This window comes from Harryflintia acetispora, assembly GCA_004340125.1.
Taxonomy (GTDB): Bacteria; Bacillota; Clostridia; order Oscillospirales; family Ruminococcaceae; genus Harryflintia; species Harryflintia acetispora.
In genome coordinates this window covers 57672-113613 of record SLUK01000001.1, presented here as the reverse complement: position 1 = coordinate 113613, position 55942 = coordinate 57672, and the positions used below count along the sequence as shown (strand labels likewise).

Genomic DNA, 55942 nt, shown 5'->3' with positions numbered 1-55942 from the left:
TGATGGGCCGCATGGCGGTGCGCACCATCGAGGAACGCATCCACACCGGCAGGGAGGTCGGGATCAAGATCGTGGTCCCCAACACCCTGAAGATTCGCCAGAGCTGCGGCGGCGCGCTGCCGCGGGCCCAGGCGGCCAACCTCTAAATTTCTCATAACAGGGAGGAACCCCATGAAAAAGGTATTCGATTTAACCAGCTGCGACTGGTGCAACCGCGATGTGCTGCAGCGTTCCCGGCTGGCGCCCCGCCCCTTCTATGTGGGCTACCGCAGTGAAAAGATGGCGCTGGAATACGAGCGCGCCCAGTCCGGAAGCTATACCCTTTTAAACGGCGAATGGAAGTTTAAGTACCTCGAGACCCCCTTCGCCTCGGATGAAGATTTTTACCGGCCGGGCTACGACGACAGCGCCTGGGGGACCATCCCGGTCCCGGCGCACTGGCAGCTGCACGGGCACGGCCGCCCGCACTACACCGACGCGACCTCGGTCTTCCCGATCCAGGAGCCGCCGGTGCTCCAGGCCGAGAACCCGACCGGGCTCTACCGGCATTTCTTTACGGTGGAGGACCTCTCGCGGGAGGTGCTGCTGCGCTTCGACGGCGTGGAGAGCGCCTTCCACCTCTGGGTCAACGGGCAGCCGGCCGGCTACTCGCAGGGGAGCCGCTGCACCAGCGAGTTCGACGTCACCGCCCTGGTGCACGAGGGGAAAAACGAGCTGGCGCTGCGCGTCTACCAGTTCTCGGACGGCAGCTACCTGGAAAACCAGGATATGTGGTGGCTGGCCGGCATCATCCGCGACGTGTCGCTGATCACCCGCCCGCGCCTCCACCTGAGCGACTACAAGGCCGACGCCGTGCTGCAGGGCGATTTGCGAAGCGGGGCCTTCTCGCTGGCGCTCACCGTCGAGGACCACACCGAAGCGCCGCAGGGCTGCAGGGTACAGGTCAAGCTGCTGGAGGACGGGAAGTGCCTCTATGAGGAGGAACGAGCCCTCGCCCCGGGGGAGGGCGAAGCCACCTTCCGTAAGGAGTTTAAGCAGGTGCGCCCCTGGAGCGCCGAGGACCCCCATCTCTACGACCTGCTCATTGAGCTGCGCACCCCGGCCGGGGAGAGCGTGGAGTTTTACTCCCAGAAGGTGGGCTTCAAGCGTGTGGAGCTCAAAAACGGGCTGATCTACATAAACGGCGCGGCGCTAAAGTTCCGGGGTGTCAACCGTCACGACTGGGACCAGGACCTGGGCCGCGCCATCACCAAAGAGCACATGGTAAAAGACCTGCGTCTGATGAAGCGCAACAACGTCAACGCCGTGCGTTCCTCCCACTATCCGAACCATCCCGACTTTTACGACCTGTGCGACCGGATGGGCTTTTACGTCGTCGACGAGGCCGACCTCGAGTGCAACCAGGTGCAGATCATCGGCAACATGAAGCTGATCAGCGACAATCCCGCCTGGGAGGAGAGCTATCTCGACCGCTGCCGGCGCATGGTGCTGCGGGACAAGAACCACCCGTCCATCGTCTTCTGGTCGTTGGGCAACGAGTCCGGCTTTGGCTGCAACTTCAAGGCCTGCTACCGCTGGATCAAGGGATACGACCCCACCCGGCTGGTCCACTACGAGGAGGACCGCGGGGCCGAGGCGGCCGACATGTATTCCAGCATGTACACCACCCATGCGCGCCTCGAGGAGCTCGGGCGCCGGGAGGACCTCTGTAAGCCCCATGTGATGTGCGAGTATGCCCACGCGATGGGCAACGGGCCGGGCGGCCTGCAGGAGTATTGGGAGCTGTTCCGCAAATATCCGAGGCTGCAGGGGGGCTTCGTCTGGGAGTGGATCGACCAGTCGATCCGCCGCGAGGGGGTACAGACCTACGGCGGGGACTACGGCGACTGGCCGAACAACCTGAACTTCTGCGCCGACGGCCTCTTAAAGGCCGACCGCACCCCCACCCCGGGGCTGAGTATGCTCAAAAAGGTGCTCGAGCCGGTGGCGTTCTACGATTATTCCCCTGAGAGCGGGGAGGTCACGGTGGAAAACCGTTACGATTTCAGCACCCTCGACCACCTTCGCGCCGTCTGCACGGTACAATCGGCCGGGAAGCGCTATTTCGAGCGGGAGCTCGGGATCGGCGGGATCGCCCCGGGCGAGAGCAGAAAAGTCCGGCTGCATGAGCCGGGAGAGCCGGCGGCCCTCGCCGGCGGGCGGGAGGTGTTTTGCGACATCAGCGTTGCCTACCGCGAGCCCCCCGAGTGGAGCGAGCCGGGGGACGAGGTGGCGCACGAGCAGTTCTTGGCCGCCAAGCAGGCGCCGCGCGCGGCGCAAAAGGCGGCGGGCCAGGTGGAGCTTGCGGTGGAGGGCGACGCCATTACAGTCACCGCCGGGCAGGCGATCATCACCTTCTCGGCCTGCAAGGGGTCGCTCACCTCTTACCGCTGCGGCGGGCGGGAGATGATCGGCCGGGGGCTGGACTTTAACTTCTACCGCGCCCCGATCGACAACGACATCAACCTGCGCGCCGAATGGGACCAGTTCATTCTGCCCCGCCTGACCAACGTGGTCAAGGAGGTCGAGGTGGATTGCGACGGGGAACGCGCGACGGTGCGGGTACAGAAATGCTACGCCCCCTTCGTGATGGATTGGCAGATCGACCTTTCGGTATGCTATACCATCACCCCGGACGGCGGGGTGCGAATCGAGGCGCAGGGTACCCCGCGCGGTAAGCTGCCGGGCACTCTGCCCCGGATCGGGATGCGCTTCGTGCTCGACGAAGCGCTCGAAAAGGTGAGCTGGTACGGCCGGGGCCCGGGGGAATGCTACCGCGACAACAAGCTCGGCTGTCCGGTAGGGCTCTATCAGAGCAGCGTCAAAGACCTGTACTTCCCCTACGTCGTGCCCCAGGAGTGCGGCTCCCGCGCCGACGTGCGCTGGGTCTATCTTTCGGACGGCAGGCAGGGGCTGTGCGCGGTGGGCAGGGAACCGCTCAGCTTCAGCGCCCTGCACTACTCGATGGAGCAGCTTACCGAGGCCAGGCACACCGACGAGCTCTGGCCGCAGAGCGATATTCACCTGCAGCTTGACTTCGCCCAGCAGGGGCTGGGCAGTGCGAGCTGGGGCCCGGGGGCGCTCGAGCAGCACACCCTGCGCCCCGAACCCTTCGCATTTTGCTGGCAGCTCTTCGGCTGCGAAAGCGAAGGGATCGTCGACAGGGCAGAGGCCGCGCGCGCCGCGCTGTAGCGCGCCGGCTCCCCAAGCAGACAAAGGAGGGAAAACTTTTGAGCACGCAGACCGCAACTTCCAAAGAGACAAACGCGCAGACTAGGCCGCCAAAGCCGAAGGCGGGGTTTTTCAGCCACTTCAAGCTGAGTATAAAGACCGCGCCCTACTATTTCCTGCTGCCGGCCATCCTGGTTTTCGGCGCCTTCATGGTCTATCCCGTGATCAGCTCGCTGATCCTTTCGTTCCAGACCTTCGACATGGGGGAATATTCCTTCGTGGCTCTGGACAACTACAAGACCCTGATGGGCGACCCGATCTTCTGGCAGGCGCTGGGCAACACCTGTATCTATCTGATCATCCAGGTCCCGGCGATGGTGGTCCTTTCGCTCACCTTCGCCACCCTGCTGGACCAGAAGTTTTTAAAGGGGCGCACCCTCTTTCGGATGTCCCTCTTCCTGCCCTCGATCACCGCGCTGGTCGCCTATGCGCTGATCTTCAAGCTCCTCTTCAACACCGAGTACGGCATGATCAACTACATGCTCAGTATGTTCGGGGTCGATAAGATCGACTGGCTCAACACCGCCTGGGGCGCCCGGTTCACCATCATTGCCGGGATCACCTGGCGCTGGACCGGCTACAATATGATCATCATGATCGCCGGGCTGCAGGCCATCCCGCTCGAGCTCTATGAGTCGGCCGACATCGACGGCGCGGGTGCCTGGAAGAAGTTCTGGTACATCACCGTGCCGATGATGAAGTCGATCATCCTCTTCGTCTCGATCACCTCGACCATCGGCACCCTGCAGATGTTCGACGAGTCCTTCATTCTGACAAACGGCGGGCCGGACAACGCGACCATCACAGTGGGGCATTACCTCTACAATTCGGGCTTCCGCTACTTCAAGTTCGGCTATGCCGCGGCGATCAGCTATGTGCTGGTGCTGGTGATCGGGATCCTCTCCTTCCTGCAATTCAAGTTCACCAACGGAGGTGAAGACTGATGGCTAAAAAAGTGATTCCGAGGGTGATTACCTACCTCTTTTTGATCATAGCGGTCGTCGTCTCCCTCTTCCCGTTTTACTTCATGTTCGTTTCGGCGACCAACACCAACCACGAGATCCTCGCCGCCCCGCCGACGCTGATGTTCGGCAGCAGCCTGATGAGCAACCTGGCGACGCTGAGCAAGAAGATCGACTGCGTGCGGGTCTTTATAAACTCCCTCTTCGTCTCGGTCACCTTCACCGCGCTGGTCATCCTCATCGACTCGATGGCGGGCTACGCGCTGGTCAAGTATCAGTTTAAGGGCCGCGGGATCTTCTTCGCGGTCATCATGATGACCATGATGATCCCGATGGAGGCCATGTACATCCCGCTGTTCACCCTGATGACCAACATCGGCTGGGCGAACAGCTACCAGGCGGTCATCCTGCCGCCGCTGGCGAATGCCTTCGGGATCTTCCTCATGCGGCAGAACTTTATCGCCTTCCCGACCGCCATGCTTGAGGCGGCCAGGTTGGACGGGTGCAACGAGTTCCAGATTTTCGGGCGGATCGTCATGCCGAACATGAAGCCGGCGCTGGGGGCGCTGGGGATCTACATGTTCATGAGCGTCTGGAACAGCTTCATGTGGCCGCTGATCATCCTGAGCACCAAGGATATGTATACCTTCCCGGTGGCGCTCTCGATGCTCGAGGGCAACCAGTGGCGGCGCGACTATGGGGTGATCATGCTGATGGCCTCGATCACCACCCTGCCAATCATGGCGATCTTCTTGATTTTCCAGAAGCAGTTCGTGGCGGGGATCATGGGCGGGGCGATCAAAGAATAGCCCCTTTCGGTACGGATTGGACCCGTTTCCCGGGAAAACCCGGGCGCGGCTTTCCAGTATAACGGATATACAATTAAAGGAGGAAAACACATGAAAAAGCGCATATTGGCTTCCCTGCTCGCCGGCGCCATGGCCCTGTCCATGGCGGCATGCTCAGGCGGAAAGTCCGCCGAGAGCTCGGCTCCCGAGTCGCAGGCTCCCGCCGGGGAGAGCTCGGCGCCGGCCGAAGAGGGCGGGGCTGAGGCAACCGGCGCCCTGTCGGGCGACCTGCTCATTTGGAGCTGGGACGTTGCGCTCAACTTCTTAAGCGAAGTGAGCGAGACCTTCATGGAGCAGAACCCCGATCTCAACATCCAGTGCGAGGAGATGGGGACCGACCAGGTCTACAACAAGCTGACCACCTCTCTGGCTTCCGGCTCCGGCCTGCCGGACCTGGTGACCATCGAGGGCGAGCAGATGCCCAAGTTCGCCAACAAGTTCCCCGACAGCTTCGTCGACCTGACCGAGAGGATCAACAAGGACGATTGGCTGCCCATCAAGCTGGCCGAGGCGACCGACAGCCGCGGCAAGATCGTGGCCTATCCGTGGGACGCGGCCCCCTGCATGATGTTCTACCGTCGGGACTTCTATGAGAACGCCGGTGTGAACCCCGAGGAGATCAAGACCTGGGATCAGTTCATCGAGGCGGGCAAGAAGATCACCGCCGCCAACGAGGGCGTCGCGATGGTTCCGCTGGCTACCTCCAGGCGCGACCACATCTACCGCATCATGCTCATGCAGCAGAACAAGTTCTACTTTGACGACGCGGGCAACTCCTGCATGGATACCCCCGAGTCGATCGGCGCGATGGAGATGACCAAGAAGATTTACGACGCGGGCATCACCGTCAACGACACCAGCTGGGACGACTATGTGACCTCCATCAAGGAGGGCAAGGTTGCCTCCGTGCCGGACGGCATCTGGATGGCCGGTACCATCAAGGACCTCTCGCCGGAAGACAGCGGTAAGTGGGGCGTGATGGATATGCCGCAGTACAGCGAATCCACCACCGGCGAAGCCAGCAACGGCGGCTCGGTCCTGGCGATCCCGGCTTCCACCCAGAATGTCGAGGCGGCCATCGCCTTTGCCGAGTACACCCTGACCGATCTTGAGAACGTCAGCAAGGGCCTGGAGGTTGCGCTCTACCCGTCCTACGTCCCGGCGTTCGAGCTGGACGACTTCAACGCGACCGACGATTATTTCGGCGGCCAGAACGTGCTGGGCATGTTCAAGGACATCGGCGGGCGCATCCCGCAGGTCAACTACACCGAGAACTTTGCCGAGGCGTATGAGACCAACAAGAATGCCGTCGCCAAGGTCCTGCTCGAGAACGCGGACGTCACCACCACCATGCAGGATGTCCAGAAAGAGTTTGTCACCAAGTTCGGCAAGTAAGCAAGGCCGGTAAATAAATACAAGAAGCAGGCCGCACCCATCGGGTGCGGCCTGCTTTGTCACAGCCGGAAAGGCGTGGAGACGCCAGCGTTGTTGTCACCCCTCGACGGGCGCGCCCCGCAGCGGCAGCCAGTCGAGCGCCTGGCGCAGCCAGCGGTCCCAATAGGGCCAGTCGTGGTCGCCCTCCTCCTCGACGTAGCCGCAGGGCACCCCGAGCCCGTCGGCCAGGGCCTTGAAACGGTGGTTGGCCTCCAGCAGGAAATCCTGCCGCCCGCAGTACATCTGCAAGGCGGGCAGGTTGTTTTTTGCCGCGGCATTCGCGCGCAGCAGATGCAGCAGGTCGTTTTCACTCCCCCCGACCGAATCGAGGTTCCCGAACACCAGCGAAAAGGGCGGGGCCATCCCCTCCATCTGCTCCGCGCCGAAGTGGGCGACCGTGGCCATGTCCAGCGCCCCCGAGAAGCTGACCGCCGCCGCATACCGCTCGGGATGGCGCAGCGCCAGCTTGAAGGCGCCGTAGCCGCCCATTGAATTCCCGGCGACGAAATTGTCCTCCCGCCGCGCGGACAGGGGGAAATAGGCGCGCGCCACCGCCGGCAGCTCCTCGCTGATATAGGTCCACCAGCGGTCCCCATAGGCCATGTCGGTGTAGAAGCTCTTGTCCGCGAAGGGGAGCACCAGCGCCAGGCACCGGTCGCAGGCATAGCGCTCGGCAGAAGATTTGCGCAGCCAGTCGGACTGGTTGTCTGAGAAGCCGTGCAGTAGGGTCAGGGTCTGAAACTTCGGCGAAGAGACGCCGGGGAAGTTTTTGGGGTCGGGCAGGACGACACAGAGGTTGGTCTCTGTCCCCAGGACCTCGGAAAAGAAGGTACAGCTCAGTTGCGCCATGGCGAACGCTCCTTATCATCATAAATTGGTTCTGCACCTATTATACGGGGTTTGGGGCGTGTATGCAAGCTCAGCGCAGGAAGACGCGCAGCTGCGGGGCCTTGCCCGCCTCGAACTGCCAAACGCCGGTGTCCCAGCCGGGAAACGGCTCGCCGCTCTCAAAGTCGGAGAGGGAAGCGAGGCGGTAGTTCCCGCTTGGGGTCACGCCACCCGACCCCTCTGCGTAAAGGGGCCCAGCCAGCCAGTAGCAGCCGTCCATGGTGTAGCTTCCCCGCTGGAGCCCGGCGATCCCGCCGGCCGCGGTGGCCCCCTGGAGAGCGGAGAGGGAGTAGCAGCAGCGCACGGTGTTCGGCCCGTCCCAGAGCACTCCCACCAGCCCGCCCGCGTACTGGGAAAGCGATATTTCGCCCAGGCTGTAGCAGTTTTCCATAGTGGAAGAAAAGAGCGAGCCTGCCATCGAACCGCAGATGGGTGCGGTAATGCTTCCTGAAATTTCCACATCGGTATAACAACAGGAAATTTTGGAGTTGGTCGCCGCACCCACCAGTCCGCCGATGTCGCTGGCGGAAAGGGTCTCCCCGCTGGCCACCCCGAGATTTTTGACGGTGCTGTTTTGAATGGCCCCAAACAACCCGGCGGTGTTCTCTTCCAGGGTCAGATGAAAGGACATGTTCTTGACCAGATGGCCGTTCCCGTCGTAGTGCCCGGTGAAATAACCGGAGTCGTAGGGATAGACGGTGTAGCCGATCGGCCTCCAGTTGCCGTTGGCGGGGTCCCCGTCGCTGTCGTAACCGCGAAGGTCGATGTCGCAGGTCTGGAGGAAATACTGCCCCTGCTGTAGGTGCCGGCCATTGTTCAGGTGCTGGAGCTGCTGTGGCGTGCTCACCAAAAAGGGGTTCTTTTCGGTGCCGTCGCCGTAGTAGAAGGGCTGCTCGTAGGTTGACAGCCCGGTGCAGCCGCAGCCGCCCGGGAGGGTAATTTTCTGCTCCCGCATGCCGGGGGTATCCAGCCCCTGACGGCGCGGGTCCACGCTGGCGCTCACCCGCAGCCAGAGGACGGTCCCGGGAATCGAGGGATCGAAGCCGTAGGCCTCCAGGAACACCGGAGAGGCGGTGACGCCTTCCTTCCTGTCCAGCAGGTTTTCGGGCAGCGCGTCGGCGGTCGAGGAGCCGAGATAGAGCTCGAAGGTGTAGTCCGCCCGGCTGTCCGGGGAGAAGGGCACGCTGATCCCCCAGCCGGCGCCGTTTGGATTGCGCTCAAAGGCGGCTCCCTGCGCGTTGGCGCTCAACGCGAGCGCACAGGCCAACAGGACCATAGCGGGGAGCGCGGTGCGAAGTTTTTTCATCTGCCTTATCCTCCTCGGGATCATGCGTACAAAAGACCGTTAGTAATCCCAACTGGGGGTCACGGCTTCCGGGGGTGGCGCGGTTTTTTGGCCGGTTTTGCTTGCAGAAAGCGGAAAAACAGGATATAATTGGAGTAAAGGGACGGAGAAACAACCCCCAACCAGAAAATAACCATGGATTTTTGCGCACAGAGGACCGGTAGCTGGGATTGCTATAGGTCTTTTTTTGTTGCTTTTTGATTTCTCCCATTAAAACGCTAAAGAAAATTTATTTTCCCCCCTTGACTTTCCCCCGTGGCAGCGGATACAATGGAATCCGTACTGTTAAAATCCCGTTAAGGCGGGCTTATATAATAAGGTAAGAAAGGGGAGGCGTATATGGCGAAAGGAAAGGACAAGGAATTTTTCAAACTGATTCTCAAAATCGCACTGCCGCTGGCACTACAGAACCTGATCACCTTCCTGGTGGGAATGATGGACACCCTGATGCTCGGAAGGCTGGGGGAGGTGGCCATCTCCGCTTCGGCGCTGGGGAACCAGGTGTTCTTCATCTTCATGATCACCAACTTCGGCCTGGCCAACGGGGCGAATATTCTGATCGCCCAGTACTGGGGCAAGGGCGATACCAAGACCATCAAAAGGATTTTTGCGATCACCTATAAGATCGACTTCTTCCTCGCGCTGATCTTTGCCTGCATGGCGTGGTTTGCGCCGGAGTTCCTGCTTTCGATCTTTACCGAGGACCCGGCGGTCATCCTGGAGGGAAGCAAATATCTGCGGATCGTCGGCGTTTCCTTCTTCTTCTACGCCATTGCCTGTCCCACGACCATGATGCTGCGCGCGCTGCAGACGGTGCGCATCTCGATCGTGGTCTACACCACCTCGCTGGTGGTCAACGTCTTCTTCAACTGGGTCTTCATCTTCGGCAACCTCGGCGCCCCGCGCCTGGGTGTGGCCGGCGCCGCGATCGCGACCTCGATCGCCCGCTTCTGCGAGATGGTGGTCGCCGTGGTGTACCTCTTCGGGTTTGAAAAGAAGCTGAGGCTCAAGCCGCGCGAGCTGCTCAGCTTTGATAAGAGCCTGCTGCCCGATTTTAAAAGCTACGTTATGCCGGTGATGTGCAACGAGATCCTCTGGAGCTGCGGCGCGTCTCTCATCGCGGTCATCGTGGGCCGGATGGGCACGATATACGTCGCCGCCAACAGCATTTCCACCGTGCTCAACAACCTGGTGACGGTGGTCATCTTCGGCGTGAGCTCCTCGGCGGCGGTTATCACCGGGAACACCGCCGGGATGGGCGACCTCGAGCTGACCCGCCAGCGCGCGCACAAGTTCATGGCGCTGAGCGTCGTGCTGGGCGCCTGCGCCTGTGCCGTCACCATCCTGGCGCGGCCCTTCGTGGTCTCGCTCTACAGCGTCAGCGACGAGACCAAAGAAATCGCCATGCAGATCATGTTCTCGATGGCGATCATCGTCTTCTTCCAGTCCTTCGCATCCACCAGCATGATGGGGATCCTGCGCGGCGGCGGGGACGGGAAGTTCGTCATGGTGGCGGACGTCATCTTCCTGTGGACCCTGTCCGCGCCCATCGGCTCGCTGCTGGGGCTGGTCTTCCACCTGCCCGCCTGGATCGTCTTCCTGGCGCTCAAATGCGATGAAATTTTCAAGTGCGGGATCGCCTTGTGGAGGCTCAGCGGCGACAAATGGCTGCGGGACGTCACCCGCTGACGGGATTTCCCTTGTGGTAAAAAGGCATAAAAACGTATCCGGGCCACCAGATATGGTGGCCCGGTTTCCTTTGGCGGGCAAACCGCATGTTTTCGGCGATATTTAGGGGACAAAGTTTTGGAAAATGATTGACAACGGAACATTTTTACTATATGATATGAGGGTATCAACGGGTAGTTTGAGGGTTGGCATGAACGGTAGTTCCGAGTTTGCGGAGTATGTCTCATATTCCGATGAAGAATTGATCCGCCTGATCCACGGCGGGGACGAGCAAGCGTTCGGCTGCCTGTGCAGCCGGTATATTCCGGTCTGCCGCTCCCTGGCGGGACGATACGCCGGTCCGGCCATCGAGCCGGAGGACCTGGCGCAGGAGGGTATGCTCGGGCTTATCGAGGCGACCCGCCGGTTCGACCCGCAAAAACAAGTACCCTTTCATCTCTACTCCAAACGGTGTATCGTCTCGAAAATGCTCTCCGCCCTGGGCGCGATGAACGCCAGCAAGCGCCGTGCGAACGTCGGCAGCCTGCCGCTGGATGAGCAGGAGGGCCTAACGGCCCAAAGCGCCCCTCTTCCCGAGGAGGTGCTCATCGAAAACGAGGAGATGCGCCACCGGGGAAGAGAGATCACATCCCTTTTGTCAGCATTTGAGAACGAAGCATTAAGGCTCTATCTTCGCGGCTGCTCCTACGCGCAAATTGCGGCGCATTTCGGGATCCCGCAAAAATCGGTAGACAATGCGTTGCAACGAGTGAGACGAAAGCTAAGGGCGGTATGGACCCAGTTCCGTTAGACCGCGCCTGACCCAATTCAGTTGGCGGCCGAAAGGCTTCTGATAGTAAGTGCCCTACCTGACGCAGAGCAATTGTTCCACAATGGCAATACGGACTAGGAGTGGCAAATCCAATCGATCTAAGTGAGGTAAAGAAAATGTACGAAGACAAGACCTTAGTATGCAAAGAGTGTGGCTCCGAGTTCGTGTTCACCGCCGGGGAGCAGGAGTTCTATGCGGAGAGAGGCTTCGAGAACGAGCCCCAGCGCTGCAAAGCCTGCCGCGATGCCCGCAAGAACAGCAAGCGTGAGAGAGAGATGTTCACCGCCACCTGCGCCGGCTGCGGCGGCGAGGCGAAGGTTCCCTTCAAGCCCCGTGAGGACCGTCCGGTCTACTGCAGCGAGTGCTTCGCCAAGATGAACAATCAATAAGATTGTAAATAGAATGAGGCCGCCCATCGGGCGGCCTCATTCTTTGTGCTTCCGTTCGGCTTCACAGCTCCTTGACAAAACAGATGATCCGGCCCGCCTCGCGAAAGCCAGTCGCCAGATGAAAGCGCAGACTCTGCGTATTGGACAGCGTGCAGTCGCTGGCGAACTGGCGGCAGCCCTGGGCGCGCGCGAAGTCCTCGCAATGCCTCACCAGCTCGCGCGCAAGCCCCTGGCCGCGGCAGGCCTCGCGCACGTAAATGCCCTCGAGGTAGCCCACCGGGCTGCTGTCGGTCCCCTCGACATAGTCCTGCCGCAGCTGGCACTGGGCAAAGCCCACGGCTTGCCCCGCCAGGAAGGCGAGGAAGACGGCTGCTTTCGGGTCTGAGATCAGCTCCCCGAACTCTTCGGCCAGCTCCTCTCCGGAGTGCCCGGGCCAGAGCAGCGCCGCCAGCTCCAAGACGGCAGCAAGGTCGCGTGCCTCGGCTTTTCGGATCACTTTCATCATCCTTTCCGTATGGGCGTCTATCATGGCCAATTGCCAGGGTAATGTGCTATAATAAAAACAGTTATCGGCAAAGAGGAGGAATTACAATGGAGAACCTATCAGCGGCAACCCTTTCGCAGCTCGAGCGTGCCCAGCGCGACGAGGTGACCGGCAGCCTCATCTACCGCGCGATGGCAAAGCGGGAGAAGGACCCCAAAAACAGGGCCATCCTCGAGCGGATGAGCGCCGAGGAGACCGAGCACGCGGCGGTCTGGCAGCGCTATACCAAAAAGACGGTCCGGCACAGTGCGCTCAAACTTTTCTGGTACAAACTGGTGAGCGTCATCATGGGCTTTACCTTTGTGCTCAAGCTCATCCAGAAGGACGAGGAGCTCAGCGGCGCCGAATACGACCGGCTGAGCCGCGAGGTGCCCGAGGCGGCGCGCATGGCGCTCGAGGAGCACGCGCACGAGAAGGAGCTCATCAATATGCTCGACGAGGAGCGGCTGCAATATGTGGGGGCGATGGTCCTCGGGCTCAATGATGCCCTTGTGGAGCTGACCGGCACCATCGCGGGCATGACCTTCGCCATGATGAATACCCGCCTGGTCGCCCTGTCCGGGATCATCACCGGCGTGTCGGCCACCCTGTCGATGGCGGCCTCCAACTACCTGGCCGAGCGCAGCGACGGCAACCCGAACGCCCTGAAATCCAGCCTTTACACCGGGGTCGCCTACCTGATCACGGTGGCCATCCTGGTGCTGCCCTACCTGCTCTTCCCGGTGAGCCTCTATGTCCCGGCGCTGATCACCATGCTCGCCGCGGTGATCCTGATCATCCTGTTCTTCAACTACTATATCTCGGTGGCCAAGGGGCAGCCCTTCCTGCGCCGCTTCGGCGAGATGGCGCTGATCAGCCTCTCGGTCGCGGCCATCTCGTTCGTGATCGGTATCCTGGTCAAGCAGTTTTTGGGGATCGACATCGGTTAATCGAGCATGTCGGGGGCGAACCCTCGGGGAAGCAGTTCCCCGAGGGTCGTTTTCGTATAGTCCGTTTCGCTGACGGCGAGAAAGACCGGCATGCCGGGCGGGCAGAATTCATAGAGCATCTGCCGGCAGACCCCGCAGGGCGCGGTCTCCTGCAGCGCGCCGCGCTGTTTGCCGCCCACCACCGCCAGCGCCAGAAAGCGGCGCTCCCCCTCGCTCACGGCCTTATACAGGGCGGTGCGTTCGGCGCAGTTGGTGGGCGAGTAGCTGCAGCTTTCGATGTTGCAGCCGCCGTAGATTTTCCCGCTTTCGCCCAGCAGGGCGGCCCCCACCGCAAAGCCGGAATAAGGGCAGTAGGAATATTCCCGGGCCGCGATGGCCGAGAGGATCAATTCGCGCGGGTCCATCAGTTTTCCTCCACGGCTTCGAGGGCGACCTGCATCATCGCGGTGAACGAGGTCTGCCGCTCCTCGGCGCTGGTCTCCTCGTGGGAGACGAAGGAGTCCGAGATGGTCAAAAGACAGGCGGCGTTTTTGTGGAGCACCGAAGCGTTGTGGAAGAGGGCGAAGGACTCCATCTCGACGCAAAGACAGCCCTGCTCGTCGTGCAGGCGCTGATAATAGGGGGTCCTGTCCTCCCGGTAGAAGACGTCGCTCGAATGCACCACGCCCTCGATCAGGGGGATCCCGAGATGCCCGGCGCTCTGGCGCAGCCGCTCGCAGAGCCCCTTGTCGGGGTAGGTGAAGGGCTCCTGATAGCCGCTTTGCACCCGGGCGAAGGAGGACTCGCTGAAGGCGGCGGTGGCGAGGACCACGTCGTAAATCCTGGCTTCCTCGCAGTAGGAGCCGGCGCTTCCGATGCGGATGATGTTCTCCACCCCATACTGGCTGTAGAGCTCGTAGGAATAGATCCCGATGCTCGGCATCCCCATCCCCGAGCCCATCACCGACAGGGTGCGCCCGCGGTAGGAGCCGGTGTAGCCGAGCATCCCGCGCACCGAGCTGAAGAGCACCGGGTTTTCCAGGTAGGTTTCGGCGATGTACTTCGCGCGCAGCGGGTCGCCGGGCATCAGGACCGTTTTGGCGATCATTCCGTTTTCGGCGCTGTTGTGAGGGGTCGGCATGGACAATCACTCCTTTTTGACTTTGTTTCTATGATACCACATCTGCCCTTAAAAAGCACGGCTGCCGGATTCTGGCGGCCGAAAAAGGGAAAAGCTAGGGGAGAATTTGTAAAATTTATGTGAATGTCTAAAAACCGTTCAAAATTTGTCCCTATCTTCTGTCAAAAATCACATTGCGTTCTTGTGAAAATTGCACTATAATGAAGGGTATATTCAGGGCTGTACTGTGCTAAAGCGGCCCCAGGATATGACGGTATGCTTTCAAACAGGAATTGATCCAGAGTAAAAGCTACAAACAGGAGGTACGAATTCATGAAAAGAATGTTAGCTACTTTGCTGGCGGCGGCCATGCTCGTTTCGATGAGCGCCTGCTCCTCCAGCTCTTCGACCGAGAGCAGCGCCCCGGGTGGGGAGCCCGCTTCGTCCGAGGACGCCGCGGCGCCCGAGGAGCCCCCCGAGGAGGATGACGCCGCTCCCACCGCGGACGGCGAGACCATCAAGATCGGCGGCCTTGCGCCCCTGACCGGCGACGTGTCCCAGTACGGCACCGCGGTGGACAACGCGGTCAAGCTGGCTGTCGCGGACATCAACGCCGCGGGCGGCGTGCTCGGCAAGCAGGTCGAGTACATCTGCTACGACGAGAAGGGCGACGCCAACGAGGCGGTCAACGCCTACAACAAGCTGGTCAACGACGACGGCGTGGTTGCGCTGGTCGGCGACGTCACCAGCAAGCCCACCGAGGCGGTCGCCCAGCGCGCGCTGGACGACAACCTGCCGATGATCACCGCCTCCGGCACCGCCGAAGGGATCACCCAGGGCCGTCCGAACGTCTTCCGCGCCTGCTTCATCGACCCCTTCCAGGGGCAGCTGATGGCCAGCTACGCCATCAACAAGCTCGGTGCCAAGACCGCCGCTATCCTCTTTGACAACGGCGACCCCTACTCCACCGGCATCGCCGACGCCTTCGAGGCCTATGCGAAGGAAAACGGCCTCGAGATCGTGGCCAAGGAAGGCTACCAGACCGGCACCCCGGACTTCAACTCCCAGCTGACCACCATCAAGGAGAAGAATCCCGACGTGCTGATGATCCCGGTTTATTACCAGGATGTCGCGCTGATCGCGGTGCAGGCCAAGAACCTGGGGCTCACCAGCAAAATGCTCGGCGCCGACGGCTGGGACGGCGTGCTCGAGAAGATCGACGCTTCCAACGTGGACGCGCTCAAGGACGTTTATTTCTGCAGCCAGTACTCCGCCGAGAGCACCGACGAGAACCTGCAGTCCTTCCTTGCGACCTATAAGGAGACCTACGGCCTCGAGGCGAACATGTTCGCGGTGCTCGGCTACGACGCCATGCAGATCATGGCCGCGGCCATCAACAAGGCCGGCTCCACCGATCCGGACGCGATCATCGCCGCCCTGGGCGAGACCAACTACGCGGGCCTGACCGGTACCACCACCTTCGACGAGAGCAACAACCCGGTGCGCGAGGCGATCATCACCACCGTGGCCGACGGGGCTTACAAGTTCGTCGAGAATTACAAAATGTAACCAATAGGACCTAAATTTTAATAGCCGGTCCGCGACGCCGAAAAGAGGGGGCCAGCCCCCTCTTTTCGGTTGTTGCATTATAGGGTACTTATCGTTTATAATGGGGTTGTCCTTTCTTTGCAGAGAGAAACTTAGGAAATGGAAGGTGCGAGTATGAACGTATTCATGACGCAAACGCTCAACGGGCTGGGGCTCGGCAGCATCTACGCGCTCATCGCCCTGGGATACAGCATGGTGTATGGCATCGTCAAGCTGATCAACTTCGCCCACGGCGACATTATCATGGTGGGCGGCTATGTCGTATTGCTGATGATGGTAACCATGGGGCTGCCCCTCTGGATGGCGGTCATCGGGTCGGTGCTCTTCTGCGCGCTGGCCGGGGTGCTCATCGAGCGGATCGCCTACCGGCGGCTCCTCAATCACGGCGCGCCGCGCATCTCGCTGCTGATCACCGCGATCGGGGTAAGCATCTTCCTGCAAAACCTCTTCCAGCTGATCTTCGGCTCGGACGCCAAGAGCGTGCCGCAGATGTTCGCCTTCCCCCCCATCGCCATCGGGAGCCTGCAGATCGCCTCGTCCACCATCATCAACATCGTCGTCTCGGTGCTGATGATGATCGGGCTGCACCTGCTGGTCAACAAGTCCCGCATGGGCAAGGCCATGCGCGCCACCAGCGAGGACGCGGGCGCGGCCATGCTGATGGGGATCAACACCAACCATACCGTCGCCTTCACCTTCGCCGTCGGCTCGGCGCTCGCGGCGGTGGGCGCGGTGCTCTACTGCAACACCTATCCGCAGTTAAAGCCGGTGATGGGCAACCTGCTGGGGCTCAAGGCCTTCGTGGCGGCGGTGCTCGGCGGGATCGGCTCGATCCCCGGCGCCATGCTCGGCGGGTACATACTCGGCGTGGCCGAGAGCTGGACCAAATCCTACATTTCCTCCAACCTGACCGACGCGGTGGTCTTCGGCATCCTGATCGTGGTGCTGCTCTTAAAGCCCACCGGCCTACTTGGGAAAAATGTGAAGGAGAAGGTGTGACGGTATGAAAAACAGTCATAAAAAGGCGGCGGCCAGCTACGCCGTCAACCTGGTCTTGGTCCTGCTGCTCTTCGCGGCGCTCTACTTTTTGGTTTCGAGCGGTACGGTCAACCGCTATTACGCCGACCTGATTTCGCTGGTCTGTATCAACGTCACCCTGGCGGTCAGCCTGAATCTCGTGACCGGCGTGCTCGGCCAGCTGGTGCTCGGCCATGCGGGCTTCATGCTGGTGGGCGCCTACGCCTGCGCCCTCTTCACCAAGAGCAGCGCCCTGCCGATCAGCGTGTCCTTCCCCATCGGGCTGGTGCTCGCGGGGCTGATGTCCGCCGTCTTCGGGGTGGTCATCGGCGTTCCGGCGCTACGGCTGCGAGGGGATTACCTGGCGATCATCACCCTGGGCTTCGGGGAGATCATCCGGGTGGTGGCCAACAACCTGAAGATTACCGGCGGGGCGATGGGCCTCAGCGGAATCCAGGCCATCGCCAACCGCAAGAACCCGGCCGGGATGCTGCCCTATGCCTTCTTCATCGCGGCGGCGGCCATCTTCATCTCCTTCGCCTTCGCCCGCTCGCGGCACGGAAGAGCGGTCATCGCCATCCGCGAGGACGAGATTGCGGCCGAGGCCTCGGGGATCAACACCACCTATTATAAGCTGCTGGCCTTCGTGCTCGCGGCCTTCATCGCCGGGGTTGCCGGCGGGCTCTACGCCCATCACCTCGGGGTCATCGACCCGGCCAAGTACGACTTCAACCGCTCGGTCGAAATCCTCATCATGGTGGTGCTCGGCGGCATGGGCTCGATCACCGGCTCGGTGATCTCGGCCTCGGTGCTCACCGTGCTGCCCGAGGCGCTGCGCAGCTTCTCAAACTACCGCATGCTCGCCTATTCGATCGTGCTCATCTGCGTCATGCTCTTTCGGCCAACAGGGCTGCTGGGCAAGTATGAATTTTCCCTCTCGGGGACGGTTGCCCGTTTCACCGGGAAGAAGAAGCCCGCCGCGGCAGGCGGCGTGAAGGGAGGCGGCGCGCAATGAGCAAAGCGGTACTCAAGGCCGACCATCTGGGCATCACCTTCGGCGGGCTCAAGGCGGTCACCGACTTTAACGCCGAGATCGGCGAGCACGAGCTCGTCGGCCTGATCGGCCCGAACGGCGCGGGCAAAACCACCATTTTCAACCTCCTCACCGGGGTTTACCAGCCCACCGAGGGCTCGGTCTACCTCGACGGCAAGTCGATGGCCGGCAAGAAGCCCCATCAGATGGTCAAGGCGGGGATCGCGCGCACCTTCCAGAACATCCGGCTCTTCAAGGACATGACGGTGATCGAGAACGTCAAGGTCGCCTTCAACCAGCATATGAAATATTCGGTCTTCGGCGGGATGCTGCGCCTGCCCTCCTTCTGGAAGGAGGAGGACGGGATCGACGGGAAGGCGCGCGAGCTGCTGCGGGTCTTTAATATGGAGGACCTCGCGCAGAACACCGCCAAGAACCTGCCCTACGGCCAGCAGCGCAAGCTGGAGATCGCCAGGGCCCTGGCGACCGGCGCGAAGGTGCTGCTGCTCGACGAGCCGGCCGCCGGCATGAACCCCACCGAGACGATGGAGCTGATGAACGCCATCGCCACCATCCGGGAGCGCTTCGGGATTTCGATCATCCTCATCGAGCACGACATGAGCCTGGTGATGAAGATCTGCGAGCGAATCATCGTCATCGACTACGGCCAGATCATCGCCACCGGCACGCCTGCCGAGGTCGCCAACAATCCCAAGGTCATCGGGGCCTATCTCGGGGAATAGGAGGAGTGCATATGTTAAAGGTCAAAAATCTCAACGTCTCCTATGGGGCGATCCATGCCATCCACGATGTGAGCCTGGAGGTCAACGAAGGGGAGATCGTCTCTTTAATCGGCGCCAACGGTGCCGGGAAGACCACCACCCTGTCCACCATCACCGGGCTCAAGAAGGCCGCCAGCGGCGAGGTCACCCTGGACGGGCAGAACCTGCTGGCCATGCCCGCGCCCAAGATCGTGGGGCTGGGGCTCGCGCACGTCCCGGAGGGGCGGCGCATCTTCGCCGAGATGACGGTGGCCGAGAACCTGGAGATGGGCGCCTATACCCGGCGCGAGCGCGCCGAGGTGCAGCAGTCCATCGAGGACGTCTACGGCCGCTTCCCCCGCCTCAAGGAGCGCTACCGCCAGGTGGCGGGGACCCTCAGCGGCGGCGAGCAGCAGATGCTCGCCATCGGCCGGGCGCTGATGTCGAGGCCCAAGATCCTGCTGATGGACGAGCCGTCGATGGGCCTGTCGCCCCTGCTGGTCAAGGAAATTTTCGCCATCATCGGGGAGGTCAACGCCTCGGGGGTGACGGTGCTGCTTGTCGAGCAGAACGCCAAAATGGCCCTTTCGATCGCCAACCGCGCCTATGTGCTGGAGACCGGGCGGGTGGTCATGGAGGGCGACGCCAAGGAGCTGATGGGCAACAGCGAGATCAAGAAGGCCTATCTGGGGGCGTAGTATAAAAAAACAAAGCGGGGGACGCCTTTATAGAAGGCGTCCCCCTTTCGCATGTTTATAATTTGTAAGCCCTACGCCTTCTGCGGCTCGGGATACTCTTCGCCGAAGGTTTCGACGGTGACTTTTTTCATCACCTCGTCGGCCAGCGGCCTGTCGGAATGATTGCGCTTGACCGAGACGATCCGTTCGGCCTCCTCGATCCCTTCGGTCACCTTGCCGAAGGCGGCGTACTGCCCGTCGAGATGGGGCGCGCGCGCCACCATGATGAAGAACTGGCTGCCCGCGCTGTCCGGGTTCATCGCCCTGGCCATCGAGAGGACGCCCTTCTCGTGGGCCAGAGCGTTTTGGAAGCCGTTTTGGGAGAACTCGCCGGCTATACAGTAGCCGGGGCCGCCCATCCCGGTGCCCTCGGGGTCGCCGCCCTGGATCATGAAGCCGGGGATGACCCGGTGGAAAATGGTGCCGTCGTAAAAGCCTTTGCGCACCAGGGAGATGAAGTTGTTGACGGTGTTGGGCGCGATCTCGGGATAGAGCTCGGCGACGATCTTGCCGCCGCTCTCCATTTCAATGGTCACGATCGGATTTTTCATAAAAAGACTCCTCTACAATATTGTTGATTGCCGGGGTCAGGCTTCCTGCGCGTCCGGCTGGCCGCCCTCGATCAGCTCGCCCTGCTCGGTGACGGTCAGGGGGATCACCTCGGAGCGGGTGTACTTGATGATTTCCTTGAGATGCTTTGCTTCGTCCAGGGAATAGAAGACGTAGGAGGTGCCCTCCCGCTTGGCCCGCCCGGTGCGTCCGATGCGGTGCAGGTAGTATTCGTTTTCCAGCGGCACCTCGTAGCTGATCACCACGTCCACGTCGCTGATGTCGATCCCGCGCGCCGCCACGTCGGTGGCCACCAGGATCTGAAAGCCCCCGTCCCGGAAGGCGGCCATAATCTTGTTGCGGTCCTGCTGGGTCTTGTCGCCGTGCAGGCTGTCGCAGGAAAAGCCAAAGCCGCCCAGCTGCTCGCACAGGCGCGCGGTGGTGTACTTGGTGTTGCAGAAAATCATCGCCCGCAGGAAGGGACGCGCCTTTAAGATGGCCACCAGGTCCCGCAGCTTCTGGCTGCCGGTGCTCTGGATGGAGTACTGCTTGATCTTGGGCTTGCTCGCCTCCACGGGCTTTACCGTCAGCTCGACCTCGTCGCGCTGGTAGAGCCAGGAGATGTCCATCACCTCGCGGGAGATGGTGGCCGAGAACATGGCCATCTGGCGGCCCTTGGGCAGCCGGTCGAGGATTTTGCGCACATCCTTCATGAAGCCCATGTCGAGCATCTCGTCCGCCTCGTCGAGCACCACCATGCGGATATTGTTAAGCTGCACGGTGCGCCGGCTGAGATGATCGAGCAGCCGGCCCGGGGTGGCGACCACCACCATGGGGGACTGCTTGAGGGCGCTAATCTGCTTCCCAATGGGCTGGCCGCCGTAGACCGAGACGACTTGCACCCCCTCCAGGAACTTGGAGAGCGCGCGCAGGTCGTCGCTGATCTGGGTGCACAGCTCGCGGGTGGGGCAGAGCACCAGCCCCTGCGGGCCGCGCGCCTGGGGATCGAGTTTTTCAATCAGCGGGATGCCGAAGGCGCAGGTCTTGCCGGTGCCGGTGGGCGCCTTGGCGATGACGTCGTGCCCCTCCATCAGGACGGGGATCGCCTTCTCCTGAATTTCGGTCAGCTCCTCAAAGCCCATCGCCTCGACGGCACTTCGTATCTCGGGGGAGACGTTCAGCTCTTGAATATCCATACCTCGTAAATTCCTTCCTTTTAACAGCTCCTGTATAAACAGAAACAGTATACCATAGATTGCGCGGCAATTCAATTCGCCGCACCTTGTGCACGCACACCTTGTGCACACGCACCTTGTGCGGAGGGAGAATTCATGCTAGAATGGGAGCAACATCAGGGAAAGGGGCAATCGTCATGGGAATGAAAATGTACGGCTACATCAGCCAGTCGCCCAAAGCAATGGAAAACATCCTGCACACCCGAAAAGAGCATGCAAAAGCCTTTGTGGACCTCTTTATGCAGAAAAGGCCCGACCGGATCTATCTGTGTGGCTGCGGCACCTCCTACAACGCCTGTGCCAGCGCCTGCCGCTTTATGGAGAAGGTGCTCGATACCGAGGTGACAATCTTTACCCCCACCCTCGCCCCCGGCGAAGAGACCGTCAGGAAGACCAATCCGATCTTTATCGCCGTTTCCCAGGGCGGCTCCTCAACCAACACCACCGCCGCGGTCGAGCGCTTCTGCGATTACCCCTGGGTGGCGCTGAGTGCGCAGGAGGCCTGCGTCTTAAACGACAAGTGCGGTGCGAGCTGCCTGATCGCCTGCGGCGAGGAGGACAACGGCGCCAAGACGATGGGCTACTACGCCACGGTGCTTTCGCTCTATGTGCTGGCGCTCGAGGCGGGGCAGGCGGCCGGCACAATCGCACCCGAGCGCTACAACGACTATATCCTCAAAATTGAGCGGGAGGTGCGGGCCATGCCGGAAAACGTCCGGCGCACCCGCGCGTGGTACGAGCGCAACCTCGAGGAGCTCAAGCAGATGAGGAAGATCACCATCATCGGCAAGGGCGTGGCCAGCGCCATCGCGGCCGAGAGCGCGCTCAAGCTGGTGGAGACGGTGCGCTATCCAGCGATGGGCTACGAGTTTGAGGAATACCTCCACGGGCCGGACGATCTGCTGGACGAGGAGCTCTACACCCTCATGCTGCTCAGCCGCGGGGAGCAGCACGACCGGATGCTGAGCCTCATTGAATTTCAGAAAAACGGCACCGAGCACAACTTTGTCGTCTCCCTCGGCGAGGACCTGGGGGAGGGACGCAACCTCAGCCTGCTCAGCGTGGAGGACGAGGACTTCACCCCCTTCGAGCAGATGCTCCCCGCCCAGGTGATCGCGGCGCTGCTGCCGCCGGTGATCGGCCGGGAGGAGAGCCCGAAATATTTTAGTAATTACTATGACCTGATGGGCACCAAGGCGCCCGGCGGGAAATAAATGTAAATGAAGGGCGGGACCGGATTTCCGGTCCCGCCCTTTCCCTAGATAGCCGTCTTGCTTTCAAACAGCTTTTTCAGGGTGCCGATCGCCTTTTTCTCGATGCGCGATACATAGGAGCGCGAAATTCCCAGCTTGTCGGCCACCTCCCGCTGAGTCAGCGGCTTCTGGCCGCGCAATCCGTAGCGCAGGTAGATGATCTCCCGCTCCCGCGGGGCGAGGTTTTGCGCGATGAAGGTGTGCAGCTGTTCGGATTTGATCCGCAGGTCGATCTCGTCATAGATGTTGCTGTCGTCGGTCATGATGTCCTGGAAGGTCAGCGAGTTGCCGTCCTTGTCGGTGTCGATCGGGTCGTTGATGAAGACGTCCTGCGCGAACTTGCGCCGCCCGCGGAAGTGCATCAAAATCTCATTTTCGATGCACCGGCTCGCGTAAGTCGCGAATTTGGTCCCCTTCTCGCAGTCGAAGGTGGAGACCGCCTTGATCAGCCCGATCGTGCCGATCGAGATCAGGTCGTCCTGGTCTTTGAAGTTGGAGTAGTACTTTTTGATGATGTGCGCCACTAGGCGCAGGTTGTGCTCGATGAGCTGATTCTTCGCCTCGGTGTCCCCCTCCCGCGCGCGTAGCAGGTATTCCCGCTCCTCCTTGGCGCTGAGGGTACGGGGGAAGGAGCCGCTGCCGGTGACGTGCAGGGCAAAATATAAAAGGTTGCAAAGAGAGAGCAATATCAAGGCCGAGTACATATCCGATTTCCCCTTTTCTCTAATTACTCATATATAAGTATATATATGGGGCGGGCGGGTTGTACTATACGGGGCGGCGCCGGACAAACGGGCCCGGGAAAACGATCAAAAAACAGCGGATGCCCCCTGTTTTTGAGCGAAAAATATGGTACACTAAGACCAGTGGGATCCGGCAGTAAAAAAGGTGCAAATTTCTTGATAATTTTTTAACGAATACACTTGACATGCAGGCTGGAGCATGATATATTGTTGTTAAAGAATTAACAATCATTGTAATTCCGAACCTTTAGGCCGCAAGATAAACCCAAGATTGATTGAGAAAGGAACGAAGAGAAATGGCAGAAAAGAAAAACCAGGCTCCCGTTGAAACCGGCCCGATGATTGACAAGCTGGTGGCAAACGCGAACAAGGCGCTCGAGGCGTTCATGCACATGACGCAGGAGCAGATCGATGAGATCGTCCATGCGATGGCGCTCGCGGGGCTGGACAACCACCAGAACCTGGCCAAGATGGCGGTGGACGAGACCGGCCGCGGCGTGTTCGAGGACAAGGTCATCAAAAACATCTTCGCCACCGAATACATCTGGCATTCCATTAAATATCAGAAGACCGTCGGGATCGTGGACGAGAACGAGATGGAGGGCTACGTCGAGGTAGCCGAGCCGGTCGGCGTGGTCGCGGGCGTCACCCCGGTTACCAACCCGACCTCCACCACCATGTTCAAATCCCTGATCTGCATTAAGACCCGCAACCCGATCATCTTCGGCTTCCACCCCTCCGCGCAGAAATGCTCGGTCGAGGCGGCCAAGATCCTGCGGGATGCGGCCATCGCCCACGGCGCCCCGGAAGGGTGCATCCAGTGGATCGAGTACCCCTCGATCGAGGCGACCAGCGCTTTGATGAACCATCCCGGCGTTTCGATGATTCTGGCCACCGGCGGCTCCGGCATGGTCAAGAGCGCCTACTCCTGCGGCAAGCCGGCGCTCGGCGTCGGCCCCGGCAACGTGCCCTGCTACATCAACAAGAATGTGGACGTCGAGCGCGCCTGCAACGACCTGATCCTCTCCAAGACCTTCGACAACGGCATGATCTGCGCTTCCGAGCAGGCGGCCATCGTCGACAAGGAGATCGCGCCGCAGTTTGAAAAGATCATGACCTACTACGGCTGCTATTTCCTCAAGGGCGACGAGATCAAGAAGGTTTCCGATTACGTCATCAACGCCCAGAAGCAGTCGGTCAACCCCGTCGTGGTCGGTCAGCCGGCCTGGTGGATCGCCGAGCAGGCGGGCGTCAAGGTTCCGGAAGGCACCAAGATCCTGCTCGCCAAGCTGGACGACGTGGGCCCGGATTACCCGCTCTCCCGCGAGAAGCTCTCCCCGGTTCTGGCCTATTTCGTGGTCAAGGATGCCAAGGAAGGCTTTGAGAAGGCCAAGAAGATGCTCGAATTCGGCGGCCTTGGGCACAGCGCGGTCATCCATTCCAACGACGAAGAGCTCTGCCACGCCTACGGCGAGGAGATGAAGGTCGGGCGCGTGATCGCCAACTCTCCGTCCTCCCAGGGCGCCATCGGCGACATCTACAACACCAACACCCCGTCCCTGACCCTCGGCTGCGGTTCGTTCGGACACAACTCCACCACCTCCAACGTGTCCTCCGTCAACCTGATCAACAAAAAGCGCATCGCCAAGAGGAGAGTCAATATGCAGTGGTTCAAGATTCCGCCGAAGATCTACTTCGAGAAAGATTCCATCCAGTATCTTGAGAAGATGCCCGACATCTCCCGCGCCTTCATCGTCACCGACCCGATGATGGTCAAGCTCGGGAACGTCGATAAAATCCTCTATTACCTCAGAAAGCGCTCCGAATACTGCCACGCTGAAATCTTCTCCGAGGTCGAGCCCGATCCGTCGGTCGCCACCATCATGAAGGGCGTACAGGCGATGAACGCCTTCCAGCCGGATGTGATCATTGCGCTGGGCGGCGGCTCGGCCATGGACGCAGCCAAGGGTATGTGGCTCTTCTATGAGCATCCCGATACCGACTTCGACGGCCTGCGCTTAAAGTTCCTCGACATCCGCAAGAGAACCTATCACTTCCCGCACCTGGGCGACAAGGCCAAGATGGTCTGTATCCCGACCACCTCGGGTACCGGCAGTGAGGTCACCTCCTTCTCGGTCATCACCGACAAGGAGAACGGGAACGTCAAGTACCCGCTGGCCGACTACGAGCTCACCCCGGATGTCGCGATCATCGACCCGCAGTTCGTCATGTCCCTGCCCAAGAGCGCGACCTGCTACACCGGCCTGGACGTGCTGACCCACGCGATCGAGGCTTATGTTTCGATCCTTTCCTCGGACTACACCGACGGCCTTGCCATGCAGGCGATCGAGATGGTGTTCGAGTACCTGCCGCGCGCTTATAAGAATGGCAACACCGACGAGGAAGCCAGGGAGAAGATGCACAACGCCTCCTGCATCGCCGGTATGGCCTTCACCAACGCGTTCCTCGGACTCAACCACTCGATGGCCCACAAGCTCGGCGGCGAGTACCACATCCCGCACGGCCTGGCCAACGCGGTGCTGCTGCCCAATGTGATCGAGTACAACGGCTCCAAGCCCACCAAATTCGCCACCTGGCCGAAATACGGCAAATTCGTGGCCGACAAGAAATATGCCAAGATCGCCAAGCACCTCGGGCTCAAGTTTAACACCACCGAGGAGGGCGTCAAGGCCCTGGCCGACGCGGTACGCGCCCTGATGAAGGAGATTGATTGTCCGATGTCCATCCGGGAATGCGGCGTGGACGAAGCCGTCTTCATGGCGGGGCTCGAGAAGCTCAGCTATCGCGCCTTCGAGGACCAGTGCACCACTGCCAACCCGCGCTACCCGCTGGTTACCGAGATCGAGGAAGTCTACAAGAAGGCTTTCAACTAGCGGCAGGCGGCAGGCTGCCGCTCCCAATACGCGAAGGAATCAGCGTGCAAAGCGGGAGTGCTCAGCCCGCGTCCTGAATGCGAGCGGCGAAAAACAGATAAAAACGCGGCGGATACTTCCGCCGCGTTTTTCTGTGATATAAAATAATGGGGTTCCAAGGGGGCGACGCCTCCTTGGCGGGTGCGGGCGGAGCCCGCGACCTTTCCTGGGTTGCTGGCGCTCACGGCTACAAATCCTCCCAAAGATCAGGAAGGGGAGCAAAAAGCTCCCAGTGGGAGGTTTTTGCGTGGGGGAACCCTATCAAGGGGTTCCCCCAAAGCGGCGGGGCGCCGCTTGCCTATTCGCGGCGGCGAGTCGCCGCTGCCTATTCGCGCTCTCTACTTTCGTGGAGGGCGCAAATTTTTCTGCACGCGCTGGAAATTTTTTAAAAAAACCTTGACTTTTGTTGCTACGTATCATATAATACTATTGTCGCTACGAAAGGAGGGGAATCATATCAGCGAACAGAAAAAAATGGGGCGTCCAACGAACAACCCCAAATCGACGATGTTCCGTGTACGACTCGACGACGAAAGTATAAAGAAACTTGAAGAATCTGCCGAGGCGTTGAGCACAACAAAATCGGACGTTGTTCGTGAGGGGATTGATCTTGTTTACAAAAGCCTCAAAAAATGAAGGAAGCGGCACACCCCTCACAAGGAACACCGCTTCCCCCGCACACAGCCTCCGAAAGGAAAACTGCGTAAATATTTTACCATACGTAATTTCTTCTTTCAAGGGGCGTGTGCTGAAAGGAGTAGAATTATGAAAAGTATATTGGAGCACTTTGCAAACGGAGACCTCAACCCCTTGGCCAGGAAATTCAGCCCCGGCTCCCCCTACGCCGAGTCTATACACGTCCTGGGCGAAAAACGAGACGAACTGGAGGCCCTTCTTTCCCCGGAGCAGTCCCGGCTCCTGGAGGAATACGCCGTCCAGCACAATGAAACAGACGGGCTCAACGGCATCGACGATTTCATTTGTGGATTTAAGATCGGTATGCGTATGGCAATCGAGGTGTTCGAAGAGCAAAGCCCTATTATGGGAGTAGGAATGTTCGACAATTAGCAGTCAGCCGCTGCGGGAGCTCCCGCAGCGGCTGAACTTTTCCGTTGTTTGAAGAGATCGTTTTTGAGGGAACCCCCTCTTGGGGGTTCCCCGTCAAACCTTCCACTGGAAGGTTTGCCTCCCCTCCCCGCGCTTCGCTGGCGCTGAAGGTCGCGGGCTCTGCCCGCACCCGCCAAGAGGGCGTCGCCCCCTTGGAACCCTCTTATTCAGGACGCGGGCTGAATATTGCCGCCTCGCACGCTAGTCCTTTCGCGAATTGGGAGCGGCAGCCTGCCGCCGCCTCGTATCGGGAGTGGCGGCTCGCTACATTTTTTCATTTATTTTCCTCGTTTCTTTCAGCGCAAGAACACGAAACGGTCACGTTCCCCGGGTATCCTGGAAATGGATTCGGGAGAGTCCCAAACCTCTCCCCGCCGGAAAATGATTTTAAAGAAGAAAGAGGAGGAATCTCCACAATGAAAAAAGTAATGGCAACCTTATTGGCCGGATGCCTGCTGTTGGGCAGCGTACTGAGCGCTTCGGCCGCGTCTATCAGCAAGAGCAGCTCCAGCGTCTCGGGCTATTCCCTGACCGTGGGCCCGGGGGATGACAATGCGGAGTACTCGGACGGCGCGCCGGAAATCTATACCTACGGTACCGACAGCATGAAGGAAGCGGAGATCGCAATCATTCCCGAGAGCGGGTATGAAATCACCGACGTGGACGTTTCGGTGAACACCAGCAACATCTCGGCGAGCTACAAGAAGAACGACGGTACGGTCAGCGACCCCGGCGTGCTCACCATCAAGGGTAAGGCGGGCGTGCGGGTATTCGAGCTGGAGGATTACGAGCTCGACCTGGATATCACTCTGGAGGACGACGCCACGGGGGATGAATACGATGTGACCATCACCATCTATGGCGAGGAGCTGACCGCCTATTCCCCCTCCCGCGAGGTGGAGAGCGATGAAACCTACACCATTACCAAGTCGCTGGGATGCATTTTCGAGTTTGACGAGTATATCGACGAGGAAACCCGCATCCGGGTGGACGACGACATCGATCTCTACTTTAACGGCAATTACGGCACCGACTATGAGAACCTGCGGGTGGTGACCGACTCGATCAGCGAAATCGACAAGGCGCTGAGCGATCTCTATGTCGATTACTATGACTTTATCGCCAGCCCGAAATTTGCGACCGCGGTCGAGGTCGAGATCCAGGCGGGCACCGAGGCCTATATTTACGAATATAATAAGAAGACCGGCGATCTGACCCTGGTCGACGCCGAGTATGACGGCAACTGGATCTTCGAGACCAAGACGCTGGGCACCTACATCGTGACCGACGAGGAGATCGACGAGTCCATGCTCTCCACTTCCACTGCCGATGAGGACAGCACGGATGACACCGAGTACGACGATGTCGATTCGGTGAGCGATTCCGAGAAGACGAACCCCGGCACCGGCGCCGCCGGCAGCCCGGCCCTGGCCGTCCTGTTGGGCATTGGCTCCCTCTGCGCCGCCGGGCTGGCTGCTTACCGCAAGGCCGCGCGCTGAACCTACCCCCTCAGACAGGTTCATACACTGTTTTTTGAAGAAGGGCCGCAGTAAAGCTGCGGCCCTTCTTCTGCGCGGATACGCCGATTTTGTCACCAACTTGTCATTTTTTTGCCGCTTCCACCATATTCTGTGGACGGGCCTGAAACGGAAGCCCAATTGCTGGTGGAGAGCGCCAAAGCGGGTCGCCGTCCGCCTGGCTTGCGAGCGCACAAAACCATTATTTTCCTTGCAAAATTTGTCAACTGCGGATATACTATAAATAGAATATTGTACCTTGTGAGGAGCTTAAAAGGGTCCGAAGGGGGAGGAGACATATGAAAAAGACGTTATCAATCCTGCTGGCGGCGGCAATGGCCCTCGGCTTGGCTACGGTCGGATTTGCGGCGGACATCGAGCGCAGCAACCATATTTCCGGTTTCTCGCTGATTGTCAGCAGCCGGGATGACAATGCCGAATACCGCAGCGGCGCGCCCTATCTGGTCACCTATGGGCCGGACAACGGGGCTGCCACCGACGAGGAGAACGCGGCGAGCAAGGTGAAGATCGAGATCGAGCCGGCCAGCGGCCAGCGGATCACCAAAATCAGCACCCATGCCAATTCCAAAAACGTCAAGGTATCCTCCAAGATCTACGACGGCATGAGCCCGAACCCGCCGGTCGTCACCATCAAGGGCAACGCCGGTGTGCGGGACCTCGACTGGGAGGACTACGAGGTGGAGATCGACCTCGAGATCGGCGACTACAACGTCGCGGACGGACGCACTTATAATGTAGAGGACGTCACCATCACCATCTACGGCGACGAGGCGATTGCCTACTCCCGCATCTGCGAGGTGGAGGACGATACCAACTATACCATCTCGGAGAAGAAGGGCTGCGTCTTTAAGTTTATCGAGGACATCGACGAGACGGTGCGCATCCGCTGCAGCGACGACGTAGACGTCTACTTCCGCGGCGACTACGGCGACGACGAGCTGGTCAACTTGGGGATTTCCACCGATGCGATCAGCCGGGTGGACGATTTCTACTTCAATACCAACGTGAACTATTATAAATTCCTTGGCTCACCCCGGCCGGGCTCCAAGGTGCAGGTCGCGATCGAGGCGGACCCCGACACCTATTTATATGAGTTCAAAAACAATAAGGTTTCTGAGATCAACGCCGGCTACGACAATGGGCAGTGGTATTTCTCCACCCGCCAGCTTGGCACCTACTTTGTGGCGGACGAGGAATATAAGGGTCCGGACGATCTGAATTCCGACTCGAGCAGCAGCGAAGAAGAGACAGAGAAGATTCCGCCCTCCGGCGATGCCGATAACGCCAACAAGATCCAAAACCCGTCCACCGGCTCCAACGACTATATGGGCGTGGCCTCGGTGCTGCTGGTGATTTCGGTGATCGTGGTGGCCGGGTTGCTCTTCTACCATAACTACCGCAAGCGCCGCCGCAGCTGAGCGCAAGAATAGACAATCATGAAACCACCGGCATATGCCGGTGGTTTTTTATTGTGGGGCGCAGCAATAAAAGTGGATGTGCCAGTGGGACGGCCATAAGAATCGATATCCGATTGTCCCTGGATAAAGCGGCGGGATTTCTAGCGCATCGCAGGTTACAAATTGTAATTTTTTAGAGTTTTTGTAACCAAAATTCCAAAAAAACCAGAATATTCCTATGGCATATAAAAAGAAAACATTGCGGATAAACGGCTTAATTATGCGGATTATAAGCAAAAATAAACGGTAACAAATTAATTACAAAAAAGTATCAAAACCTCTTGCAATTTGAAACCAGATACGCTATACTATAGTCACGGCAAGGGTAGGAAATGGAGAGCCACCCGAACCGAGATTGATTTTAAAGTAAAACCTTAAGAGGAGGAAATTCCAATGAAGAAAGTACTTTCTACAGTACTGGCCGCCACCATGATTATGGGTACGGCTTCGATTGCCTTCGCGGGCACCATCCAGAAAAAGTCCGGTAGCACCCACGGGTACTCCCTGACCGTCAGCAAGGACGACGACAATTCCACTTTCGAGGACGGCGCGCCGTTCCTGGTGACCTACGGTCCCGACAACGCGGGCACCGATGAGGACACCGCCGGTAATAAGGCTGAGATCGTGATCGAGCCCTACGCTGACGCTGTCAACAATGTGTATCAGAGAATCTCCGATATCAAGGCTCACGTCAACACCAGAAACGTGACCGCTTCTGTCAAGAAGAACGACGGTATCGAGTACAAGGATGTCAACGACAACAACAAGCAGTACAACGCTCCGGTCCTGACCCTGAAGGGCAACGCCGGCGTGCGCAACTTCGAGTTCGAGGACTACGAGGTTGAGCTGGACATCACCATCGGCGACGCGAAATTTGATCAGACCTCCAAGAAGCTGGTCAAGGGCGTTGAGAACGAGAAGGACATCACCGTCACCGTCCGTCACGACGAGGCTGCCGCTTACTCCCGCATTCAGGAGTTCCAGGAGGACACCAACTACACCAACAACAAGAACAACGGCGTTGTCTACAACTTCGACGAGGTCATCGGCGAGGAGTCCAGAATCCGTGCCAACGACTATGTCGACGTGTACTTCAAGGGCAACTACGGTACCGACTACGAGAACATGAGACTGGTTGACGACGATATCTCCGAGATCGTTGAGTTCTTCGGCGACGTCGATGTTGACTGCTATGACTTCGTCGCTACCCCGAAATTCGCTTCCAACGTCAAGGTTGTCATCGACGCCGACGAGAGCTCTGTGCTCTACGAGTACAACAAGAAGACCGGCGATGTGACCCGTGTCGACGCTGAGTACGAGAGCAATGGCTGGGCGTTCGAGACCAAGACCCTCGGCACCTACATCGTGGCTGAGGAGGAGTACGAGGAAGGCAATGTGTCCAAGGACGAGTCCTCCTCTTCCGAGGATGAGAAGGAGCCCACCGACAGCGACAAGCAGAACCCCGGCACCGGTGCCAACGACATGGTCGGCGCTGCCGCTGCCATGGCGGTCGTCTCCCTGGTCGCTGCTGGCGCGATCTCCCTCAAGAAGGCTTCCAAATAAGAATCGATCTCTGGTAATCAGAACGGTTTAAAACGAATCAAACCCGGCCCACTCTCCAGGGCCGGGTTTTTCGTCGTGCAAGGCAGATGCGTCTTTGTAATCTATGGATAATTTTGTTACGCAAAACGAAAATAAAACAGGAATGGATAGAAAAAATGCTGGATAATATCCTTGGAAAACGGCATGTTTATGCGGAGAAATCCAGCAAGGAAATGGGTAACAAAATAATTACAAAAAAATTTCAAAAACCTATTGCAATTTATTCCTCCATCGGTTATACTAGGGTCATGGCAAGGGCAGGAATGGAGAGCCGCCCTTGACTTAGCGATTTTAAAGTAACAATTAAGAGGAGGAAATTCCAATGAAAAAAGTACTGGCTTCAGTGCTTGCTGCTGCGATGGTTCTCGGCACCGCTTCTGTTGCGTTTGCTGGTAACATCAAAAAGACTTCCAAGGGCAGCTATGCCTATTCCCTCATCGTCGACATGTCTTCTGACAACGACGAGTATGAGACTGGCGCTCCGTACCTCGTGACCTATGGTCCCGACGATGCCGGAACCGACGAGGATACCGCTGGTAACAAGGCCGAGATCGTGATCGAGCCGGATGGCACTCTGAGAATCAGCGACATCAAGGCTCACGTCAACACCAAGAATGTCACTGCTTCTGTCAAGAAGAACGACGGCTTCAACTATACTGATCCCGTTACTGGCAAGCGCTATGACGCCCCGGTTCTGACCCTGAAGGGCAATGCCGGTCTGCGTGACTTCGAGTTTGATGACTATGAGGTTGAGCTCGACATCACCATCGGTTCTGCTGATCTTAGCTCGGCTGGTGAGGTTCTGTCCAAGAGCGTGAACAATGACAAGGACATCACCATCACCGTCCGTCATGACGAGGCTGTTGCTTACTCCCGTCTCCAGGACTTCGAGGAAGACACCAATTACACCAACAGCAAGACCAACGGTGTTGTTTACAACTTCGACGAAGTGATCGGCGACGAGTCCAGAATTCGCGCCAACGACTATGTTGACGTGTACTTCAAGGGCAACTACGGCACCGACTATGAGAACATGAGACTGGTTGACGACGACATCGATGAGATCGTTGATTTCTTCGGCGACGTTGACGTTGACTGCTATGATTTCATTGCCAACCCGAAGTTCGCTTCCAAGGTCAAAGTTGTGATCGACGCTGACTCCGGCTCTGTGCTCTACGAGTACAACAAGAAGACCGGCGACGTGACTAAGGTTGACGCTGAGTACGATAGCGACGGTTGGGCGTTCGAGACCAAGGTTCTCGGCACCTACATCGTGGCTGAGGAAGAGTACGAGGAAGGCACCATCTCCAAGGACGGCGAGACCTCTTCTGACGAAGAGACCGAAGAGCCCACCGATGGCGACAAGACCAACCCGGGCACCGGCGCTAACGACATGGTCGGCGCTGCCGCTGCTATGGCTGTAGTCTCCCTGGTCGCTGCTGGCGCTGTTGCGTTCAAGAAGGCTTCCAAGTAATTAATCGAAAGATTAAGATTACAAGCTAACTAAATGATAAACCCGGCCCACTCTCCAGGGCCGGGTTTTTCGTTATAGAAATGAAGAAGGCATGCTGTAGTTTTACAGCATGCCTTCTTCCATGCAATTGATTCATATTGCGTCCGGACATCCCAGGCAGGTTCAGGAAGGAAATGGCACTTTTGCCCTCATTTTTTCAGGGTTTTGAGCGAAGTGGTTTATTTGGGCCCCTGCAGGTCAAAAATAACTCCCATGGAGGGAAAACGATATGCTTCGATATATACTAAAACGCCTGCTGTCCATGCTGCTGACCTTGTTTTTATTGGCGACGGCGGTTTTTTTCCTGCTTCGCTTCATACCCGGCAGCCCGTTCACCCGCGAGCGGACCCTCTCGCCTGAAATCGAGGCGCTGCTGCGGGAAAAATATAATATGGATGCCCCGCTCTGGCAGCAGTACCTCGACTACATGGGAGACCTGCTCCATCTGGACCTCGGCACCTCGATCCAAATGCTCGGAGTGCGGGTCAACGACATGATCAGGAACGCCTTCCCGGTCTCGGCCGCCCTGGGCTTTTGGGCGATCCTGCTGGTGATCGTCATCGGGATCCCGCTCGGGGTGCTCGCGGCGCTGAAAAGGGGCCGGTGGCCGGACTACCTGATCTCTTTCCTGACCACGCTGGGGATCGCGGTGCCCAGCTTTGTGATCGGCTCCTTTATCCTCTATGTCTTCGGCGAACGGCTGGGCTGGCTGCCGCCGGGGGGCCTCTATGGCTGGCGCTCCTATATCGGCCCGGTGCTGGCGCTGGGCGGCTTCTCGATGGCCTTTGTCACCCGTCTCACCCGCTCGTCCATGCTGGACGTGACCAGCATGGACTATATCCGCACGGCCAGGGCCAACGGTCTGCCACGGGGGAGGATCGTCTTTCGCCACGCACTCAAAAATGCACTGATCCCGGTGGTGACCTATCTCGGCTCCACCTTTGCCGCGATCATCACCGGCTCGTTCGTGGTGGAGAAAATTTTCGCCGTGCCCGGGATGGGAAAATACTTCGTGGAAAGCATCAACAACCGCGATTACACCGTTATCATGGGAACCACCCTGTTCTTCGCCGCGCTCTATGTGGTGATGGTCTTCCTGGTCGACGTGGCCTATGCGCTGATCGACCCGAGAATAAAACTTCAGGATTAACCGAAACGTCCGGAAAGGAATGGTCATTCTTATGCAAAACCTCTGGGAATTCGTGGACCGCTCGGGCGCCGGCGCCGGGGAGCAGCCGCGGGAAAGCCTAACCTATTGGAAGGACGTCTGGCGGCGGTTTCGCAAAAACAAGCTGGCCCTCGTGGGGCTCTGCCTGATCGTGCTGATCCTGCTGCTGGCCCTCGTGGGGCCGGTTCTGAGCTCTCACAGCTATTCCGACCAGAATCTGGCGCTCGGCAATATCCCGCCCATCCTGCGGGTGACCGATCTCGGGCAGGGCAGCAAAATCTATGTGCAGGAGAGCCTCTATCAGATCATCCGGGTGACCGATAAGGGCGAGGTGCTCGGGCCCGCGGCTCTGCTGAAGAATGACACCATCGGCCGGCGCAAGGTTTTCGAGGTGGACGGGAATGAAGTCACCCTCGATTACAGCATGGTGCGCGAGGCCGGCAGCACCAAAAAGTACGAGCTCTACCTAAACGGCAGCAAGGTGATGGGTGGGAGCAAAACCGTCCTCAACCGCTCCAACCTGCTGGGGACCGATAAGCTCGGGCGGGACGTGCTGGCGCGCACCCTCTACGGCGGGCGGATCTCGCTCTTGGTAGGGATCGTTTCCGCGCTGATCACCATGCTCGTGGGGGTGGCCTACGGCGGCGTCTCGGGGTATGAGGGCGGGACGGTGGATAACGTGATGATGCGCATTGTCGACCTCTTGAACTCGATCCCCCTCATGCTGATCGTCATCCTCTTGATGGTAGTCACCAACCGCAGCGACGTGGGGATCGTGATCCTCACGATCTCGCTGGTTTACTGGCTGCCGATGGCGCGCCAGGTGCGCGGGCAGGTGATGAGCCTCAAGGAGCAGGAATTCGTGCTGGCCGCCAAGGCCCTGGGCGCGCCCAAGAGCCGGATCATTTTCAGGCACCTGATCCCCAATGCGATGGGGCCGATCGTGGTTTCGATGATGATGAGCATCCCCCAGGCCATCTTCACCGAATCCTTCCTGAGCTTTGTGGGGCTGGGGGTCGCGGCCCCCGCCGCCTCCTGGGGGACGCTGGCCAACGACGCGCTGGGAGGGATCCGCAGCTATCCGTATCTGCTGATCGTGCCGTCGGTGGCCATCGCGCTGACCATGTTCGCCTTCAACTTCGTGGGGGACGGGCTGCGCGATGCGCTTGACCCGCGCCAACGCCAGTGAGGAAAGGAGAGGTAGGAGTGTCGGATAATTTGTTGCAGGTGGACCACCTGCGCGCCTCCTTCTTTACCCATGTGGGCGAGGTGCAGGCGGTGCGGGACGTCAGTTTCAGCCTGAAGAAGGGCGAAATCCTGGGACTGGTCGGGGAATCGGGCAGCGGAAAGAGCGTCACCTGCATGTCGGTGATGAAGCTGCTTTCCCACCCCGGGCGGATCACCGGGGGCGCGGTGCATTTCCGGGGCCGCGACCTGGTGCCGCTGGGCGAGCGGGAGATGCAGCAGGTCCGGGGAAACGAGATTTCGATGGTCTTCCAGGACCCGATGACCTCCTTAAACCCGGTCTATACCGTCGGCAGCCAGATGGTCGAGGTGATCCGGCAGCACCGTCCCCTGGACCGCCGGCAGGCGAAGGAGGCCGCAATCAAGATGCTCTCCCTGGTGGGGATCCCCTCACCCGAGGAGCGCTTTCATAATTATCCGCACGAATTTTCGGGCGGCATGCGCCAGCGCGCTCTGATCGCGATGGCCCTCTCCTGCGACCCCGGGCTGCTGATCGCCGACGAGCCCACCACCGCGCTGGATGTGACCATCCAGGCCCAGGTGCTCGAGCTGATCGGGGAGGTGCGCGAGCGTCTGGGCACCTCGATCATTCTGATCACCCACGATTTGGGGGTGATCGCCGAGAGCTGCGAGCGGGTGATCGTGATGTACGGCGGGATGATCATGGAACAGGCGCCGGTGGAAAAAATCTTTTTCGACCCGCGCAATCCCTACACCCTGGGACTTCTGCAGTCGGTGCCCGATCCGACGAAGGAAACCCGCGAGCGGCTGCAGCCTATCCCGGGCAGCCCGCCGGATCTGCTGAATCCGCCGCGCGGCTGCCCCTTCAGCGGGCGGTGCCGCTTTGCCATGCACATCTGCGAGCAGCGGCTGCCGCCGCTCTATGAGGTCGAGGAGGGCCACCAGTCCCGCTGCTGGCTGCTGGACGAGGCGGCGCCGCGGGTGCCCGAGATCAGGAAAGAGGGGGCAAAAGGATGAGCGAGCCAATTTTAAAGGTTGAGCACCTGAAAAAATATTTCGTGGCGGGCGGCGGATTCCTCGGCGGGAATCAGCGGGTGATCAAGGCGGTGGACGACGTTTCCTTCACCCTCCTCCCCGGCGAGACGCTGGGGCTGGTCGGTGAGTCGGGCTGCGGCAAGTCCACCACCGGGCGCACCGTGCTGCGCCTGTACGAGCCGACCGACGGCAGGATTATCTTTGAGGGCGCCGACATCACCAACCTCTCGGGGCGGGAGCTGCTGCCCTACCGGCGCAAGATGCAGATGATCTTTCAGGACCCCTACGCCTCGCTCGATTCGCGCATGACGGTGGGGGATATCGTGTCCGAACCGCTGGACATCCACCATCTCGCGTCGGGCAAGGAGCGCGAGGAGCAAGTGCGCTCCCTGCTCGAGAGGGTGGGGCTGAAACCCGAATATGCCAGCCGTTACCCCCACGAATTTTCCGGCGGGCAGCGCCAGCGCATCGGGATCGCCCGGGCGCTGGCGGTGCGTCCGCGCTTCATCGTCTGCGACGAGCCGATCTCGGCGCTGGACGTCTCGATCCAGGCACAGGTGGTCAATATGCTCGAGGATTTGCAGGAGGAGTTTGCGCTCACCTATCTCTTCATTGCCCACGACCTGTCGATGGTCAAGCATATTTCCACCAGGATCGGGGTGATGTACCTCGGCAAGCTCGTCGAGCTCGGGCAGAGCGACCAGCTCTACCACGACCCGCAGCACCCCTATACGAAAGCCCTGCTCTCGGCCATCCCGGTCCCGAACCCCAAGGCGAAAAAGGAGCGGATTGTGCTGCAGGGCGACGTGCCCTCCCCGCTCAACCCGCCCAGCGGCTGCCCGTTTCGCACCCGTTGTCCCCATGCGATGAAGGTCTGCGCCGAGGTAGAGCCGAGGCTGCAAAACATTTCGGATGAGCGGCAGGTCGCCTGCCATCTCTTCCGGTAGGGGATAATTAGGCCGCCTCCCAGAAATACTAAGAAAAAGTGTATTTCCGGGAAAGGAATGATGCTGTCTATGAAACGAATCGGCTCTTTGCTTCTGGCGCTGGTTCTCTGCGTATCCATGGCCGCCTGCGGCCGGAAGGAGGAGGGGAACGGCTCCTCGTCCGGCGCCTCTTCGGCCCCGTCGGGGAGCGGTGCGCCCTCGCAAAAGCTCGAGGGCACGGTCGCCAAGATCAATCTCGGCGCCGACCCCAAGACCCTGGACCCGAGCCTCAACTCGGCGTCGGACGGGAACAACGTGATCACCAATACCTTCGAGGGACTGCTGCGCGACTTCGGCAACGGCCCCGAGCCCGCCACCGCCGAGCACTACGCCGTCTCGGACGACGGGCTCACCTGGACCTTCACCCTGCGCGAGGGCGCGAAGTGGTCGGACGGGCAGCCGGTGCGCGCTCAGGACTACGTCTTTTCCTGGCGGCGCACCGTGGACCCGAAGACCGCCTCGGAATATGCCTACTTCCTTTATCCGATCCAAAACGCGCAGGAGATCACCAAGGGGGAAAAGCCCGCCGAGGAGCTGGGGGTGCGCGCGCTCGACGAGCGCACGCTTGAGGTCACCCTGGCCGGGCCCTGCGACTATTTCGAGGAGCTGGTCTGCTTCCCGACGCTCGCCCCCGAGCGGGAGGACGTGGTGGATGAGAGCGGACTCTGGGCCAAGGACCCGAAGAAGGCCGTCTCGAACGGCCCGTTCTACCTCACCGACTATAAGCTCGGCTCCCACCTGGTGCTTTCCAAGAACCCCTATTACTGGGATGCCGAAAACACCAAGCTCGACCATGTGCTCTGCCGGATGATCGTGGACGCCTCTACCATCCTGACCTCCTTCAAGGCGGGGGAGATCCAGTGGACGGACAAGGCCCCCACCGAGGAGATCCCCGGGCTGATCGCCTCGGGAGAGCTCGAGGTGCTGCCCTACATCAGCACCTATTTCTACGTCATCAACCAGAATACCCCCGTCGAGGCGCTGAAAGATGTGCGGGTGCGCAAGGCGATCAGCATGGCAATCGACCGGCAGGCCATCTGCGACATGGTGACCCGCGGCGGACAGACGCCCGCCATGGGCTATATCCCGCCCGGGCTCACGGATGATCAGGGCCGGGATTTCCGTGAAACCGCCGGGGACTATTACCTCGCGCCCACCGCCCAGGCCGCCCAGGCCCAGGCGCTGCTGGCCGAGGCGGGTTATCCGAACGGCGAGGGGATCGGGACTCTGGAAATCCTTTATAACACCGACGACAAGCACAAGGCCATCGCCGAGGCGGTACAGGAAATGTTAAAGCAGAACCTCGGCCTCTCGGTCAAGCTGGTCAACCAGGAATGGGCGGTCTTCCAGGACACCCGCAACTCCGGCAACTACCAGGCCCTCGCCCGCCACGGCTGGACCGGGGACTACCGCGATCCGCAGACCTTCCTGGACATGTTCATGACGGTCGGCGGCGCGCCCAACCCCCAGTCGGGCAACATGTATCAAAATGAGGCGTTCGACGCTTTGATGGAAAAGGCGCTCGCCTCCACCGGCGCCGAGCGGTACGACGCCTTCTATCAGGCCGAGGAGCTGCTGATGGAGGACGGCTATATCATCCCCATCCAGTACAATGTTCAGACCGTGCTCTCCTCTCCGAAGCTCACCGGCTGGTATCTCAGCTCGATCGGCAAGCTCTACCTGGGACGGGCTCAACTGGAGGAATAGGGGAACACCTTTCACGCCGCCGCATATGATAGAAGCATAGGACCCATCGGCCAGTCTGCGGCGCAGCGCGCCGCGGTGGATATATCCGTCCGCCGCCATCCCGGCGGCGGGCGGGCTGTGGCAAATCCGCCCGCCCCAAAGCCGGGCTGGGTATAAGTCGGCGTACAGGCAGCGGGAGGGGAACCGGTTTCGGTTCCCCTCCCGCTATTTTTCGCTATTCCACGTCATACCCCGCCTGCCGCAGCGCGGCGAGGGCCCGATCAAACTGTTCCTCTTTCGTGAGGACGTAGTCGGTGTCGTAGGTGGACAGGGCAAAGATGGAAATCCCGTTCCTTGCCAGCACCCCGGCGATCCCCGCGAGCACCCCGACCAGGGAAAAGTCGAGGGCGCCCGCCACCCGCAAGGCGCGCCAGCTGTCCTCCCGCGCCAGGGTGCTATCCGGGACCCTGTCTGTGGGGCAGACCAGTGAGAGCTCCCGGTCCGTCTTCCCCAAAAAGCACAGTTCACCGGAAAGGTCCACCCCCGAGAGGTCCGAAACCTTGCAGACGCTCAGCCCGGCGGCAAGGACCTGCAGCGTCATGCCTTCACCTCCCCGCCCACCAGGGAAAGGATTTCCTGCGGCTCGCGCAGGAAATAAGCGGCCCCCTCGCAGCCCGCGGTGGTGTAAGCGCCCCAGAGCGCCAGCGCGAAGTCCACCCCCGCCCCGGCGGCGCAGCGCAGGTCCTGCTCGGTGTCCCCGATGTAGAGCACCTCCCGCGGGTCGGCCCCCGACAGCTCGAGGTATTTTTCCATCGGCTCGGGGTCGGGCTTGTGGCGCGCGGTGAGCTCGGCGGTGGAGAGCACGCCGAAGCAGTCGTAAAGCCCCCCGAAGGGGGCGAGGGCGCGGCGCAGCTCACCGCCGGTGCGGCAGGTGACGATCCCGGGGCAAATGCCGCGTTCCCTCAGCGATTCGAGCACCTCACAGATCCCGTCGAACACCCGCACGGTGTGCAGAAGCTCGGCGTAATAGCGGTTGCGCAGCCGCAGGGCCTGTTCCAGATCGGTGATCCCGATCATGGGATAGGCCTCCTCGTCGAGCATCCCGAGCGAGAAGGCCAGATCCTCATACCGCAGCTTCCTGCCCAGCATCTCCTCGGCCGCGCGCTGAAAGGAAACCATATTCGCCTCCTCCGAATCGAGGATGGTGCCGTCCACATCAAAGACCACGTACCGGTACATACCGTGCCCCCCTTGCAAAAAATTCCTTATCAGTATACCAAGCGAAGGGGGATTTTTCAAGGATTCACCGAACGTTTACAAAAAAGCCATGCGCCGGATACTATTTTCCATATAATCTATAATTAATAGATAATATAAGGGGGAAAGCGAAAGTGGACGCTTTGCAGTTTCGCCGGGAGCTTTTGGCGCTCTCCCGCAGGATCAAGGGGAATTTTGAAGAGCAGCTGCGAAGGTGCTGCGAGCCCTGCGGGCTGACGGCGGTGCAGATGCGCGCCCTGGTCGAGCTGCGGGAGCGCCCCTGCACGGTGGGGGAGCTGGGCCGCGCTCTTTTGATGGCCAGCGGGAATATCTCGCCGCTGTGCAAAAAGCTCGAGCGGGAGGGCTACCTGCAGCGCAGGCGCGACGGGAGCGACGAGCGGGTGGTGCGCCTTGAGCTGACGGCAGAGGGCCGCGCGCTGGCCGACCGGCTCGAGGAGCGGATCGACTGCCGGGTGATGGGACGGATGAACCCCAGCGGCGAGGAGATGGAACAGATCATCAAGGGCTTTGAGGTCTTTGTCTCCCTGCTGGAGCGGGGCATAGATACAGACGAAGAGAAGGGGAATGAAAAATGAAGGAACAAAAGACTCCGAAAAAGCCGCTCATTTTTTACTATATGGTCGTACTGCTGGTGCTCATGGCGCTCAACGCCTTTGTATTCCCGATCCTGATGCGCGCGCAGGTGACCCAGGTGGACTACGGAACCTTCCTGGACCAGGTGGATGCGGGGAACGTGACCACGGTGGAGATCCAGGAGAACCAGATCGCCTTTGCCGCAAAGGGGGAGGAAGGCAAGGAAGCGCTGTACATCACCGGGAAGATGGAGGATCCGCAGCTCGTCGAGCGGCTGCACGCGCGGGGGGACGTAAAGTTCAGCCAGGTGATCCCGAAGGAAAACTCGCCTTTGATGAACTTCCTGCTCACCTGGATCCTGCCGCTGGTGATCCTGATCCTGCCCAGCTTCCTGCTGATGCGGTTCATGAAAAAGCGGATGAGCGGCCCGAACGCCATGCAGTTCGGCAAGAGCAACGCCAAAATCTACGTGCAGGCCCAGACCGGCAAGACCTTTGCCGACGTGGCCGGGGAGGACGAGGCCAAGGAGGCGCTGCAGGAGATCGTCGATTTCCTCCACAACCCCGATAAGTACGCCGCCATCGGCGCGAGCATGCCGAAAGGCGCCCTGCTCGTCGGCCCGCCCGGAACCGGCAAGACCCTGCTGGCCCAGGCGGTGGCGGGGGAGGCGAGTGTCCCCTTCTTTTCGATCTCCGGCTCGGAGTTCGTGGAGATGTTTGTGGGCATGGGGGCCGCCAAGGTGCGCGACCTCTTCAAGCAGGCGCAGGAAAAGGCACCGTGTATCGTCTTCATCGACGAGATCGACACCATCGGCAAGAAGCGGGACAGCGGCGCTATGGGCGGCAACGACGAGCGCGAGCAGACGCTCAACCAGCTGCTCACCGAGATGGACGGCTTCGACGGCAAAAAGGGGGTCGTGATCCTGGCGGCCACCAACCGTCCCGATTCGCTGGACAAGGCGCTGCTGCGCCCCGGGCGGTTTGACCGGCGCATCCCGGTCGAGCTGCCCGACCTGGCCGGGCGGGAAGCGATTCTGCGGGTGCACGCCAAGGATGTGAAGATGGAGGAAAACATCGACATGGGCTCCATTGCGCGGGCCACCAGCGGCGCGTCGGGAGCGGAGCTGGCCAATATCGTCAACGAGGCTGCGCTGCGCGCGGTCAAGCTGGGAAGGACGCTGGTGAACCAGAGCGATCTGGAGGAATCGGTCGAGGTGGTCATCGCCGGCTATCAGCGCAAGGGCGCGGTGATCAGCCAGCGCGAGAAGGAGATCGTGGCCTACCACGAGATCGGCCACGCGCTGGTGGCGGCCAGGCAGACCGAGTCGGCGCCGGTGCACAAGATCACCATCGTGCCGCGCACCTCGGGGGCGCTGGGCTACACCATGCAGGTGGATGAGGAGGAGCGGGTGCTGATGACCCGCGAGGAAGCGCAGAACAAGATCGCCACCCTCACTGGCGGCCGGGCGGCCGAGGAGCTGATCTTCGGCACCTTTACCTCGGGCGCCTCGAACGACATCGAGCAGGCCACCCGGATCGCCCGCACCATGGTCACCCGCTACGGGATGAGCGAGAGCTTCGACATGATGGCGCTCGAAACGGTGCATAACGAATACCTGGGCGGGGACAGCTCTCTGATCTGTTCGGGCGAGACCGCCTCAAGGATCGACGGCGAGGTGCTCTCCCTGATCCGCCGAGCGCACGAAAAGGCGAGGGGAATCCTCAAGGAGAACGTCCAAAAGCTGCACGAGCTGGCAAGATACCTGCTGGAGAAGGAGACCATCACCGGCGAGGAGTTTATGGAAATTCTGAACAGGGAGTGATTGACCGTTGAAGGAGCCGATTCACATTCTGGTGACGCTGGACCGGGGATACCTGCGGCAGCTGCTGGTGATGCTCACATCGCTCACAACCAGCGACCCGCACAGCCGCTTTGAGGTGCATGTAATGAACAGCTCGCTGAGCGAGGGGGACTTGCACTATCTGCGCGGGCGGCTGCGCCCGGGCAGCTGCGGGGTGCACGATATAAAAATCTCGGACGGCATGCTCGCGGGGGCCCCGGTCGAGGAGCGCTACCCGCGCGAGATGTACTACCGGCTCTTTGCCGCGCAGTTCCTGCCGGCAGAGATTCCGCGGGTGATCTATCTCGACCCGGATTTGGTGGTGCTGGGGAGCCTGCGCCCGCTGTGGGAGATGGAGATGGGCGAATCCTTCTTCGCCGCCTGCTCCCACCTGCACCGCACCTTCCGGCGGCTCAACGAGCTGCGCCTCGACCTGCCGCACGAGAGCGCCTATGTAAACTCGGGCGTGCTCCTGATGAACCTCGACGCTCTGCGGCAGCAGCAAGACATAGGGGAGGTCCTTCGCTACATCGGGGAAAACCGCCAGAAGCTGCTGCTGCCCGATCAGGACGTGATCAACGTCCTCTACGGCAAACGGATCATCGAGCTCAATTCCCTGGTCTTCAACCTCAGCGACAGATATTACCGCTTTTATAACCTCAACCCGCAGAACGTCAGGGTCGACCTGGAGTGGGTGCGAAAAAACACGGTGATCGTCCACTACTGCGGGCGCAACAAGCCCTGGAAGCCGGGCTACCACGGCAAGCTGGGGGTGTTCTATCAGGAGTTCGAGCTCCGCACGCCGGTTTGAGGGCGAAAGAAATATAAAATCGAAGAGCAGCCTTATAGAATTCTCCTGGCCGGGCTAGGGACACGGCCATTTCTATTGCCGCGGCCGTGCCCGGCAATAGAAAAAAGGGGGACGCGAAGAGAAAACTCTTCGCGTCCCCCTTTCGGATTTTACTCCTGAAAGGTAAAAATCTTGAGCTTGGGGGCGGTGACGTGCACCCGCTCGCCGGGCTTGCCGTCCTTGTGGTTGTAGTACCACACGTCGCCCATTTCCCACAGGCCGCTCGGATCGTTCAAGCCGAAGCTCGCCGGGAAGTTGGCTGGGTTCGAGAGGTTGGCGGCGGTGAGGGGGTAGCGCTGGACGTTGGCAACGACAGGATTGTCCCCATAGTTGCTGGAATATGCCGTTTGAGGGCCGTCAAACCAGCGGCAGTCCGTCAAGGTGCTGCTGGCGTTGATATTTGGCCGCCCGACCAGCCCTCCGGTTTCCAGGGAGGAGCCGGAAACGGCGCAAATTCCGTAACAGCGCTCCACCGCTCCAATGATGTTGGCTGCCACGCCTCCCGCCTGTATGGCGGCGTCCGCCTTTCCATATGCCGCACAGTCGCGGATAACGGTGCTTTGCTGCCCAACGCCCAGCAGGACTCCCGCACAGGAGCCGCTTACGGAAACGTTTGCATAGCACTGGGAGAGCGTAACAGACATGCGCCACTCTCCGACCAGCCCGCCGCAGAATCGGGCGGTTTCATCATCGAGAGTGGTGCCAACGACGGAATAGGGCGTCTCGATTGCCAGGCGCTGGATCGTGGAGTGATTGATGTAGCCGAACAGCCCGGCGGAACGGGGGGTGTCCACACTGAAGTTTCGCACCCAATGGCCGTCCCCGTCGTATTGCCCGCTGAATTGGGCGCTGTAGTTGCCGATGGGGGTCCAGAGGCTGGTGCCCTGCTCGGCCTCGACGTCGATGTCCCGCACCTGTTTAAAACACTGCCCCTTGCCGAGATGGTTTGGGCTGTTGATGTGCTGCAGCTGTGCGGCGCTCGCCACCTGGTACGGCTCGGCCGCCGTGCCCTTCCCCGCGTAGAACGCACCCGCCGTACCCGCCGGGCATCCGCAGCTCGGCGCGGTAATAAAGGGCTTGTCGACGCTCGCCTCCTGGTCCAGCCCCTCCCGCCCCGGCAGGACGTGAGCTCTCACCCGCAGGGTATATTCCTGCGGCCCGGACGGGTCGTAGCCAAAGGGGAGGTAAATGTCGGTTTTGCCCCCGCTGACGGTGACTCCGGCGCGGAACACCTCGGCGCCGTCCTCCAGGACGGAAAAGGTGTACCGCTCGGTGCGCGGCGACGGGGTAAAGGGAATGTGCACCCCGTAGCTACCGTTCTCCCCCAGCTCCACCTGGACCGTGGCGGCGGCCGCTGCCGAGACGGGAAAAAGGACGGTCAGGCAGCAGGAAACCAGCAGCCGGGCAAGGGACCTTGCTTTCATCAGAATATGCTCCTTTCGCGCGGTGAGGCCCATGGCTGGCAGCGGTCCGGTTATCCAGAAGGGGCGGGGACAGAATGACCGTTAGTATAGGCAGCCAGGGGCCATCCCGGCCGCAGGTCCGCGCAAAAAAGCGGCGGTTGGCTTGAAAAAGCAGGAAGGATAGGATATAATTGGGGTGCGGTTTCAAAAAATAGGGAATTTTATCGGGGTTTTCCCCGCGAACAGACGAAAAAAGACCCATAGCTGCCTATGCTATGGGTCTTTTTCTCTTGTTTCATTCTGCCAGCGCCTGGGGGTTAAAACCCGCGGGAACCGCCGCCTCCGCCCGAGGAGCCGCCCCCTCCGGAAAAGCCGCCGCCCCCTCCTCCGGAGAACCCGCCGCCAAAGCCTCCTCCATGGAAGCCCCCGCCCCCATAGAATCCGCCGCCCCAGTGGCCGCCGAAGTGCCGCCGGCGCCTAAAAAAGACGCCGAAAACCAGCGCCACAAGGACCAGCGCAATAATAAAATCCATGGGAGAGGAATCGTCCCCCTCTGCCGCCACGGCGGACTGTACACTCTCGGGCGGGGTCAGGCCGTATTCCTCATAAACTGTGGGGAGCAGGGCGTTATAAAGGTTATAAATCCCCTCGTCGAACTGGTCCTGCGCGAGATAAGGCACGGCATATTCGTCCATATAACGGGTGACCTTGGAATCGTTGAGCGCGCCCTCCAGGCCGTAGCCCACCTCCACCCGGATCTGCCGCTCGTTGGGTGCCAGCAGGATGAGCAGGCCGTTGTTTTTTTCGCTGTCGCCGATCCCCCAGGAACGGAACAGCGTGTTGGCGTACTCCTCCACCGTGCGCTCGTGCAGGGAGGGGACGCTCGCCACCACGATCTGCGCGCCGGTGGCTTCCTGCAACGCCGCCCCCTGGTTGACGTAATACTGTTCGTGCTCGCTTTCCAGCACGTCGGCATAGTCGGCGGCATAGAAGTACTGGGTCGGCGCTTCGAGCTCAAAGGCGTGAGCCGTCAGCGAGAGGAGCAGCAGCCCGGGCAGGAGGAGAAGCGTTCGTCGGATACGTTTCATCGTTTACGCTCCAAAGTCCACGGTGGGCGGCGTTTCGGCGCCCTCGGCCGCCTCGAAGTAGTCCGCCTGCGAGAAGCCGAGCATCCCGGCGTAGAGCACGGTGGGGAAAGTGCGCAGCTTGCGGTTATACGACTGCACCGCGTCGTTATAGTCCTTGCGGGCCACCGCGATCCGGTTCTCGGTCCCGGCCAGCTCGTCCATCAGGGCGGTGTACTGGGTGTTGGCCTTTAAGTCGGGATAGTTTTCCACCACCATCAAAAGGCGGCTGAGCGCACTCTGCATGGCGGCGTCGGCGTCGGCCAGCTCCTGCATGTCGCCGCCGGCGCCCGCGAGCCTGGCGCGCGCATCCGATACGGCGTCGAATACCTCCTTTTCGTGGGCGGCATACCCCTTGACGGTATTGACCAGGTTGGGGATCAGGTCGTTGCGGCGCTGCAGCTGGGTCTGGATATTCGCCTGCTGTCCGGTGACGTTTTCCCGCATGGTCACGAGCGAGTTATAGCCGGAAAATACCGAGACGACGAGCACCACCAAAACCAGCAGTACCGCAATCAGGGCAATTTTGCCGGCGGAGAGTTTTTTCATAGTATGAATCATTCCTTTATCGATTGATTTAACAGATTGTACCATCTATTGGAAAGGGATGCAAGAACGCTTTTGTAAATTATTCTTCCCCGCCATAAAAGCGATATGAAAAAGCCGCGCCGAAAGAATTTGGCGCGGCCCGGCCGGAACAATAAAAGTATTTGTTATTTGCCGCGTGCGCGGCACGTTGTGATATAATAAAAAGAGTGCCACACTGGGGAAAGGAATGTGAAAATGGAAGTTTTTGTGCAATCGCTTCAGCAGTACGTCTCATCAATCTCGATCCACACAGTTATCCTGTCGGTGACCATGATTTTCATGCTCGTTGGCGCGGTGGACCGCATTCGCAAAAACCGCCATGGCTACGGGGAAAAGTTTGAAGAGGGCTTCAAGGCGATGGGCCCGCTCTCGCTGGCCATGATCGGGATGCTGGTGCTCACCCCCATCCTGCGCCAGCTGCTCGAACCGGTGCTCACCCCCGTCTATCAATTCTTCGGGGCGAGCCCCGCCATGTTCGGCGGGACGCTGCTCGCCTGCGACATGGGCGGGTATCCGCTGGCCATGCAGCTGGCGGGCCCGGACGAGGCCATCGGCCAGTTTTCGGGGATATTGCTCGGCTCGATGCTCGGCTGCACCATTGTGGGGAGCGTGCCCATCGGGCTCGGCATCCTCAAAAAGGAGGACAGGCCCTATTTTGCCTACGGCATCATGGTCGGGATGGTCACCATCCCCATTGGGATGCTCGCCGGCTGGGCGGTCATGCTGTTCACCGGCTACCCGATCGGATTTGTTTCCATGCTCAAAAATCTGCTGCCGGTGCTGCTGATCGCCCTGCTCATCATCCTGGGACTGTGGAAAAAGCCGATGGCCATGCTGCGGGGGTTCACCATCTTCGGCAAGGGGCTGACCGCGCTGATTACCCTGTCGCTCGCCGCCGCGGTGCTGCAATATGAAACCGGGCTGCGCTTTCCGCTCCTTTGGCAGATGGTCGAGCCGGGCGATTCGGGCGTGTCGCCCCTGATCGAGGCGCTGCAGATCGTCGGGCTGATCGCGATCGTGCTGATCGGCGCCTTCCCGATGGTGGAATTTATCACCCGGCACTTTTCCAAAGCCCTCGGCGTCCTGGGCAGGAAGCTCGGGCTCGACGAAAGCGGCTGCGCCGGGATGGTGGCATCCCTGGCCAACGGCATCGCGACCTTCGGGCTGATCGAGAAGATGGACCCGCGCAGCAAGCTGATCAACATCGCCTTTTTGGTCAGCGCCTCCTGCGTGATCGGGGACCATCTCGGCTTTACCGCCGGGGTTTCCCCGGGGATGATCCCGGCCATGATCGCCGGGAAGCTGGCGGCGGGCGTGACGGCGGTGATCCTCGCCTGCGCGATGGCGCCTATGCTGCTTGAAAAGATCGGGGATCAGAAAAGCTAGGCCAGCAGGTCCTGCTGGTCCGGGTGCTTTTGAAACCATGACAGAGCGTAGGAGCAGACGGGGGAGGCCTTGATCCCTTCACTTCTGAGATGCGCCGCCAGTGCCGCCAGCAGCTGTCCGGCCATGCCCTGCCCGCGCAGCGACCCGTCCACAAAGGTGTGGTCGATCTGCGCGACGCCGCGTTCATCCAGGGGGAAGGTGACCTCGGCGAGGACTTTGCCGTCCTCGCCGGGCAGCCAGATCCGCCCGGGCTCGGTGATAAAATTCATACGATGACCTCCTAAAGAATTATTCGAGACTCTCGCTGTAGGGGCAACCGGACAGCACCTGAAACAGGGCCTCCCTGCGCACCGGGATCATGTCCGGCGGCAGCGAATCGAGATCGAACCAGCAGAGCGCCGAGGACTTCTGCGGCTCCCTGATTTCGGGCGCGCCGTCATAGCGCAGGACCTCGAAGTAGATGTCGTAGTAGGTGCGCCCGCCGGCGCTGGCGCGGTGGGAGAGGTGGCGAAACTGCACGTCCTGCAGCGCGACCTCGATCCCCAGCTCCTCTTTACATTCCCGGGCGACGGCCATTTTAGCGGTCTCCCCCTCGTCGACGTGCCCGCTGCCGGCAAAATCCCATTTCCCGTCCATGAAGCCGGTGTTCTCCCTGCGGTGGAGCAGGATCTGCCGCCGCCCGTCCCGGGTGCAAAGCAGGATCGGGAATACGGCGGAATACGAGCGAAAATGATCCATACGATGACCTCCCTTTTAAATGTCGTCCAATCGAAGCTCGCCGTCCAAAAAAATGCGCGAGCCGGTCGCGCCGCGCTGGCCCTGGTACTTTCCGCGGTAGGCGTTTTGAGCGCGGGCGTCCAATCTCGCGAACACCAGCTGGCCGATCCGCCGCCCGGCGCGCAGCTCGATGGCGCAGCGGTTGGCGTTGAAGAGCTCGAGGGTGATCTCCCCCTCGAAGCCCGGGTCCACCCAGCCTGCGTTCTGGATGAAGAGCCCCAGCCGCCCGACCGAGCTGCGCCCCTCGACAAAGGCGGTCATGTCGCCGGGGAGCTTGACATACTCCATGGTGCTTGCCAGCACAAACTGACCCGGGAGCAGCAGATAGCGCTCGGCCCGGATCGTTTTATAATGGATCCTTTGATCCAGCCGCAGCACCCCCTCGCTCCCGTCCTCCACGATCCCATAGGTGTCCCCCAACCGGATGTCCACGCTGGCGGGCTGGACCTGGCCGGGCGTCAGGGGGGAGATGCCGAGCTCCCCGTTTTGCAGCAGCGAGCGGATGGTGCCGTCCGACAGTACCATGTCGCGTCCTCCTTTGCAGCTTTCTGCTGCTATTGTACCACAATGGGAGGCGATCCAACCACAACATTTGAAAGGAAGGGTTTCATATGCCGGAACTGCCTGAGGTTGAAACCATAAAAAGAATCCTCGCGCCGCAGCTGTGCGGCCGCCGCATTGCGGCGGTACAGCTCGTCCGGCCCGAGGTGGTGGCCCATCCCGGCGCGCGGCGGTTTACCGACGTGCTGACCGGGAAGAAAATTATGGGGATGGATCGCCGGGGGAAGTTTTTGCTGTTCGAGCTGGAGGGCGGCGGCAGGCTGATCCTCCACCTGCGCATGACCGGCCAACTGCTGGCGACCCCGTCCGATTATCCGAAAGAGAAGCACACCCACCTGGTGCTCGGGCTGGAGGGCGGCGGGGAGCTGCGCTACATCGACGTGCGGCGCTTTGGGCGCTTCTGGCTGCTCGAGTCCGGGGAAGAGGACAGCTACAGCGGGATCGAAAGGCTTGGACCCGAACCCTTCGGCCCGGCGTTTTGCGCCGGCTACCTGCAAGAGGCGCTGCAAACCCGCCGCCGGGCGATCAAGGAATGCCTGCTCGACCAGGGCGTGGTGGCGGGGATCGGCAACATCTACGCCGACGAAATCCTCTTCGCCGCAGGGATTCTCCCCACCCGCGCGGCATGTACGCTCGGTCAGGAGGAGTGGCGGCGGCTGGAGAAAGCGATCCCCCATATCCTGCGCCAGGGGATCGAAAACGACCGGATAACGCCGGAGCAGTACCTGGCCTTACAGGGCAGGGAGTACCGCGATGGGCCCTCCTTCGCCATGTACGGCCGGCAGGGGCAGCCCTGCCCCCGCTGCGGCGCGCCCATCGAGCGGATCATCCTCTCGGGGCGCAGCAGCTGCTACTGTCCGCGCTGTCAGGCCTGAGAGGCTATAAAAGCGAGAGTACCTCGCCGATGTCCTGCTCGATGCAGATCGCGCGCGGCAGGATTTCCTTTGGCGCCTGGGCGTCGGTGAGGTTCAGGCAGGCGTAGGCGGCGCTTGGATTTTGGGCGGTCAGCTGCCAGAAGGGGTATTTGATGATCCCCGGGGTGTTGCCGCCCACTCCCAGCTCGAGATAAAGTAGCTTCTCCTGTTGCCTGCTGCGCAGAAATTCCTCGTACCGCCCATGGGCCGCGTGCCATCCCGCGTCCTCCACAAAGGTGAAGTCGCAGCGCAGGTTCATCGACATCGGCCGCCCGCAGACGGGACAGCGGGGAATTAATTCGGATGGGATGCGCATGTCCCGCTGCCCGGCGAGCATGCGGCGCACCGCCTCCTCGTTGTCATAGGTCTTCTGGTGGCAGGGCAGGGAGCACTGCCAGAGCCCGTAGTCCCCCTGGGTGTAGAACAGGCGCTGCTTGTCAAACCCGGCGCGCTGGAAGCAGTGGTCCACGTTGGTGGTGATGACAAAATAGTCCCGCCCCTCGAGCAGCCGGAGCAGCTTGTGATATGGCTCGCCCACCGGCGCTTCATAGCGGTTGTAATAGATGTGGCGGCTCCAGTAGGCCCAGTATTCCTCGGGGGTCCCATAGGGGTAGAAGCCCGCCGAGTACATGTCGGAGTAATGGTACCGCGCGATGAAATCGCCAAAGTGCTCCTCAAAGCGCGGCCCGCTGTAGCAAAGCCCCGCCGAGGTCGAAAGCCCGCTGCCCGCGCCGACGACGATGGCCTGCGCCTCACGGATCGCTGCGCGAAGACGCTCGATCTGCTCCGAGCAGGGCGCGGTAGAGGGCGTAATCTTCATCTTTGAAAACATTGAAAATCACCTTCAGGTCGCTGCCGGTCTGCCGCAGGAACCCTTCCACGGTTTCGACGGCGATGGCGGCGGCTTTGTCGTTTGGGAAATGGAACTCCCCGGTGGAAATGCAGCAGAACGCCACGCTCGAGAGGCCGTGCTCCGCCGCGAGGGAGAGGCAGGCGCGGTAGCAGGAAGCGAGCAGCTCGCAGTCCTCCTGCCGCAGCGGGCCGCGTACGATCGGCCCGACAGTGTGCAGGACATGCTGGGCAGGGAGGTTGTAGCCCGCCGTCAGCTTGGCGCGTCCGGTGGGCTCGGGATGTCCCTGGGCGGCCATGATCCGGCTGCATTCGTCGCGCAGCTGGAGCCCTGCCGCCGAGTGGATGGCGTTGTCAATGCACCCGTGGCAGGGAACAAAGCAGCCCAGCAGGGCGCTGTTGGCCGCGTTGACGATGGCGTCGGCCCCAAGGCGGGTGATGTCCCCCTGCCAGAGGGACATCCGGGGGCCGCGCGCGCAGGCGGGCAGAGCGTCGGCTTCCACCACCCCGCGCGCCTGGCGCTCCGCGATAAGCAGCTGGTCCTGCACCGCCAGAAAGTCGCCGCGCAGCGGCAGCGGGGGGCGCAGGTTCATCAGGCCGCGCAGCAAGCGGCGCTGGGAATCTTCGTCCTGCGAGCGGCGGGCCGCCTGCTCGCGGTATTGCGGCAGCTCGAAGAGCAGGATGTCGATCAAATAACGGATCTGTTCCAATCGGTCCATAGCATGACCATTCCTTTCCGGACGCTTCACACTGGTTCTCCGCGAAAAACTGCGGGTTATCCCAGCCGCTCGACCGCCCGCACCGGGCAGACCTCGGCGCAGTTGCCGCAGTGGATGCAGTGGCTGGGGTCGATGGCGCGGGGCAGGGCGTCCCGAATGCAGCCGACGGGGCAGATTTCCCGGCAGGCCCCACAGCCGATGCACCGCTGCGGGTCGATCCGGTAGCCGCTGCCGCTCGTCTGCTGCCCGCCGAAGGAAAAGGCTTCCCGCAGAGGCGGCAGCTGGGAGAGGTCGAAGTATTCGCCCTCGCCGCGATAGAGATGGAACACCTCCAGCGCCCGGCGGCTCTCTTCGCTGGGATAGATTTTCGCCATGTAGGGGTTCTCATGAAAAATTTCGTCCAGCTTCTCCCGGCCGATGTTTTTCACCGCGCCCCGCACCGAGACGGCCAGGGTGGAGAGGGTGCCCGATCCCTTCATCCCGCTGACCGCCACATAAGGATTTGCCGTCAGCCGCCGGTAAAAGGACTTGCCCCGCGCGGTGAGAAAATAGAGGCCGCTTTCGTCCGAGAGCATCATGTCGATGACGCAGGTACAGGGCAGGCCCTCCCCGTCCACCGTCGCGCAGACGGTGGAATGGATGTCGCGCTGCAAAATCTGCAAATAGTCCCTTGCTGTCATTTTATCACACACCCTCCTAATAAAATAGGCCCGCCGGAAAAACCGACAGCCCCCGGGGCGGCCGGCGGGCTGTCAGTCTTGGATCGGGAGGTTTTACAGGTCGTATTCCTTGGGCGGCTCGCCGGAAAAGTCGGCGATGACGGCGTGGGCGCCCTCGAGATAGAACACCTCGAAGATGGGGTTTTGGGCCTCGCCGTACTGCCCTTTGACGATGGGGTTTTGCAGGCACATCTCCTTGACGGCGCGGTTGTTCTGGAACACCGCCTTGCCGGCGAGGCGGATCCAGGCGAAGGCCGGGCTGGAGACCGAGACCTCGACGTAAGGGTTCTGCTGCATATCCTTGTATACGTCCTTTTGGTTGTTGGTGCAGAACCACAGCTTTCCGTCCTGCTCGCCCGCGAACATGAAGGGGCGGCACTTGGCCTTGCCGTCCCGGCCGACGGTGGCCAGGTACTGGACCGGGTTATCGGTTAAAAATTTGATGACTTCGTTCATGATGTTACCTCCAATTCGGCATGTGTGTGAGGCGCCGCCTCTCTACACCCTTATGGTAATGCGCCGGGGCCGAATTGTAAAGTAAGCACTTTTTTGTGCGATAGTTACCCAAAAGATACCGTTGGATGTTTACAGGGATTGCGGCTTGCATCGGAAGGCCATCCCAGCTATAATGGGGCTATCTGAAATAAAAGGAGGAGGCTGCCATGCCCGAGACCAGGGACCTGCCCGCCTGCCCGGTGGAAACCACCCTGACGCTGATCGGCGACAAGTGGAAGGTGCTGATCCTGCGCGATTTGTTGGCGGGGACCAAGCGCTTCGGGGAGCTGCGCAAATCCATCGGCCATGTGACCCAGAAGGTGCTGACCGCCCAGCTGCGCGAGATGGAGCAAAGCGGACTGCTCACCCGCAAGGTCTACGCCGAGGTGCCGCCGCGGGTGGAGTACACCCTGACCGAGACCGGCTATAGCCTCAAGCCGATTTTGGACGCGATGTATCGCTGGGGCGAAGGCTATAAAAGCAAGGAGCCAAAGGAGTAGCTGCACCGGTCGAGGCGCGTGCCAAACAAATCGCGCTCCCCACTTTCGTGAGGAGCGCGAATCGGGTGCGGCGGCCCGCCGCTGGAGCTACTGGTCGGAATCGAACCGACAACCTGCTCATTACGAGTGAGCTGCTCTGCCATTGAGCCACAGTAGCATGGTATGTTTCCCTACAAAACTGCCGATACTATTATACCGATAAGGCTTGGCGAAGTCAAGGGAGATAAGGGGTTTGTTCACAAAATGTGGTAGACAGCCGGGATGTTACGGTGTATAATAAATCAGTTACCATCACGATTAGGAGGACAGTTTTATATGAAGTGTAAAACCAGGGCGGCAGCCCTGCTGATGAGTGCGGCCATGGTCTTTTCCCTGGCGGCCTGCGGGGCGGATACCAGCTGGGTCGCGGAGCATGAGGGCAACAAAATGAGCGCCGGGGTGTACATCCTTTCCGAGATCGACGCGTATTACGATGCGCTCGACAAGGCGCCCGACGGGGTCACCTCTCCCAAGGATGTGATGAAGGCGCAGATCGACGGGAAAACCGGCAGCCAGTTCATCACCGAGCGGGCTGTGGAATACGTCAAGCAGTTCTACACCATCGAAAAGCTCTTTAATGAGAAGGGGCTCACCTTCAGCGAGGACACCGAGCAGAATATCGTCAAGAACACTGACTACCTCTGGGAGTATTCGCAGGAATTCTACGAGAGAAACGGGATTTCCAAGCAGGCGGTCTCGACGCTCAACCAGAATCTCTACAAATCGGACATGCTCTTCTTCGATTTATACGGCGAGGGCGGCGAGCGCACCGTCGGCGACAGCGAGATCGAGGACTACTATGTCTCCACCCGTGCGCGCGTGCGGTATATCCCCTTCGCGTTCTTCGACCAGAGCAAGATGGAGATGCTCCCGGACGAGGAGAAAGCCAAGGTCGAGGAAAAGGCCAATTCCTACTTTGAGCGGGCCAAGGCGGGCGAGGACATGAACGACCTGATCGCCGAGTACGAGACCGAGCAAAACGGCGGCACCGCGCCCCACGAGCACACCCCCGGCATGCACGACGCCATCATCAAGGAGACCTCGCTTTCCCCCTCCTCCGACTTCGTGAAGGAGATGTTCTCCGCACCCATCGGCGAGGTAAAGCTCTTTTCGGACAGCACCTCCTATTATGTGGCGGTGAAGGTCGATCCGCTGGCGGACGACCGCTCCGACTTTGAAGGCAACCACGCCAAGTTGCTGCAGGAGATGAAGAAGGACGAGTTTGACGAGTACCTGCTCGAGCAGTCGAAGGACGTGCAGGTGACCTTCAACGATGCGGCCATCAAGCGCTACACGCCCGAAAAGCTCAAGTTTGACGAGCCCGAGGAATAAGCGGCGGCGGTGGCGAGCCGCCACCCCCTATACGCGAAAGGACTAGCGTGCGAGGCAGCTGTGCTCAGCCCGCGGCGGCAGGGTGCCGCTCCCAATTCGCGAAAGGACTCCTTTACAAGGCGGCAATATTCAGCCCGCGTCCTGAATAAGAGGGTTCCAAGGGGGCGACGCCCTCTTGGCGGGTGCGGGCAGAGCCCGCGACCTTCAGCGCCAGCGAAGCGCGGGGAGGGTGAATCGAACCTCCAGTGGAGGTTCGAGAGGGAAACCCCAAGAGGGGGTGCCCTCAAAAACGATCTCTTCAAACAGCAGAAAAGTTCAGCCGCTGCGGGAGCTCCCGCAGCGGCTGTTTGCTAATCGTCCAGAATCCTTGCGCCGGTGATGGGACTGCTGTCCTGGAACACCTCGATCATCATGCGCACGCCGAAGGTGAAGCCATAGATAAAATTGTCCGTGTCATCCAGCTCTTCGAGATCGCTTTGCGTGTCACAATACTCGTTCAGGAGCCGGATTTGCTCCTCGTCCAGATGGTCGCGCAGCTTCTTTTCCTTTTCATTGTTTTTGAAAAAAGCATGCGCATAGAGGGAGTCATCTTTAAATTTGTAGTTTTCGGAGAAAAAATT

Annotated in this window: 56 protein-coding genes and 1 tRNA gene (2 of these 57 only partly in view); 35 read left to right on the top strand and 22 right to left on the bottom strand. The window is 60.3% G+C overall.

Annotated elements, in window-relative coordinates:
* From EDD78_RS00550 to EDD78_RS00530, 5 genes are all read left to right on the top strand, one after another.
* Positions 1-146, top strand: the final stretch of a protein-coding gene (locus EDD78_RS00550) for a LacI family DNA-binding transcriptional regulator (RefSeq protein WP_079700236.1). It extends 898 nt beyond the left edge of the window; only the last 146 of its 1044 coding nucleotides appear in the window; its start codon lies off the left edge, out of view; it ends in the stop codon at positions 144-146.
* Positions 147-171: 25 nt separating this feature from the next.
* The gene (locus EDD78_RS00545; protein ID WP_132083437.1) at positions 172-3231 is read left to right on the top strand and encodes a glycoside hydrolase family 2 TIM barrel-domain containing protein; all 3060 of its coding nucleotides are present in this window, start codon (positions 172-174) and stop codon (positions 3229-3231) included.
* A 38-nt stretch (positions 3232-3269) separates the two neighbouring features.
* Complete coding sequence (locus tag EDD78_RS00540; RefSeq protein WP_242942209.1) at positions 3270-4214, top strand: carbohydrate ABC transporter permease; 945 nt, start codon at positions 3270-3272, stop codon at positions 4212-4214.
* The gene (locus EDD78_RS00535; RefSeq protein WP_079700234.1) at positions 4214-5041 is read left to right on the top strand and encodes a carbohydrate ABC transporter permease; all 828 of its coding nucleotides are present in this window, start codon (positions 4214-4216) and stop codon (positions 5039-5041) included. Before EDD78_RS00540 ends, EDD78_RS00535 begins: the two co-directional genes overlap by 1 nt.
* A gap of 90 nt (positions 5042-5131) precedes the next feature.
* Positions 5132-6475 carry an ABC transporter substrate-binding protein gene (locus tag EDD78_RS00530; RefSeq protein ID WP_132083435.1) on the top strand — a complete coding sequence of 448 codons (1344 nt, stop codon included), beginning with the start codon at positions 5132-5134 and terminating at the stop codon, positions 6473-6475.
* Between the two features lie 96 nt (positions 6476-6571).
* Here EDD78_RS00530 and EDD78_RS00525 read toward each other — a convergent pair whose 3' ends face one another.
* Together EDD78_RS00525 and EDD78_RS00520 are read right to left on the bottom strand one after the other, a co-directional pair.
* Positions 6572-7363: an alpha/beta hydrolase gene (locus EDD78_RS00525; protein WP_132083433.1), complete on the bottom strand. Its 792-nt coding sequence runs from the start codon at positions 7361-7363 to the stop codon at positions 6572-6574.
* A gap of 70 nt (positions 7364-7433) precedes the next feature.
* The gene (locus tag EDD78_RS00520) at positions 7434-8708 is read right to left on the bottom strand and encodes a hypothetical protein (RefSeq protein WP_132083431.1); all 1275 of its coding nucleotides are present in this window, start codon (positions 8706-8708) and stop codon (positions 7434-7436) included.
* A 378-nt stretch (positions 8709-9086) separates the two neighbouring features.
* Here EDD78_RS00520 and EDD78_RS00515 point away from each other — a divergent pair, with 378 nt between their 5' ends.
* From EDD78_RS00515 to EDD78_RS00505, 3 genes are all read left to right on the top strand, one after another.
* Positions 9087-10436 carry an MATE family efflux transporter gene (locus tag EDD78_RS00515; protein WP_079700230.1) on the top strand — a complete coding sequence of 450 codons (1350 nt, stop codon included), beginning with the start codon at positions 9087-9089 and terminating at the stop codon, positions 10434-10436.
* A 190-nt stretch (positions 10437-10626) separates the two neighbouring features.
* A complete protein-coding gene (locus tag EDD78_RS00510; protein ID WP_165873047.1) occupies positions 10627-11226 on the top strand; it encodes a sigma-70 family RNA polymerase sigma factor in 600 nt (199 codons plus the stop codon).
* A 137-nt stretch (positions 11227-11363) separates the two neighbouring features.
* Positions 11364-11636: a zinc-ribbon domain containing protein gene (locus tag EDD78_RS00505; RefSeq protein WP_079700228.1), complete on the top strand. Its 273-nt coding sequence runs from the start codon at positions 11364-11366 to the stop codon at positions 11634-11636.
* A 61-nt stretch (positions 11637-11697) separates the two neighbouring features.
* Here EDD78_RS00505 and aac(6') read toward each other — a convergent pair whose 3' ends face one another.
* Positions 11698-12138, bottom strand: coding sequence for an aminoglycoside 6'-N-acetyltransferase (aac(6'), locus tag EDD78_RS00500; RefSeq protein WP_207668634.1), 441 nt, complete (start codon positions 12136-12138; stop codon positions 11698-11700).
* Between the two features lie 89 nt (positions 12139-12227).
* Here aac(6') and EDD78_RS00495 point away from each other — a divergent pair, with 89 nt between their 5' ends.
* Positions 12228-13109: a VIT1/CCC1 transporter family protein gene (locus EDD78_RS00495; protein ID WP_132083425.1), complete on the top strand. Its 882-nt coding sequence runs from the start codon at positions 12228-12230 to the stop codon at positions 13107-13109.
* Here the strand turns inward: EDD78_RS00495 and EDD78_RS00490 are convergent.
* Together EDD78_RS00490 and deoD are read right to left on the bottom strand one after the other, a co-directional pair.
* Positions 13106-13513 carry a cytidine deaminase gene (locus EDD78_RS00490; RefSeq protein ID WP_132083423.1) on the bottom strand — a complete coding sequence of 136 codons (408 nt, stop codon included), beginning with the start codon at positions 13511-13513 and terminating at the stop codon, positions 13106-13108. The genes EDD78_RS00495 and EDD78_RS00490 overlap by 4 nt on opposite strands.
* Positions 13513-14229 (bottom strand): purine-nucleoside phosphorylase, encoded by a 717-nt coding sequence (gene deoD, locus EDD78_RS00485; protein ID WP_079700225.1) that lies wholly within the window; start codon positions 14227-14229, stop codon positions 13513-13515. The genes EDD78_RS00490 and deoD overlap by 1 nt, the downstream gene beginning before the upstream one ends.
* 312 nt (positions 14230-14541) lie before the next feature.
* Between deoD and EDD78_RS00480 the strand changes: the two genes are divergently transcribed.
* From EDD78_RS00480 to EDD78_RS00460, 5 genes are all read left to right on the top strand, one after another.
* On the top strand, positions 14542-15777 hold the full coding sequence (locus EDD78_RS00480; protein WP_242942208.1) for an ABC transporter substrate-binding protein: 1236 nt from the start codon (positions 14542-14544) through the stop codon (positions 15775-15777).
* Between the two features lie 153 nt (positions 15778-15930).
* Positions 15931-16815, top strand: a complete 885-nt coding sequence (locus tag EDD78_RS00475; RefSeq protein WP_132083421.1) for a branched-chain amino acid ABC transporter permease — start codon at positions 15931-15933, stop codon at positions 16813-16815.
* Between the two features lie 4 nt (positions 16816-16819).
* Positions 16820-17848, top strand: a complete 1029-nt coding sequence (locus EDD78_RS00470) for a branched-chain amino acid ABC transporter permease (protein ID WP_079700223.1) — start codon at positions 16820-16822, stop codon at positions 17846-17848.
* Entirely contained in the window at positions 17845-18609 is a 765-nt protein-coding gene (locus tag EDD78_RS00465) for an ABC transporter ATP-binding protein (protein WP_079700222.1), read from the top strand. Before EDD78_RS00470 ends, EDD78_RS00465 begins: the two co-directional genes overlap by 4 nt.
* A 5-nt stretch (positions 18610-18614) precedes the next feature.
* The gene (locus EDD78_RS00460) at positions 18615-19325 is read left to right on the top strand and encodes an ABC transporter ATP-binding protein (RefSeq protein ID WP_207668633.1); all 711 of its coding nucleotides are present in this window, start codon (positions 18615-18617) and stop codon (positions 19323-19325) included.
* Between the two features lie 71 nt (positions 19326-19396).
* Here the strand turns inward: EDD78_RS00460 and EDD78_RS00455 are convergent, their stop codons facing one another.
* Positions 19397-19915, bottom strand: coding sequence for a peptidylprolyl isomerase (locus EDD78_RS00455; protein ID WP_132083417.1), 519 nt, complete (start codon positions 19913-19915; stop codon positions 19397-19399).
* A 36-nt stretch (positions 19916-19951) separates the two neighbouring features.
* Positions 19952-21109 carry a DEAD/DEAH box helicase gene (locus EDD78_RS00450; protein WP_132083415.1) on the bottom strand — a complete coding sequence of 386 codons (1158 nt, stop codon included), beginning with the start codon at positions 21107-21109 and terminating at the stop codon, positions 19952-19954.
* A 176-nt stretch (positions 21110-21285) separates the two neighbouring features.
* Here EDD78_RS00450 and EDD78_RS00445 point away from each other — a divergent pair, with 176 nt between their 5' ends.
* Positions 21286-22362: an SIS domain-containing protein gene (locus tag EDD78_RS00445; RefSeq protein WP_165873046.1), complete on the top strand. Its 1077-nt coding sequence runs from the start codon at positions 21286-21288 to the stop codon at positions 22360-22362.
* Between the two features lie 44 nt (positions 22363-22406).
* On the opposite strand, the gene sigK is transcribed toward EDD78_RS00445, so the two are convergent.
* The gene (gene sigK / locus EDD78_RS00440; RefSeq protein WP_079700217.1) at positions 22407-23105 is read right to left on the bottom strand and encodes an RNA polymerase sporulation sigma factor SigK; all 699 of its coding nucleotides are present in this window, start codon (positions 23103-23105) and stop codon (positions 22407-22409) included.
* A gap of 335 nt (positions 23106-23440) precedes the next feature.
* Between sigK and adhE the strand changes: the two genes are divergently transcribed.
* The 13 genes from adhE (at position 23441) to EDD78_RS00380 (ending at position 39396) form a co-directional block, all read left to right on the top strand.
* Positions 23441-26038: a bifunctional acetaldehyde-CoA/alcohol dehydrogenase gene (gene adhE / locus EDD78_RS00435; RefSeq protein WP_079700216.1), complete on the top strand. Its 2598-nt coding sequence runs from the start codon at positions 23441-23443 to the stop codon at positions 26036-26038.
* A 282-nt stretch (positions 26039-26320) separates the two neighbouring features.
* Complete coding sequence (locus tag EDD78_RS14125; RefSeq protein ID WP_286170646.1) at positions 26321-26713, top strand: ribbon-helix-helix domain-containing protein; 393 nt, start codon at positions 26321-26323, stop codon at positions 26711-26713.
* A gap of 129 nt (positions 26714-26842) precedes the next feature.
* Positions 26843-27145 (top strand): DUF6809 family protein, encoded by a 303-nt coding sequence (locus EDD78_RS00425; protein ID WP_079700215.1) that lies wholly within the window; start codon positions 26843-26845, stop codon positions 27143-27145.
* A 455-nt stretch (positions 27146-27600) separates the two neighbouring features.
* Positions 27601-28683 carry a hypothetical protein gene (locus EDD78_RS00420; protein ID WP_165873045.1) on the top strand — a complete coding sequence of 361 codons (1083 nt, stop codon included), beginning with the start codon at positions 27601-27603 and terminating at the stop codon, positions 28681-28683.
* 317 nt (positions 28684-29000) lie between these two features.
* The gene (locus EDD78_RS00415) at positions 29001-30140 is read left to right on the top strand and encodes a hypothetical protein (protein ID WP_079700213.1); all 1140 of its coding nucleotides are present in this window, start codon (positions 29001-29003) and stop codon (positions 30138-30140) included.
* A 432-nt stretch (positions 30141-30572) separates the two neighbouring features.
* Entirely contained in the window at positions 30573-31742 is a 1170-nt protein-coding gene (locus tag EDD78_RS00410) for a hypothetical protein (RefSeq protein WP_132083409.1), read from the top strand.
* Positions 31743-31897: 155 nt separating this feature from the next.
* On the top strand, positions 31898-32062 hold the full coding sequence (locus EDD78_RS13855) for a hypothetical protein (protein WP_165873044.1): 165 nt from the start codon (positions 31898-31900) through the stop codon (positions 32060-32062).
* A gap of 41 nt (positions 32063-32103) precedes the next feature.
* On the top strand, positions 32104-33255 hold the full coding sequence (locus tag EDD78_RS00405; RefSeq protein WP_132083407.1) for a hypothetical protein: 1152 nt from the start codon (positions 32104-32106) through the stop codon (positions 33253-33255).
* 268 nt (positions 33256-33523) lie between these two features.
* Positions 33524-34444, top strand: coding sequence for an ABC transporter permease (locus EDD78_RS00400; RefSeq protein ID WP_079700210.1), 921 nt, complete (start codon positions 33524-33526; stop codon positions 34442-34444).
* Between the two features lie 31 nt (positions 34445-34475).
* Positions 34476-35651, top strand: coding sequence for an ABC transporter permease (locus EDD78_RS00395; protein ID WP_132083855.1), 1176 nt, complete (start codon positions 34476-34478; stop codon positions 35649-35651).
* Positions 35652-35668: 17 nt separating this feature from the next.
* Complete coding sequence (locus EDD78_RS00390) at positions 35669-36685, top strand: ABC transporter ATP-binding protein (RefSeq protein WP_079700208.1); 1017 nt, start codon at positions 35669-35671, stop codon at positions 36683-36685.
* The gene (locus tag EDD78_RS00385; protein WP_079700207.1) at positions 36682-37650 is read left to right on the top strand and encodes an ABC transporter ATP-binding protein; all 969 of its coding nucleotides are present in this window, start codon (positions 36682-36684) and stop codon (positions 37648-37650) included. The genes EDD78_RS00390 and EDD78_RS00385 overlap by 4 nt, the downstream gene beginning before the upstream one ends.
* Positions 37651-37719: 69 nt before the next feature.
* The gene (locus EDD78_RS00380) at positions 37720-39396 is read left to right on the top strand and encodes a peptide ABC transporter substrate-binding protein (protein WP_165873043.1); all 1677 of its coding nucleotides are present in this window, start codon (positions 37720-37722) and stop codon (positions 39394-39396) included.
* A gap of 214 nt (positions 39397-39610) precedes the next feature.
* Here the strand turns inward: EDD78_RS00380 and EDD78_RS00375 are convergent, their stop codons facing one another.
* Entirely contained in the window at positions 39611-39976 is a 366-nt protein-coding gene (locus EDD78_RS00375) for an ACT domain-containing protein (RefSeq protein WP_132083403.1), read from the bottom strand.
* Complete coding sequence (locus EDD78_RS00370) at positions 39973-40614, bottom strand: HAD family hydrolase (RefSeq protein WP_132083401.1); 642 nt, start codon at positions 40612-40614, stop codon at positions 39973-39975. Before EDD78_RS00370 ends, EDD78_RS00375 begins: the two co-directional genes overlap by 4 nt.
* 152 nt (positions 40615-40766) lie before the next feature.
* Between EDD78_RS00370 and EDD78_RS00365 the strand changes: the two genes are divergently transcribed.
* The 3 genes from EDD78_RS00365 to EDD78_RS00355 are packed head-to-tail and all read left to right on the top strand — an operon-like array spanning position 40767 to position 43877.
* Positions 40767-41228 carry a MarR family winged helix-turn-helix transcriptional regulator gene (locus EDD78_RS00365; protein WP_079700203.1) on the top strand — a complete coding sequence of 154 codons (462 nt, stop codon included), beginning with the start codon at positions 40767-40769 and terminating at the stop codon, positions 41226-41228.
* Complete coding sequence (gene ftsH, locus EDD78_RS00360; RefSeq protein WP_132083399.1) at positions 41225-43048, top strand: ATP-dependent zinc metalloprotease FtsH; 1824 nt, start codon at positions 41225-41227, stop codon at positions 43046-43048. Before EDD78_RS00365 ends, ftsH begins: the two co-directional genes overlap by 4 nt.
* A 7-nt stretch (positions 43049-43055) precedes the next feature.
* Positions 43056-43877, top strand: coding sequence for a glycosyltransferase family 8 protein (locus EDD78_RS00355; RefSeq protein ID WP_079700201.1), 822 nt, complete (start codon positions 43056-43058; stop codon positions 43875-43877).
* A 149-nt stretch (positions 43878-44026) separates the two neighbouring features.
* Here EDD78_RS00355 and EDD78_RS00350 read toward each other — a convergent pair whose 3' ends face one another.
* The 3 genes from EDD78_RS00350 to EDD78_RS00340 all read right to left on the bottom strand — a co-directional run bounded on the left by EDD78_RS00350 (position 44027) and on the right by EDD78_RS00340 (position 46992).
* Entirely contained in the window at positions 44027-45340 is a 1314-nt protein-coding gene (locus tag EDD78_RS00350; protein WP_132083397.1) for a hypothetical protein, read from the bottom strand.
* A 296-nt stretch (positions 45341-45636) separates the two neighbouring features.
* Positions 45637-46407: a TPM domain-containing protein gene (locus tag EDD78_RS00345; RefSeq protein WP_132083395.1), complete on the bottom strand. Its 771-nt coding sequence runs from the start codon at positions 46405-46407 to the stop codon at positions 45637-45639.
* Between the two features lie 3 nt (positions 46408-46410).
* Entirely contained in the window at positions 46411-46992 is a 582-nt protein-coding gene (locus tag EDD78_RS00340; RefSeq protein WP_132083393.1) for a LemA family protein, read from the bottom strand.
* Between the two features lie 234 nt (positions 46993-47226).
* Here EDD78_RS00340 and EDD78_RS00335 point away from each other — a divergent pair, with 234 nt between their 5' ends.
* Positions 47227-48417, top strand: coding sequence for an ethanolamine utilization protein EutH (locus EDD78_RS00335; RefSeq protein WP_117508003.1), 1191 nt, complete (start codon positions 47227-47229; stop codon positions 48415-48417).
* On the opposite strand, the gene EDD78_RS00330 is transcribed toward EDD78_RS00335, so the two are convergent.
* Genes EDD78_RS00330 through dcd form a run of 3 tightly spaced genes read right to left on the bottom strand, consistent with a single transcriptional unit; the run spans position 48414 to position 49719 of the window.
* On the bottom strand, positions 48414-48686 hold the full coding sequence (locus tag EDD78_RS00330; RefSeq protein WP_117508001.1) for a GNAT family N-acetyltransferase: 273 nt from the start codon (positions 48684-48686) through the stop codon (positions 48414-48416). The two genes, EDD78_RS00335 and EDD78_RS00330, sit on opposite strands and share 4 nt — an antisense overlap.
* A 19-nt stretch (positions 48687-48705) precedes the next feature.
* Positions 48706-49155, bottom strand: a complete 450-nt coding sequence (locus tag EDD78_RS00325) for an NUDIX hydrolase (RefSeq protein WP_117507999.1) — start codon at positions 49153-49155, stop codon at positions 48706-48708.
* Between the two features lie 15 nt (positions 49156-49170).
* On the bottom strand, positions 49171-49719 hold the full coding sequence (dcd, locus tag EDD78_RS00320) for a dCTP deaminase (RefSeq protein WP_117507997.1): 549 nt from the start codon (positions 49717-49719) through the stop codon (positions 49171-49173).
* Positions 49720-49805: 86 nt separating this feature from the next.
* Here dcd and mutM point away from each other — a divergent pair, with 86 nt between their 5' ends.
* A complete protein-coding gene (gene mutM, locus EDD78_RS00315; protein ID WP_132083391.1) occupies positions 49806-50630 on the top strand; it encodes a bifunctional DNA-formamidopyrimidine glycosylase/DNA-(apurinic or apyrimidinic site) lyase in 825 nt (274 codons plus the stop codon).
* 4 nt (positions 50631-50634) lie between these two features.
* Here the strand turns inward: mutM and EDD78_RS00310 are convergent, their stop codons facing one another.
* From EDD78_RS00310 to EDD78_RS00295, 4 genes are all read right to left on the bottom strand, one after another.
* Entirely contained in the window at positions 50635-51501 is an 867-nt protein-coding gene (locus tag EDD78_RS00310; RefSeq protein WP_132083389.1) for an SIR2 family NAD-dependent protein deacylase, read from the bottom strand.
* Positions 51422-52237 carry a protein-ADP-ribose hydrolase gene (locus EDD78_RS00305; RefSeq protein ID WP_132083387.1) on the bottom strand — a complete coding sequence of 272 codons (816 nt, stop codon included), beginning with the start codon at positions 52235-52237 and terminating at the stop codon, positions 51422-51424. The genes EDD78_RS00310 and EDD78_RS00305 overlap by 80 nt, the downstream gene beginning before the upstream one ends.
* Positions 52238-52293: 56 nt before the next feature.
* Complete coding sequence (locus EDD78_RS00300) at positions 52294-52917, bottom strand: 4Fe-4S binding protein (protein ID WP_132083385.1); 624 nt, start codon at positions 52915-52917, stop codon at positions 52294-52296.
* 93 nt (positions 52918-53010) lie between these two features.
* A complete protein-coding gene (locus EDD78_RS00295; RefSeq protein WP_079700190.1) occupies positions 53011-53412 on the bottom strand; it encodes a pyridoxamine 5'-phosphate oxidase family protein in 402 nt (133 codons plus the stop codon).
* Between the two features lie 206 nt (positions 53413-53618).
* Here EDD78_RS00295 and EDD78_RS00290 point away from each other — a divergent pair, with 206 nt between their 5' ends.
* Complete coding sequence (locus EDD78_RS00290; RefSeq protein WP_132083383.1) at positions 53619-53951, top strand: winged helix-turn-helix transcriptional regulator; 333 nt, start codon at positions 53619-53621, stop codon at positions 53949-53951.
* An 82-nt stretch (positions 53952-54033) separates the two neighbouring features.
* On the opposite strand, the gene EDD78_RS00285 is transcribed toward EDD78_RS00290, so the two are convergent.
* Positions 54034-54108 (bottom strand) — tRNA-Thr (locus tag EDD78_RS00285).
* A 158-nt stretch (positions 54109-54266) separates the two neighbouring features.
* Here EDD78_RS00285 and EDD78_RS00280 point away from each other — a divergent pair.
* Positions 54267-55322: a peptidylprolyl isomerase gene (locus EDD78_RS00280; protein WP_079700188.1), complete on the top strand. Its 1056-nt coding sequence runs from the start codon at positions 54267-54269 to the stop codon at positions 55320-55322.
* A 350-nt stretch (positions 55323-55672) separates the two neighbouring features.
* On the opposite strand, the gene EDD78_RS00275 is transcribed toward EDD78_RS00280, so the two are convergent.
* Positions 55673-55942, bottom strand: partial view of a DUF6809 family protein gene (locus EDD78_RS00275; RefSeq protein ID WP_132083381.1) — the 3' portion only. Its footprint extends 33 nt past the window's final position; only the last 270 of its 303 coding nucleotides appear in the window; its start codon lies beyond the right edge, outside the window; its stop codon occupies positions 55673-55675.

What these genes read in the sequence shown, in the direction of transcription:
- EDD78_RS00545 (WP_132083437.1), top strand. Translation starts at nt 172, where the DNA reads ATGAAAAAGGTATTCGATTTAACCAGCTGCGACTGGTGCAACCGCGAT.
- EDD78_RS00535 (WP_079700234.1), top strand. Translation starts at nt 4,214, where the DNA reads ATGGCTAAAAAAGTGATTCCGAGGGTGATTACCTACCTCTTTTTGATC.
- EDD78_RS00530 (WP_132083435.1), top strand. Translation starts at nt 5,132, where the DNA reads ATGAAAAAGCGCATATTGGCTTCCCTGCTCGCCGGCGCCATGGCCCTG.
- EDD78_RS00525 (WP_132083433.1), bottom strand. Translation starts at nt 7,363, where the DNA reads ATGGCGCAACTGAGCTGTACCTTCTTTTCCGAGGTCCTGGGGACAGAG.
- EDD78_RS00520 (WP_132083431.1), bottom strand. Translation starts at nt 8,708, where the DNA reads ATGAAAAAACTTCGCACCGCGCTCCCCGCTATGGTCCTGTTGGCCTGT.
- EDD78_RS00515 (WP_079700230.1), top strand. Translation starts at nt 9,087, where the DNA reads ATGGCGAAAGGAAAGGACAAGGAATTTTTCAAACTGATTCTCAAAATC.
- EDD78_RS00510 (WP_165873047.1), top strand. Translation starts at nt 10,627, where the DNA reads ATGAACGGTAGTTCCGAGTTTGCGGAGTATGTCTCATATTCCGATGAA.
- EDD78_RS00505 (WP_079700228.1), top strand. Translation starts at nt 11,364, where the DNA reads ATGTACGAAGACAAGACCTTAGTATGCAAAGAGTGTGGCTCCGAGTTC.
- EDD78_RS00495 (WP_132083425.1), top strand. Translation starts at nt 12,228, where the DNA reads ATGGAGAACCTATCAGCGGCAACCCTTTCGCAGCTCGAGCGTGCCCAG.
- EDD78_RS00490 (WP_132083423.1), bottom strand. Translation starts at nt 13,513, where the DNA reads ATGGACCCGCGCGAATTGATCCTCTCGGCCATCGCGGCCCGGGAATAT.
- deoD (WP_079700225.1), bottom strand. Translation starts at nt 14,229, where the DNA reads ATGCCGACCCCTCACAACAGCGCCGAAAACGGAATGATCGCCAAAACG.
- EDD78_RS00480 (WP_242942208.1), top strand. Translation starts at nt 14,542, where the DNA reads ATGAAAAGAATGTTAGCTACTTTGCTGGCGGCGGCCATGCTCGTTTCG.
- EDD78_RS00475 (WP_132083421.1), top strand. Translation starts at nt 15,931, where the DNA reads ATGAACGTATTCATGACGCAAACGCTCAACGGGCTGGGGCTCGGCAGC.
- EDD78_RS00470 (WP_079700223.1), top strand. Translation starts at nt 16,820, where the DNA reads ATGAAAAACAGTCATAAAAAGGCGGCGGCCAGCTACGCCGTCAACCTG.
- EDD78_RS00465 (WP_079700222.1), top strand. Translation starts at nt 17,845, where the DNA reads ATGAGCAAAGCGGTACTCAAGGCCGACCATCTGGGCATCACCTTCGGC.
- EDD78_RS00455 (WP_132083417.1), bottom strand. Translation starts at nt 19,915, where the DNA reads ATGAAAAATCCGATCGTGACCATTGAAATGGAGAGCGGCGGCAAGATC.
- EDD78_RS00450 (WP_132083415.1), bottom strand. Translation starts at nt 21,109, where the DNA reads ATGGATATTCAAGAGCTGAACGTCTCCCCCGAGATACGAAGTGCCGTC.
- EDD78_RS00445 (WP_165873046.1), top strand. Translation starts at nt 21,286, where the DNA reads ATGGGAATGAAAATGTACGGCTACATCAGCCAGTCGCCCAAAGCAATG.
- sigK (WP_079700217.1), bottom strand. Translation starts at nt 23,105, where the DNA reads ATGTACTCGGCCTTGATATTGCTCTCTCTTTGCAACCTTTTATATTTT.
- adhE (WP_079700216.1), top strand. Translation starts at nt 23,441, where the DNA reads ATGGCAGAAAAGAAAAACCAGGCTCCCGTTGAAACCGGCCCGATGATT.
- EDD78_RS00425 (WP_079700215.1), top strand. Translation starts at nt 26,843, where the DNA reads ATGAAAAGTATATTGGAGCACTTTGCAAACGGAGACCTCAACCCCTTG.
- EDD78_RS00420 (WP_165873045.1), top strand. Translation starts at nt 27,601, where the DNA reads ATGAAAAAAGTAATGGCAACCTTATTGGCCGGATGCCTGCTGTTGGGC.
- EDD78_RS00415 (WP_079700213.1), top strand. Translation starts at nt 29,001, where the DNA reads ATGAAAAAGACGTTATCAATCCTGCTGGCGGCGGCAATGGCCCTCGGC.
- EDD78_RS00410 (WP_132083409.1), top strand. Translation starts at nt 30,573, where the DNA reads ATGAAGAAAGTACTTTCTACAGTACTGGCCGCCACCATGATTATGGGT.
- EDD78_RS13855 (WP_165873044.1), top strand. Translation starts at nt 31,898, where the DNA reads ATGCTGGATAATATCCTTGGAAAACGGCATGTTTATGCGGAGAAATCC.
- EDD78_RS00405 (WP_132083407.1), top strand. Translation starts at nt 32,104, where the DNA reads ATGAAAAAAGTACTGGCTTCAGTGCTTGCTGCTGCGATGGTTCTCGGC.
- EDD78_RS00400 (WP_079700210.1), top strand. Translation starts at nt 33,524, where the DNA reads ATGCTTCGATATATACTAAAACGCCTGCTGTCCATGCTGCTGACCTTG.
- EDD78_RS00395 (WP_132083855.1), top strand. Translation starts at nt 34,476, where the DNA reads ATGCAAAACCTCTGGGAATTCGTGGACCGCTCGGGCGCCGGCGCCGGG.
- EDD78_RS00385 (WP_079700207.1), top strand. Translation starts at nt 36,682, where the DNA reads ATGAGCGAGCCAATTTTAAAGGTTGAGCACCTGAAAAAATATTTCGTG.
- EDD78_RS00380 (WP_165873043.1), top strand. Translation starts at nt 37,720, where the DNA reads ATGAAACGAATCGGCTCTTTGCTTCTGGCGCTGGTTCTCTGCGTATCC.
- EDD78_RS00375 (WP_132083403.1), bottom strand. Translation starts at nt 39,976, where the DNA reads ATGACGCTGCAGGTCCTTGCCGCCGGGCTGAGCGTCTGCAAGGTTTCG.
- EDD78_RS00370 (WP_132083401.1), bottom strand. Translation starts at nt 40,614, where the DNA reads ATGTACCGGTACGTGGTCTTTGATGTGGACGGCACCATCCTCGATTCG.
- ftsH (WP_132083399.1), top strand. Translation starts at nt 41,225, where the DNA reads ATGAAGGAACAAAAGACTCCGAAAAAGCCGCTCATTTTTTACTATATG.
- EDD78_RS00350 (WP_132083397.1), bottom strand. Translation starts at nt 45,340, where the DNA reads ATGAAAGCAAGGTCCCTTGCCCGGCTGCTGGTTTCCTGCTGCCTGACC.
- EDD78_RS00345 (WP_132083395.1), bottom strand. Translation starts at nt 46,407, where the DNA reads ATGAAACGTATCCGACGAACGCTTCTCCTCCTGCCCGGGCTGCTGCTC.
- EDD78_RS00340 (WP_132083393.1), bottom strand. Translation starts at nt 46,992, where the DNA reads ATGAAAAAACTCTCCGCCGGCAAAATTGCCCTGATTGCGGTACTGCTG.
- EDD78_RS00335 (WP_117508003.1), top strand. Translation starts at nt 47,227, where the DNA reads ATGGAAGTTTTTGTGCAATCGCTTCAGCAGTACGTCTCATCAATCTCG.
- EDD78_RS00330 (WP_117508001.1), bottom strand. Translation starts at nt 48,686, where the DNA reads ATGAATTTTATCACCGAGCCCGGGCGGATCTGGCTGCCCGGCGAGGAC.
- EDD78_RS00325 (WP_117507999.1), bottom strand. Translation starts at nt 49,155, where the DNA reads ATGGATCATTTTCGCTCGTATTCCGCCGTATTCCCGATCCTGCTTTGC.
- dcd (WP_117507997.1), bottom strand. Translation starts at nt 49,719, where the DNA reads ATGGTACTGTCGGACGGCACCATCCGCTCGCTGCTGCAAAACGGGGAG.
- mutM (WP_132083391.1), top strand. Translation starts at nt 49,806, where the DNA reads ATGCCGGAACTGCCTGAGGTTGAAACCATAAAAAGAATCCTCGCGCCG.
- EDD78_RS00310 (WP_132083389.1), bottom strand. Translation starts at nt 51,501, where the DNA reads ATGTTTTCAAAGATGAAGATTACGCCCTCTACCGCGCCCTGCTCGGAG.
- EDD78_RS00305 (WP_132083387.1), bottom strand. Translation starts at nt 52,237, where the DNA reads ATGGACCGATTGGAACAGATCCGTTATTTGATCGACATCCTGCTCTTC.
- EDD78_RS00300 (WP_132083385.1), bottom strand. Translation starts at nt 52,917, where the DNA reads ATGACAGCAAGGGACTATTTGCAGATTTTGCAGCGCGACATCCATTCC.
- EDD78_RS00295 (WP_079700190.1), bottom strand. Translation starts at nt 53,412, where the DNA reads ATGAACGAAGTCATCAAATTTTTAACCGATAACCCGGTCCAGTACCTG.
- EDD78_RS00290 (WP_132083383.1), top strand. Translation starts at nt 53,619, where the DNA reads ATGCCCGAGACCAGGGACCTGCCCGCCTGCCCGGTGGAAACCACCCTG.
- EDD78_RS00280 (WP_079700188.1), top strand. Translation starts at nt 54,267, where the DNA reads ATGAAGTGTAAAACCAGGGCGGCAGCCCTGCTGATGAGTGCGGCCATG.